General features: G+C 29.5%; 50 protein-coding genes and 1 riboswitch. Of the genes, 11 read left to right on the forward strand and 39 right to left on the reverse strand.

The genetic code is table 11. The features are described from left to right. Window positions 1-137: 137 nt before the first annotated feature. The 22 genes from NNC19_RS15950 to NNC19_RS16055 all read right to left on the reverse strand — a co-directional run bounded on the left by NNC19_RS15950 (window position 138) and on the right by NNC19_RS16055 (window position 23,604). Window positions 138-569, reverse strand: coding sequence for a MarR family transcriptional regulator (locus tag NNC19_RS15950; RefSeq protein WP_310939665.1), 432 nt, complete (start codon window positions 567-569; stop codon window positions 138-140). Between the two features lie 161 nt (window positions 570-730). Continuing rightward, window positions 731-1,210 carry a glutathione peroxidase gene (locus NNC19_RS15955; RefSeq protein ID WP_310939666.1) on the reverse strand — a complete coding sequence of 160 codons (480 nt, stop codon included), beginning with the start codon at window positions 1,208-1,210 and terminating at the stop codon, window positions 731-733. 60 nt (window positions 1,211-1,270) lie between these two features. Then, window positions 1,271-1,582, reverse strand: a complete 312-nt coding sequence (gene trxA, locus NNC19_RS15960; protein ID WP_310939667.1) for a thioredoxin — start codon at window positions 1,580-1,582, stop codon at window positions 1,271-1,273. A gap of 26 nt (window positions 1,583-1,608) precedes the next feature. Further along, window positions 1,609-2,472: an NAD(P)/FAD-dependent oxidoreductase gene (locus NNC19_RS15965; RefSeq protein WP_310939668.1), complete on the reverse strand. Its 864-nt coding sequence runs from the start codon at window positions 2,470-2,472 to the stop codon at window positions 1,609-1,611. A gap of 113 nt (window positions 2,473-2,585) precedes the next feature. Then, window positions 2,586-3,131 (reverse strand): glutathione peroxidase, encoded by a 546-nt coding sequence (locus NNC19_RS15970; RefSeq protein ID WP_310939669.1) that lies wholly within the window; start codon window positions 3,129-3,131, stop codon window positions 2,586-2,588. A 205-nt stretch (window positions 3,132-3,336) separates the two neighbouring features. After that, on the reverse strand, window positions 3,337-4,470 hold the full coding sequence (locus tag NNC19_RS15975) for an aminotransferase class V-fold PLP-dependent enzyme (protein WP_310939670.1): 1,134 nt from the start codon (window positions 4,468-4,470) through the stop codon (window positions 3,337-3,339). A 2-nt stretch (window positions 4,471-4,472) separates the two neighbouring features. Then, entirely contained in the window at window positions 4,473-5,618 is a 1,146-nt protein-coding gene (locus NNC19_RS15980; RefSeq protein WP_310939671.1) for a PLP-dependent aspartate aminotransferase family protein, read from the reverse strand. A gap of 101 nt (window positions 5,619-5,719) precedes the next feature. Further along, window positions 5,720-5,821: riboswitch (SAM riboswitch) on the reverse strand. 56 nt (window positions 5,822-5,877) lie between these two features. Beyond that, window positions 5,878-6,123 carry a GIY-YIG nuclease family protein gene (locus NNC19_RS15985; RefSeq protein WP_310939672.1) on the reverse strand — a complete coding sequence of 82 codons (246 nt, stop codon included), beginning with the start codon at window positions 6,121-6,123 and terminating at the stop codon, window positions 5,878-5,880. A gap of 1 nt (window position 6,124) precedes the next feature. Next, on the reverse strand, window positions 6,125-7,987 hold the full coding sequence (locus tag NNC19_RS15990) for an ABC transporter ATP-binding protein (protein ID WP_396136446.1): 1,863 nt from the start codon (window positions 7,985-7,987) through the stop codon (window positions 6,125-6,127). Then, window positions 7,980-10,211 carry an ABC transporter ATP-binding protein gene (locus NNC19_RS15995; RefSeq protein ID WP_310939673.1) on the reverse strand — a complete coding sequence of 744 codons (2,232 nt, stop codon included), beginning with the start codon at window positions 10,209-10,211 and terminating at the stop codon, window positions 7,980-7,982. The genes NNC19_RS15990 and NNC19_RS15995 overlap by 8 nt, the downstream gene beginning before the upstream one ends. A gap of 22 nt (window positions 10,212-10,233) precedes the next feature. Continuing rightward, window positions 10,234-10,686, reverse strand: coding sequence for a MarR family transcriptional regulator (locus NNC19_RS16000; RefSeq protein ID WP_310939674.1), 453 nt, complete (start codon window positions 10,684-10,686; stop codon window positions 10,234-10,236). Between the two features lie 184 nt (window positions 10,687-10,870). Beyond that, window positions 10,871-11,872: a ketol-acid reductoisomerase gene (gene ilvC, locus NNC19_RS16005; protein ID WP_310939675.1), complete on the reverse strand. Its 1,002-nt coding sequence runs from the start codon at window positions 11,870-11,872 to the stop codon at window positions 10,871-10,873. Window positions 11,873-11,891: 19 nt separating this feature from the next. Then, the gene (gene ilvB, locus NNC19_RS16010; RefSeq protein WP_310939676.1) at window positions 11,892-13,562 is read right to left on the reverse strand and encodes a biosynthetic-type acetolactate synthase large subunit; all 1,671 of its coding nucleotides are present in this window, start codon (window positions 13,560-13,562) and stop codon (window positions 11,892-11,894) included. Window positions 13,563-13,632: 70 nt separating this feature from the next. After that, window positions 13,633-15,291 carry a dihydroxy-acid dehydratase gene (gene ilvD, locus NNC19_RS16015; protein ID WP_310939677.1) on the reverse strand — a complete coding sequence of 553 codons (1,659 nt, stop codon included), beginning with the start codon at window positions 15,289-15,291 and terminating at the stop codon, window positions 13,633-13,635. A 4-nt stretch (window positions 15,292-15,295) separates the two neighbouring features. Continuing rightward, window positions 15,296-16,378, reverse strand: a complete 1,083-nt coding sequence (gene leuB / locus NNC19_RS16020; protein ID WP_310939678.1) for a 3-isopropylmalate dehydrogenase — start codon at window positions 16,376-16,378, stop codon at window positions 15,296-15,298. A 42-nt stretch (window positions 16,379-16,420) separates the two neighbouring features. Further along, the gene (leuD, locus tag NNC19_RS16025; protein WP_310939679.1) at window positions 16,421-16,909 is read right to left on the reverse strand and encodes a 3-isopropylmalate dehydratase small subunit; all 489 of its coding nucleotides are present in this window, start codon (window positions 16,907-16,909) and stop codon (window positions 16,421-16,423) included. Between the two features lie 14 nt (window positions 16,910-16,923). Further along, complete coding sequence (leuC, locus tag NNC19_RS16030; protein WP_310939680.1) at window positions 16,924-18,183, reverse strand: 3-isopropylmalate dehydratase large subunit; 1,260 nt, start codon at window positions 18,181-18,183, stop codon at window positions 16,924-16,926. Window positions 18,184-18,197: 14 nt separating this feature from the next. Beyond that, the gene (gene cimA / locus NNC19_RS16035) at window positions 18,198-19,793 is read right to left on the reverse strand and encodes a citramalate synthase (protein ID WP_310939681.1); all 1,596 of its coding nucleotides are present in this window, start codon (window positions 19,791-19,793) and stop codon (window positions 18,198-18,200) included. Window positions 19,794-19,834: 41 nt separating this feature from the next. Then, window positions 19,835-20,356, reverse strand: coding sequence for an acetolactate synthase small subunit (gene ilvN, locus NNC19_RS16040; protein WP_310939682.1), 522 nt, complete (start codon window positions 20,354-20,356; stop codon window positions 19,835-19,837). 598 nt (window positions 20,357-20,954) lie between these two features. Beyond that, on the reverse strand, window positions 20,955-22,301 hold the full coding sequence (gene glmM / locus NNC19_RS16045; RefSeq protein WP_310939683.1) for a phosphoglucosamine mutase: 1,347 nt from the start codon (window positions 22,299-22,301) through the stop codon (window positions 20,955-20,957). Between the two features lie 81 nt (window positions 22,302-22,382). Further along, window positions 22,383-22,682 carry a YerC/YecD family TrpR-related protein gene (locus NNC19_RS16050; protein WP_310939684.1) on the reverse strand — a complete coding sequence of 100 codons (300 nt, stop codon included), beginning with the start codon at window positions 22,680-22,682 and terminating at the stop codon, window positions 22,383-22,385. Window positions 22,683-22,773: 91 nt separating this feature from the next. Beyond that, on the reverse strand, window positions 22,774-23,604 hold the full coding sequence (locus NNC19_RS16055; RefSeq protein WP_310939685.1) for an AIM24 family protein: 831 nt from the start codon (window positions 23,602-23,604) through the stop codon (window positions 22,774-22,776). 171 nt (window positions 23,605-23,775) lie between these two features. On the opposite strand from NNC19_RS16055, the gene NNC19_RS16060 reads away from it, so the two are divergent. From NNC19_RS16060 to NNC19_RS16070, 3 genes are all read left to right on the forward strand, one after another. After that, window positions 23,776-24,480, forward strand: coding sequence for a response regulator transcription factor (locus tag NNC19_RS16060; protein WP_310939686.1), 705 nt, complete (start codon window positions 23,776-23,778; stop codon window positions 24,478-24,480). Continuing rightward, the gene (locus NNC19_RS16065) at window positions 24,470-25,897 is read left to right on the forward strand and encodes a HAMP domain-containing sensor histidine kinase (RefSeq protein WP_310939687.1); all 1,428 of its coding nucleotides are present in this window, start codon (window positions 24,470-24,472) and stop codon (window positions 25,895-25,897) included. The genes NNC19_RS16060 and NNC19_RS16065 overlap by 11 nt, the downstream gene beginning before the upstream one ends. A gap of 97 nt (window positions 25,898-25,994) precedes the next feature. After that, window positions 25,995-27,134: an Ig-like domain-containing protein gene (locus NNC19_RS16070; RefSeq protein ID WP_310939688.1), complete on the forward strand. Its 1,140-nt coding sequence runs from the start codon at window positions 25,995-25,997 to the stop codon at window positions 27,132-27,134. 64 nt (window positions 27,135-27,198) lie between these two features. On the opposite strand, the gene buk is transcribed toward NNC19_RS16070, so the two are convergent. The 5 genes from buk to cdaA all read right to left on the reverse strand — a co-directional run bounded on the left by buk (window position 27,199) and on the right by cdaA (window position 33,158). After that, window positions 27,199-28,266, reverse strand: a complete 1,068-nt coding sequence (gene buk, locus NNC19_RS16075) for a butyrate kinase (RefSeq protein WP_310939689.1) — start codon at window positions 28,264-28,266, stop codon at window positions 27,199-27,201. 23 nt (window positions 28,267-28,289) lie between these two features. Beyond that, window positions 28,290-29,198 (reverse strand): phosphate butyryltransferase, encoded by a 909-nt coding sequence (gene ptb, locus NNC19_RS16080; protein WP_310939690.1) that lies wholly within the window; start codon window positions 29,196-29,198, stop codon window positions 28,290-28,292. 200 nt (window positions 29,199-29,398) lie between these two features. After that, window positions 29,399-31,000: an FAD-dependent protein gene (locus NNC19_RS16085; protein ID WP_310939691.1), complete on the reverse strand. Its 1,602-nt coding sequence runs from the start codon at window positions 30,998-31,000 to the stop codon at window positions 29,399-29,401. 74 nt (window positions 31,001-31,074) lie between these two features. Continuing rightward, complete coding sequence (locus NNC19_RS16090) at window positions 31,075-32,334, reverse strand: CdaR family protein (RefSeq protein ID WP_310939692.1); 1,260 nt, start codon at window positions 32,332-32,334, stop codon at window positions 31,075-31,077. Continuing rightward, entirely contained in the window at window positions 32,307-33,158 is an 852-nt protein-coding gene (gene cdaA / locus NNC19_RS16095) for a diadenylate cyclase CdaA (RefSeq protein ID WP_310939693.1), read from the reverse strand. The genes NNC19_RS16090 and cdaA overlap by 28 nt, the downstream gene beginning before the upstream one ends. A gap of 157 nt (window positions 33,159-33,315) precedes the next feature. Between cdaA and NNC19_RS16100 the strand changes: the two genes are divergently transcribed. Together NNC19_RS16100 and NNC19_RS16105 are read left to right on the forward strand one after the other, a co-directional pair. Continuing rightward, window positions 33,316-34,302 carry a hypothetical protein gene (locus NNC19_RS16100; RefSeq protein WP_310939694.1) on the forward strand — a complete coding sequence of 329 codons (987 nt, stop codon included), beginning with the start codon at window positions 33,316-33,318 and terminating at the stop codon, window positions 34,300-34,302. 59 nt (window positions 34,303-34,361) lie between these two features. Continuing rightward, window positions 34,362-34,901, forward strand: a complete 540-nt coding sequence (locus NNC19_RS16105) for a cell wall hydrolase (RefSeq protein ID WP_310939695.1) — start codon at window positions 34,362-34,364, stop codon at window positions 34,899-34,901. A gap of 25 nt (window positions 34,902-34,926) precedes the next feature. Here the strand turns inward: NNC19_RS16105 and iadA are convergent, their stop codons facing one another. From iadA to NNC19_RS16145, 8 genes are all read right to left on the reverse strand, one after another. Next, window positions 34,927-36,099, reverse strand: a complete 1,173-nt coding sequence (gene iadA, locus NNC19_RS16110) for a beta-aspartyl-peptidase (protein WP_310939696.1) — start codon at window positions 36,097-36,099, stop codon at window positions 34,927-34,929. A 16-nt stretch (window positions 36,100-36,115) separates the two neighbouring features. Beyond that, the gene (locus NNC19_RS16115; RefSeq protein ID WP_310939697.1) at window positions 36,116-37,381 is read right to left on the reverse strand and encodes a tetratricopeptide repeat protein; all 1,266 of its coding nucleotides are present in this window, start codon (window positions 37,379-37,381) and stop codon (window positions 36,116-36,118) included. Between the two features lie 239 nt (window positions 37,382-37,620). Further along, on the reverse strand, window positions 37,621-39,240 hold the full coding sequence (gene ptsP, locus NNC19_RS16120; RefSeq protein WP_310939698.1) for a phosphoenolpyruvate--protein phosphotransferase: 1,620 nt from the start codon (window positions 39,238-39,240) through the stop codon (window positions 37,621-37,623). 315 nt (window positions 39,241-39,555) lie between these two features. Continuing rightward, the gene (locus NNC19_RS16125; protein ID WP_310939699.1) at window positions 39,556-40,590 is read right to left on the reverse strand and encodes a ribonucleotide-diphosphate reductase subunit beta; all 1,035 of its coding nucleotides are present in this window, start codon (window positions 40,588-40,590) and stop codon (window positions 39,556-39,558) included. A gap of 11 nt (window positions 40,591-40,601) precedes the next feature. Continuing rightward, window positions 40,602-42,833, reverse strand: coding sequence for a ribonucleoside-diphosphate reductase subunit alpha (locus tag NNC19_RS16130; RefSeq protein WP_310939700.1), 2,232 nt, complete (start codon window positions 42,831-42,833; stop codon window positions 40,602-40,604). 303 nt (window positions 42,834-43,136) lie between these two features. Then, complete coding sequence (locus NNC19_RS16135; protein ID WP_310939701.1) at window positions 43,137-44,957, reverse strand: HAMP domain-containing sensor histidine kinase; 1,821 nt, start codon at window positions 44,955-44,957, stop codon at window positions 43,137-43,139. After that, window positions 44,935-45,618, reverse strand: coding sequence for a response regulator transcription factor (locus NNC19_RS16140; protein WP_310939702.1), 684 nt, complete (start codon window positions 45,616-45,618; stop codon window positions 44,935-44,937). The genes NNC19_RS16135 and NNC19_RS16140 overlap by 23 nt, the downstream gene beginning before the upstream one ends. A gap of 276 nt (window positions 45,619-45,894) precedes the next feature. After that, the gene (locus NNC19_RS16145) at window positions 45,895-46,602 is read right to left on the reverse strand and encodes a tetratricopeptide repeat protein (RefSeq protein WP_310939703.1); all 708 of its coding nucleotides are present in this window, start codon (window positions 46,600-46,602) and stop codon (window positions 45,895-45,897) included. Between the two features lie 172 nt (window positions 46,603-46,774). Between NNC19_RS16145 and NNC19_RS16150 the strand changes: the two genes are divergently transcribed. Then, entirely contained in the window at window positions 46,775-47,632 is an 858-nt protein-coding gene (locus NNC19_RS16150) for a YitT family protein (protein ID WP_310939704.1), read from the forward strand. A gap of 76 nt (window positions 47,633-47,708) precedes the next feature. Here NNC19_RS16150 and NNC19_RS16155 read toward each other — a convergent pair whose 3' ends face one another. From NNC19_RS16155 to NNC19_RS16165, 3 genes are all read right to left on the reverse strand, one after another. Next, entirely contained in the window at window positions 47,709-48,266 is a 558-nt protein-coding gene (locus NNC19_RS16155; RefSeq protein WP_310939705.1) for a Fe-S-containing hydro-lyase, read from the reverse strand. Window positions 48,267-48,279: 13 nt separating this feature from the next. After that, entirely contained in the window at window positions 48,280-49,122 is an 843-nt protein-coding gene (locus NNC19_RS16160; protein ID WP_310939706.1) for a fumarate hydratase, read from the reverse strand. A 213-nt stretch (window positions 49,123-49,335) separates the two neighbouring features. Then, the gene (locus NNC19_RS16165; RefSeq protein WP_310939713.1) at window positions 49,336-49,986 is read right to left on the reverse strand and encodes an N-acetylmuramoyl-L-alanine amidase; all 651 of its coding nucleotides are present in this window, start codon (window positions 49,984-49,986) and stop codon (window positions 49,336-49,338) included. A 264-nt stretch (window positions 49,987-50,250) separates the two neighbouring features. On the opposite strand from NNC19_RS16165, the gene NNC19_RS16170 reads away from it, so the two are divergent. The 5 genes from NNC19_RS16170 to NNC19_RS16190 all read left to right on the forward strand — a co-directional run bounded on the left by NNC19_RS16170 (window position 50,251) and on the right by NNC19_RS16190 (window position 53,333). Beyond that, window positions 50,251-50,772 carry a sigma-70 family RNA polymerase sigma factor gene (locus tag NNC19_RS16170; protein WP_310939707.1) on the forward strand — a complete coding sequence of 174 codons (522 nt, stop codon included), beginning with the start codon at window positions 50,251-50,253 and terminating at the stop codon, window positions 50,770-50,772. 19 nt (window positions 50,773-50,791) lie between these two features. Next, window positions 50,792-51,004 carry a BhlA/UviB family holin-like peptide gene (locus tag NNC19_RS16175; protein ID WP_310939708.1) on the forward strand — a complete coding sequence of 71 codons (213 nt, stop codon included), beginning with the start codon at window positions 50,792-50,794 and terminating at the stop codon, window positions 51,002-51,004. Between the two features lie 92 nt (window positions 51,005-51,096). Continuing rightward, window positions 51,097-51,414, forward strand: coding sequence for a hypothetical protein (locus tag NNC19_RS16180; protein WP_310939709.1), 318 nt, complete (start codon window positions 51,097-51,099; stop codon window positions 51,412-51,414). Next, a complete protein-coding gene (locus NNC19_RS16185; protein ID WP_310939714.1) occupies window positions 51,330-51,752 on the forward strand; it encodes a peptidoglycan-binding protein in 423 nt (140 codons plus the stop codon). Before NNC19_RS16180 ends, NNC19_RS16185 begins: the two co-directional genes overlap by 85 nt. 27 nt (window positions 51,753-51,779) lie before the next feature. Further along, a complete protein-coding gene (locus NNC19_RS16190) occupies window positions 51,780-53,333 on the forward strand; it encodes a glycoside hydrolase domain-containing protein (RefSeq protein ID WP_310939710.1) in 1,554 nt (517 codons plus the stop codon). 187 nt (window positions 53,334-53,520) lie between these two features. Here the strand turns inward: NNC19_RS16190 and NNC19_RS16195 are convergent, their stop codons facing one another. After that, window positions 53,521-53,901 (reverse strand): hypothetical protein, encoded by a 381-nt coding sequence (locus NNC19_RS16195; protein WP_310939711.1) that lies wholly within the window; start codon window positions 53,899-53,901, stop codon window positions 53,521-53,523. Window positions 53,902-54,439: the final 538 nt, after the last annotated feature.

Genomic DNA, 54,439 nt, shown 5'->3' on the forward strand with positions numbered 1-54,439 from the left:
GAGTCATTAAAAATAGCCTAAGAATCTGTTTTTCTATTCAACTGTAAAATTATTCAAGTAAAAATGCACTATTATAGAATAAAGTAAAAAAACATTAAGTAAATACAGAAACTTACTGTATTTACTTAATGTTTTATCTATTCTAAAACTTTTAATAAAATATCTAAACTTTTAGCTAATTCTTCTATTTGTTCTTTAGTCATATTAAGATTACAAATTAACTTACTTGGTACTTCTACTATCTCTTCTTTTAACTTTAATCCTTTTTCTGTTAATTCAGCTATAACTACTCTATCATCATTTTTATCTCTATATCTTATTATTAACTCCATACTTTCTAACTTTTTAAGCAATGGTGTTAATGTTCCTGAATCTAAATGCAGCCTATTTCCAATCTCCTTAACAGTTGCTTTTTCTTCTTCCCACAATACAAGCATTGTTATATATTGTGTATAAGTTAAGTTATACTTATCAAGAAGAGGTTTGTATCCCTTTATTACTTCTCTTGATGCTGCATATAATCTAAAACATAATTGATTATCCAATTTTAACAAATCATATTGATCCATAATTTTTACCTACATTCTATAAGATTTTATATCTATTATATTAATTAAAAATAAATTTGATATAATTTAATTAAACAAAATTATATTACATGTTAAAGTTTTATATGTCAACATCAATTTCTATATTGCTAGAATCTTCTAATTAAATAACAGCTGCATTTCTACTTTTTTAATAATTTTTCTATATCTTCTTTCATGCTAATTGGTGATGTTGTTGGAGCATATCTTTTAAATACATTTCCTTCTGAATCAACTAAAAACTTTGTAAAATTCCACTTTATCTTATCACTAAGTAGGCCTTTTTCTTGGCTTCTTAAAAATTTATATATTGGATGAGCATCCTTTCCATTTACATCAATTTTCTCAAACATAGTAAATGTTACTCCATAATTTAATTGACAAAATGAATTAATTTCAGTATTATCTGCTGGATCTTGATTCATAAATTGATTACATGGAAATCCTAAAATTTCAAACCCTTGATTTTTATATTCTTCATATAAATCCTCTAATTCCTTAAATTGAGGTGTAAAACCACACTTACTAGCAGTATTAACTATTAGTAAAACCTTTCCTTTATATTCATTCATACTAATTTCTTGTCCATTTATTTTTTTTGCTGAAAAATCATAAAAACTCATATCAATAACTCTCCTTATTATATATTTATCAAAATTTAATTTCACTCAATCATTTTAATATTATAAATATTTATTTACTAAATCAGTAATTGTAACTTTTGTGTTAAATCCATGTATTTCATCTACTAATTCACTATTCTTAAATATTAATACTGTTGGTATATTTGTTATTTTATATTCACTTGTTATATTCGCGTTTTCATCTACATTCACCTTAGCAAACTTAACTTTTCCTTCTAACTCAGATGCAACTTCTTCAAGCACTGTTCCTAGCATCTTACATGGTGCACACCAAGTTGCCCAAAAATCAACTGCTACTATTCCTTCTTTTATTTCTTCATTAAAATTTTCTTGTGATATAGCTTTAATCATAATGCCTCATCTCCTAAACATATATATTATTTAATAGAATCTAAATAAGATACTGCTGATAATGCTGCAACTTGTCCTTCTCCTGCAGCTTTAAGATATTGATATGGCTTCCCAACACAATCCCCTGCAGCAAAACATCCTGCTAAATTGGTTTGCATTAGCCTATCAGTTTTTATATGGTTATTTTCTACTAATAGTCCAGGTACTAATTGATCTGGTGGAATACTATCCTTCATCACAAATATTCCATCGCTTTCTATTTCGAAATTTTTCAATTTAATTCCATTTGCTTTTGTACCATCACCTAATATTTCTAACGGTATATCTCTTATTATTTCTATGCTTGAATTAATCTTTGGCTCCTCTTTATACATAGGTATATAATATACTTTTGAAGCTAATTCACTAACAAAATTTGCATCCTCTTCTGCTTCTTTGTTATATCCAATAATTGTTACAACCTTTCCTTTATATAAAGGAGCATCACAAGTAGCACAATATCCAACACCCTTTCCAAGGTAGTTCATTTCTCCCCTTATCGCTCTTCCATATTGAACTCCAGTTGCTATAATGACACTTTTAGCGTTGTAAGATTTTGCATCTGATATTAAGACAAAATGACTCCCCATGGCATAGACATTATTTATTCTTTCTTTTGTTAATTCTACTCCCATTTGCTCACTATGCTCTCTAAATCTGTTTCCTAATTCTTTCCCTGTTATATCAGGCAAACCTAGATAGTTTTGTATCTTAGGTGCTACTGATAGTTTTTCACTAAATCCCTCTTGTCCAAATAAAATAAATTTTTTATTTCTTATTTTAGCATTTATTGCTGCTGAAATAGCAGCTGGTCCTGAACCTATTATTGCTATATCATATAAATCTTTCATCTTATCCTCCATATACCAATTATGCTTTTCAAAAATTCATAATAAAACTAAAATGTGTTTATATATTTGTTTAATATCTGAATTTTTGAAAAAGCATTAACTACTTATTCTAATTATAATAATTCTTCAATTTTTGATTTCATATCTTGTGGTTCTGTTGTAGGCTCAAATCTACTAACTACATTTCCTTCTCTATCAATTAAAAATTTTGTAAAGTTCCACTTAATAGAATTTCCTATTAAATATTCTGGAAATTTTTCTTGCAGTACACCATTTAATAAATTTCCACTTGGATGATTTAAATCAAATCCCTTGAAAGGAACTTCTTCACTCAAGAATTTAAATAATGGATGTGCTGAAGCACCTCTTACATCTGTTTTTTCAAATAATTGAAATGTAACTCCATAGTTTAACTTACAAAAGTTTTGTACATCTTGATTGCTTCCTGGTTCTTGTTCTGCAAATTGATTACAAGGAAATCCTAATATTTCAAGACCTCTATTATTGTATTTCTTATATAATTTCTCTAAATCTTCATATTGTCCTGTAAATCCACACTTACTAGCAGTATTAACTACTATTACTGCTTTTCCTTTGTATTCCTCCATGCTAATCTCTTGCCCGTCTATCTTCTTTGCTGAAAAATCATAAAAACTCATTGTTATTCCTCCTAAATTTAATTTCTTTAAATTCAATTTATTTAAATTTAATTGCGTACAATTTATATTATGTGTATATATTATCTTTTATTATTATTATTGTCAACATCTTTAATAAAAAAAACACATTATTTTTTTCTAAAATAAAAAACATGGAATTTTGCACAAACAAATTGCATTACCTCCATGTTTTATATATAATATATTAACTTATTGCTTTTTCAAAACTTTGAATTAAATCCTCAATATCTTCAAGTCCTGCTGAAACTCTTATTAAAGTATCTGTTACACCAAGTTTTTCTCTCTCTTCCCTTGGAATCGCAGCATGGCTCATTTTAACTGGATATGATACTATAGTTTCAACTCCACCAAGACTCACTGCAACTCCAACATTCTCTACATTATTTAGGAAATCTTTTGTTTTTTCTAAACTTTTAAATTTAAATGATAATACTGCTCCTCCACCATAAGATTGAGATAAATGAAGTTCTCTTCCAGGATGTCCTTCAAGCCCAGGATAATACACAATTTCAATTTCAGTCCTATTCTTTAGCCAATCAACCAATATTTCTGCATTTCTTTGACATTCTAATACTCTAACTTTTAATGTCTTTATCCCTCTAATAAGTAACCAACAATCCTGTGGCCCTAAAACTGCTCCAAATGTATTTTGAATTTGCTTGACTTCTTTGCTTAATTCTTTATTCTTTGTAACAACTAATCCAGCTATAACATCACTATGCCCTCCAAGGAACTTAGTAGCACTATGAACTACAATATCTACTCCAAGCTCTATAGGTCTTTGTAATAATGGAGACATAAAGGTATTGTCAACAACTACTATAATATCTTTTTCTTTAGCTATTTTAACTGCTCCTTTAATATCTGTTATCTTTAACAACGGATTAGATGGTGTCTCTAAATATAAGCACTTAGTATTTTCTTTTATAGCAGATTTTATTTCATTAAGATCACTTGCATCAACAAATGTATGCTCTATATTAAATCTTGAAAATAGCTTTGTTACAGCCCTATAAGTTCCTCCATAAACATCACCACATATAACAATATGATCTCCAGCAGAAAATATACTTAATACTGAACAAATAGCTGCCATTCCAGAAGAAAATGCAAACCCCTTATCTCCTCCCTCAAGTTCTGCTATCAGATTTTCTAAAACATCTCTAGTTGGATTTCCTGATCTAGCATAATCATATTTTCCAAAGTTATCTATATCAAACTGATGAAAAGTTGATGTCTGATATACTGGTGTGCTTAATGCCCCTGTATTTGTATCTATACTACCTTCTGAATGTATTAACTTTGTTCCTATTCTCATATTTATTCCCCCTTAATTGCTTTCTTTAAATCATTTAATATATCTTCAACATTTTCTATTCCAACTGATAATCTTAATAAACATTCATCTACCCCAATCCTTTTTCTAAGATCAGTTGGTATTTCACTATGAGTTTGTGTAAATGGATAAGTTATTAACGTATCTACTCCTCCTAAACTTTCTGCAAAAGAAACAACTTCTACTCCTCCTAATATCTTCTCTACTAGTTCCTTATCTTTAACCCTAAAAGATAAAGTTGTACCAAATCCTGTACTTTGTGATTTATTTATTTCATATCCTTCATGTTCTTTTAATCCAACATAATATACATCTGAAATTTCTTCTTGATTCTTTAACCACTTTGCAATCGTTATAGCATTTTCTTGAGCTCTATCTAATCGTATATGTAAGGTTTTTATACCTCTTAAAATTAACCATGCTTCAAAAGCTCCTAAAGTTGCTCCTGTAGACATATTAATATATCTTAATCTTTCAATAAATCTATCATTTTTTGCTACTATTAAGCCAGCTAATACATCATTGTGTCCACCTAAATATTTTGTTCCACTGTGTATTATTAAATCTGCCCCAAGATCTAGTGGTTTTTGGTAATATGGAGTTAAAAAAGTATTATCTACAATAAAAATCAAATCATTTTCTTTAGCTATTTCACTAATACCTCTTATGTCTGTAACTCTTAATGACGGATTAGATGGAGTTTCTATTAATATACCTTTAGTGTTTTCTTTAACTGCATCTTTTACAGCTACAAGATTTCTAGTGTCTACAAATGTTGATTCTATCCCAAGCTCCCTATATATATTATTAAACAGTCTAAATGTCCCTCCATATAGATCTTCTGAAATAACTACATGATCACCAGCTTTAAAAAGATGCACGATACAGTTTATAGCTGCTAATCCTGTTGAAAATGCTAATCCATGTTTTCCATTTTCTAATAAAGCTACAGTCTTTTCTAATTCTTCTACTGTTGGATTTTGAAGTCTAGAGTAATCATATCCAGTACTTTCGTTTAGTCCAGGATGTTTAAATGTTGCACTTTGATAAATTGGAAAACTTATTGCCCCAGTATGTTTATCTCCACCTGATGCGCCTCTTACTGCTGTTGTTTGAAATTTTAAAGTCATAATTAGCCCCTCTTTCTTAATAAAATAAAAAAAGTCACTTCTTTATATAAGAAGCGACTGAAATTAGTCAATATACATAGTCATAATGAGACTATCGATTCCTCTTATCTGCCAGGATAAACCTGCAGGATTTAGCACCACGTAATAAAATTACAGGTTGCTGGGCTTCAAAGGGCCAGTCCCTCCACCACTCTTAATAAGATAAACTTATTTATTAAATTAATATAATTATACACCTTGCTTAATCAATGTCAACATGTTATTTGAATTTTTTTATTAAATTATCTTTTTCTTCTCTTTTAAGCTTCTTAATAGCATACTCTCGCTTCATTGCATCTACTTTATTTTCAAAAACTTCAAAATAGACAATCTTTAGGGGGCCTCTGCCTCTAGTATACTTGGCCCCCTTACCATTGTAATGATCTTTAAATCTTTTCTCTAAATTATTTGTCCATCCAGTATATAAAGATCCATCTCCACATAGTAAGATGTAAACATAATTCATATTAAGCTATTTCTGTTTTCTCAAATTGAGAATTATATAGATCACAATAGAATCCTCCAGCAGCTAATAACTCCTGATGATTTCCCTGCTCTATTATATCTCCATCTTTCATAACTAGAATTAAATCAGCATCACGAATAGTTGATAATCTATGGGCTATTACAAAACTTGTTCTTCCTGCCATTAGATTATCCATAGCCTTTTGTATCAATACTTCTGTTCTTGTATCTACTGAACTTGTTGCTTCATCTAGTATTAGTATCTTAGGATCTGCAAGTATTGCACGAGCTATAGTTAACAATTGTTTTTGTCCCTGAGATACATTACTAGCTTCTTCATTTAATTCCATATCATATCCATCAGGTAATGTTTTTACAAAATGATGAACATGGGCCGCCTTAGCTGCTTCTATAACTTCTTCATCTGTTGAATTTAATTTACCATATCTTATATTTTCTCTAATACTTCCATTAAATAACCAAGTATCCTGAAGCACCATTCCAAATAGTTCTCTTAATTCTCCACGGTTAAAATCTCTTATACTGTGTCCATCTATTAATATATCCCCACTGTTTATATCATAGAATCTCATTAAAAGCTTAACTATTGTAGTTTTTCCTGCACCTGTAGGCCCAACTATTGCAACTTTTTGCCCTGGTTTAATATTAGCTGTAAAATCATTTATTATTGTCTTTTCTGGATTGTATCCAAAGTGAACATCTTTAAAATCAACTCTACCTTCTAGTCCATTTGGTGAAACTGGATTTGGAACAGTTTGTTCTTCTTCATCTTCAGCTATAAATTCAAAAACTCTTTCAGCAGCAGCTGCTGTTGATTGCATTAAGTTAGCAATTTGAGCTACTTGGGCTATAGGTTGAGTAAAACTTCTTACATATTGAACAAATGATAATATATCGCCAACTTCAATAGCCTTTTTAACTGCAAGCCATCCACCAAGTATTGATATCATAACATACCCAATATTACCTACAAATGTCATAATAGGCATCATCATTCCTGATAAGAATTGTGACTTCCAAGCTGAATCATACAATGTATTATTGTATTTATCAAATTCCTTTACTGCTTCTTCTTCACCATTAAAAGCTTTAACTATATTATGTCCACCATATACTTCTTCAACTTGACCATTTACATGTCCTAAATATTCTTGTTGAGACTTAAAGTATTTTTGAGACTTTTTAACAACGGCACCTATTAACCCCATTGAAATAGGTAATATCAACAATGCAGCAATAGTCATAGGTATACTTATTGATAGCATCATTCCTAATACACCAATAATCATAGCAACTGATGTAATCATTTGAGTCATACTTTGATTTAAATTTTGACTCACTGTATCTATATCATTTGTAACTCTTGATAAAACTTCACCATGAGTTCTTGTATCAAAATACTTAAGTGGCATTCTATTTATCTTTTCTGCAAGTTCTTTTCTTAGATTAAATGAAACCTTTTGTGTAACTCCACTCATTATAAATCCTTGTATAAAAGATAATAATGCACTAACTAAGTATAAACCTAATAAGTTTAGCAGTATTTTTCCTATTTTATCAAAATCAATACCAGCACCTTCAGCTCCAGTTGTTTTTGATACTAGTCCATTGAATATTTCTGTTGTTGCATTTCCTAATATCTTTGGTCCAACTATAGTAAATATTGTACTACCTACTGCAAATATAACAACTATTATTATTGACAATGTATATGGCTTAAGGTAAGTCATAAGATTTTTCATAGTTTCTTTAAAGTTCTTTGCTTTTTCTACATTTCCTCCCATTGGGCCTCTACCCATACCCATAGGACCTTTTCTTCTATTATTTTTTTCACTATTACTCATTTTCTAGCTCCTCCTTTGAAAGCTGTGATAAAGCTATTTGCTTATATACTTCACAATTATTTAGAAGCTCTTTATGATTTCCTATTCCTACTACCTTACCTTCATCTAAAACTATAATTTGCTCTGCATTTAAAATTGTACTTATTCTCTGTGCTACTATAAATACTGTGCTATTTGAAGTTTCATTTTTTAATGCTTTTCTTAATGTTGCATCAGTTTTAAAATCAAGTGCTGAGAAACTATCATCAAATATATATATTTCTGGATCTTTTGCTATGGCTCTTGCTATAGATAGTCTTTGCTTTTGTCCTCCAGATACATTTGTTCCCCCTTGTGAAATTTCTGTTTCAAATGCTTCTGGTTTTGATGTAATAAATTCAGTTGCTTGAGCTATTGCAGCTGCCTTTTCAATTTCACTTGCAGTTGCATCTTTCTTACCATATTTTAAGTTAGACTCTATTGTTCCTGAAAACAATACTCCCTTTTGTGGAACATATCCAATTTTTTCTCTTAATTCTTTTTGAGGTACATCTTTAATATTAATTCCCTCTATTAATATCTCACCATTAGTTACATCATAAAATCTAGGTATCAAATTTATTAAAGTTGATTTACCACTACCAGTACTACCTATAAAAGCAGTAGTTTGCCCTGGTTTCGCTGTAAATGATATATTTTCTATTACATCCTCATCTGCATTTGGATATCTAAAACTAACATTTTTAAATTCAACTATACCTTTTTTAGTTAAATCAAATGCCTTCTTTTCTTTAGGATCTTTTATAATGAAGTCAGTTTGCAATACTTCTTCTATACGCCCAGCTGATACAGAAGCTCTAGGAAGCATTATAGACACCATAGATATCATTAAGAATGACATTATGATTTGCATAGTATAAGTTATAAATGCCATCATATCCCCAACCTGCATAGTTCCATCATTAACACTATGTGATCCATTCCATACTATAAGTACTGTGATAGCATTCATTATAAGCATCATAACTGGCATCATAAGTGACATTGTTCTTGTTACAAATAAATTTGTTTTAGTTAAATTTTTATTAGCTTCATCAAATCTTTCTTCTTCATGTTTCTCTGTATTGAAAGCACGAATTACTAATATACCTGTTAAAATTTCACGAGTAACTAAGTTTAATTTATCCACAAGTTTTTGTACTGCTTTAAACTTAGGCATTACAATTGCAAATAACAATAATATTACTGCTAAAAGAACTAATACCGCCACTCCTATAATCCATGCCATTGATGTATTTGTATTTAATACTTTTATCACTCCACCAAGTCCAAGTATTGGTGCATAAAAGACTATTCTAAGAATCATTACCATCAATAATTGAATTTGCTGAATATCATTAGTACTACGTGTAATTAATGATGCTGTTGAGAACTTATCCAGTTCTGTATTTGAAAAATTAACAACTTTTCTAAATACCTTACTTCTAAGATCTCTTCCAAGTTTAGCTGCTACTCTAGCTCCTAAGAAACCAACTGCAACTGTTGCAATCATACTTATAAGTGCTATTCCAAGCATTTGAGCACCTGCAATAATAATATATTTCTTTTGAATACCATCTGTATCTATTCCTAAATCATCATAAATGTCTTTTACATAAGACACTGCACCTTGACTTATTATTGTATCTGGCATATCCTGAAACTTATTATTAATTTCATCTCTAACTTTTCCCATCTGATCTTTTGGTAGCATTGAAAAAATCTTTAAAACATCTCCATTTGCTGCTGCTACCATCTGTGGTGGAAAATTAGCTATCATTTGTTCTTTCATTGAAGCTGTCTCTTCACTATCTTTAGTTAAAACAGAAACAACTAACATTGGTTTACTAAATATATTATTTAGTTTATTTATAGTATCCTCATTTTGAGTCTTTAACTCATATGCAGGTTCATCTCCTGAAACATCTTTCTTTGTAGCTTGTGAAGCTTTATCTAAGTAATTATAATTGTCTAAAACCTCATCTTTATCTTCATCATTCATGAATGTAAGTAGATTATCTAAATCGCTTTTAGATATTACTTCTGGTACAGAATTTTCAATTCCATGTTGTTGTATACCTACATTAACTATGTTTGATGTATAATCTGGTAATGCAAGATCACATACGGCTTGTAATACCAATAATGCTATTATTGCTATAACTGATAATGCTGACTTTTTCATATACTTTATCATTTTCAACATATATTTTTACATCCCCCATCTTTTACTCACACTTAATATTAGGGCAATCCTTAGTTAGATTGTCTCTTATTTGTATTAGCAATCTTCTAAATACTACTTTTTCTTCAATAGTAAAATTTTCAAAACATTCTTCCTCAACTTGTTTAGCAATCTTTTTTGCTTCTTTACATACCTCTTGACCTTTTTCCGTTATGAAAATTCTAGTAACTCTCTGGTCATTTTCATCTTTTTTTCTCTCTATAAGCCCACTCTTCTCCATTCTAGTAAGCATAACAGTTATTGTTGCTGGTTTTACACTCATGTTTTTAGCAAGATCTTTCTGACTTTGCCCATTTTTCTTAAACAATCTAATTAATAGATGTTGTTGACCTGGATGAATACCTTTCTCCCCTAGTAAAACATGACTTCTAGCAAAAGCTAATCTCACTGCTTTAAAGAAAACATCTTGTACTGATTCTTCAGTAGTCAAAATCATCTTCACCTCCAAATTTATTTAGCTAACTAACTAATATAATAATCATTCCTATATAAATTTGCAACTTTTTTATTAAAAACTTCACTTTTTCTTCACATTCCATTCTTCAGTAAACGATTTTAGTTAGTTAAGCTAAACAATTCACCTCATAAAAAAAAGTCCTGCAAATTGCAGGACTTTTATATTAGTCTAACTTTTTATCTATCCAACTCATCATGCCTCTTAATTCAGCACCAACTTTTTCTATTGGATGTTCTGCTTCCATTCTTCTCTTTGCAAGGAAGTTTGGTCTACCAACCTTATTCTCCATTAGCCAGTTTCTAGCAAATGTACCATCTTGAATTTCAGTAAGAACTTTTTTCATTTCCTTCTTAGTTTCTTCAGTAATTATTCTATCACCTATCATATAATCACCATACTCTGCTGTATCAGAAATTGAATATCTCATTGTAGCCATTCCTCCTTGATACATTAAGTCTACAATTAACTTCATTTCATGCATACATTCAAAATAAGCATTTTCTGGAGCATACCCAGCTTCAACTAGAGTTTCAAAACCAGCCTTTATTAATGCTGTAACACCTCCACAAAGAACTGCTTGTTCTCCAAATAAATCAGTTTCTGTTTCATCCTTGAAAGTAGTTTCAAGTACTCCTGATCTAGCACCTCCAACTCCATTAGCATAAGCTAAAGCTAAATCTTTAGCATTTCCTGTTGCATCTTGATGAACGGCTATTAAACATGGAACTCCTGATCCTTCTGTATATGTTCTTCTAACCATATGTCCTGGTCCCTTTGGTGCAACCATAAATACATCTACATCTGCAGGCGGAACTATTTGACAAAAATTAATATTAAATCCATGTGCAAATACTAATGCATTTCCTGCTTCTAAATATGGTGCTATTTGTTCCTTATATATTGCTGCTTGCTTTTCATCTGGTACAAGAAGCATTGTAATATCCGCTTCCTTAACTGCATCTGGAACTGTTGCAACTTTTAATCCATCATTCTCAGCAACTTCCCAAGACTTACTTCCATTGTATAGACCAACAACAACATCTATTCCACTATCATGTAAATTTAATGCATGTGCATGCCCTTGACTACCATAACCAATTATAGCAACCTTCTTTCCTTTTAAATAATCCAAATTTGTGTCCTTTTCATAATACATTTTTACCATTTTCTTTTCCTCCTAAAATTTAAATATCTTCTTCACATATTATTTGATGAATTGGTGCACCTGGTGCAACCATTGGAAATACTTTTTTATCATAATCAATTCTATAATCTATAAGAACTGGATTTGTGCTATCTAAAGATTTTTTCAATATCTCTTCTAGTTGATTTCTTTCTTCAACCCTATATCCAGTTGCTCCAAAAGCTTCTGCAAGTTTTACTAAATCTGTTTGCCTATCTAAAGTTGTATTTGAATATCTGCCATCAAAAAATAATGTTTGCCATTGTCTAACCATACCTAAAACATTATTATTCATAACGACAACAACTATAGGTAAATTATTTTTAACAGCTGTAGCTAACTCCTGGCAATTCATCATGAAACTTCCATCCCCAGCTATATTGATAACTTTATTTCTAGGCCTTCCAAATTGAGCTCCAATTGAAGCTCCAAGTCCAAAGCCCATAGTTCCAAGTCCTCCTGAGGATATAAATGTTCTAGGCTTTGAAAAATTAAAATATTGTGCTGTCCACATTTGATGTTGCCCAACTTCTGTTGAAATTATTAAATTACCATCATCTAAAGAATTTAATACCTCAAAGAAATATTCTGGAGTCAACTCTTGCCTTTCATCCTTCTTATATGCATTCAAACTTTTCAAGTGTTCCACACTATTTAACCATTCCTCATTTTTGCTCTCATTAATTTTAGGAACTATTCTATCTAAAACACTTTTCAAATCCCCAATAACAGATAAATCAACTTTAACATTTTTATTAATTTCTGCTGGATCCACATCAATATGAAGTATTTTTGCATTACTTAAGTTATCTCCATTGGCCACTACTCTATCTGAAAACCTAGCTCCTAAAGCTATAAACAAATCACTTTTTGTTGCACTTATATTAGATGCTTTAGTTCCATGCATACCAATCATCCCTGTATATAATGGATGATTTTTAGGAACCACTCCTATCCCCATTAAAGAAGTGCAAATAGGTGCATTTATCTTTTCTGCTAAAGCTAAAACTTCACTACAACAATCTGCTGACACAGCTCCTCCACCAACATATATAAATGGTTTCTTTGCTTTATTTATTAAATCTATTGCCTGTTCAATCTTCTCTTCTTTAATAGTGAATTCTTTTCTTTCAATATTCCATAACTTTTTGTTTTTATATTCAGTTTTTTCAATCTGAATATTTTTAGGAATATCAATTAAAACTGGCCCTGGTCTACCTTCTTTAGCAATATAAAAAGCTTCACTAATTACATCTTGAAGTTTATTTATATCTTTTACAATATAATTATGCTTAGTTATTGGCATAGTAATTCCTGTTATATCAACTTCTTGAAAACTATCTTTTCCTAATAAATGCATAGGAACATTCCCTGTAATTGCAACAAGTGGAATAGAATCCATATACGCTGTTGCAATTCCAGTTACTAAGTTTGTAGCACCTGGCCCTGATGTAGCAATACATACACCAACCTTTCCAGTTGCTCTTGCATACCCATCTGCTGCATGAGCTGCTCCTTGTTCATGACATGTTAAAACATGTTTTATCTCATCTTGATATTTGTATAATGAATCATAAAGGTTAATTACTTGACCACCTGGATATCCAAAGACTAGATCCACTCCCTCATCTATAATAGATTTAATTACTATATCAGATCCCGTTAATATCATCTAGCCCCCTCCTTTTTTCATAAAAAATGACTTATATATTAAGTCTCTACACCTTAATTTATCATTACTATTACTTAAACACAGCTCCTGTACTAGCTGAGCTAACTAGCTTTGAATATCTAGCTAAATAACCTTCTTTAACTTTTGGTTCAAATGGTTTTAATTGCTTTCTTCTTTCTTCAAGAACATTATCCGAAACTCTAAGTTCTAATTTACCATTTTCTATATCTATTGAAATAATATCTCCATCTTCAACTAAAGCTATGATTCCACCTTCAGCTGCCTCTGGTGATACATGCCCAATGGAAGCCCCTTTTGTTGCTCCACTAAATCTTCCATCTGTAATAAGAGCTACCTCTTTATCAAGTCCCATACCAGCTATTGCTGATGTTGGTGATAACATTTCTCTCATTCCTGGTCCTCCCTTTGGCCCCTCATATCTTATTACAACAACATCACCAGATTTTATTTTCTTATCCATGATAGCTTCAATAGATTCTTCTTCTGAATCAAATACCTTAGCTGGTCCTTCATGTTTAAGCATTTCTGGTGCAACTGCTGATCTTTTTACAACAGCTCCATCTATAGCAAGATTTCCTCTAAGAATTGCTACACCTCCAGTTTTGCTATATGGCTTATCTATAGGCATAACTACGTTATAATCCTTAACATATTTTCCTTTAGTATTTTCACCTTGCGTCTTTCCGGTTACTGTCATACAGTCAAGATTAATAAGATTTTTCTTTGAAAGTTCATTAATTACAGCACTAATTCCTCCTGCATAATATAAATCAATAATATGCACTTGAGATGCAGGTGCCAAACGACAAAGATTTGGTACTTTAGCTGAAACCTCATTTATAATATCTAAATTTATTGGAAGTTTAGCTTCATTAGCTATTGCAGTTAAATGTAAAACTGAATTTGATGAACATCCAAGTGCCATTTCTACACCTAATGCATTTTCTATTGATTTTTTAGTTACTATATCTCTTGGCTTTATATCTTTTTCTAAAAGATTCATAACTGCCATCCCAGATTGTTTTGCAAGCCTTATTCTCTCAGAATAAACTGCTGGTATTGTTCCATTTCCAGGCAATGCCAATCCCAAGACTTCTGATAAACAGTTCATTGAGTTTGCTGTAAACATACCTGAACATGAGCCACATGTTGGACACGCTTTATCTTCCAATTCTTTAAGATCAGCTTCTAGCATAGTCCCATTTTCAAAGGCCCCAACTGCTTCAAATACAGTTGTTAAAGAAACATCTCCATCTTTAAACTTTCCTGGAAGCATTGGTCCACCACTTACTATCACTGCTGGAATGTTAAGTCTTAAAGCTGCCATCATCATTCCTGGAACAATCTTGTCACAGTTTGGTATAAGTACTAATGCATCAAATCCATGAGCTTTTACCATACATTCGATAGTATCTGCAATAAGTTCTCTAGTTACTAATGAATACCTCATTCCTTCATGCCCCATGGCAATTCCATCACATACCCCAATAGTTGGGAACACTAAAGGAGTTCCACCTGACATAAGCACACCTTTTTTTACCCCTTCAACTATTTGATTTAAATGAACATGACCTGGTATTATATCATTTTGTGATGTTACTACTCCAATTAATGGTCTATCTAATTCTTCCTCAGTTAGTCCTGCTGCTTTAAAAAGAGACCTGTGAGGTGCCCTAGAAGGACCCTTTTTTACACTGTCACTTCTCATAAATTTACATCCCTTTCTCAATTTTATTCATAACAAGTTTACCCATTTCTTCTGTTCCAACAAGTTTCATTTCTTCACTCATAATATCCCCTGTTCTGTATCCTTCTTCAAGAACTTCTTGAACAGCTTTTTCTATAATCTTAGCTTCCTCTTCTAAATTGAAGGTATTTCTAAGCATCATAGCTCCTGAAAGAATAGTTGCAAGTGGATTGGCAATACCTTTTCCTGCAATATCAGGTGCACTACCATGTATTGGTTCATACATTCCAAAACTATTTTCTCCAAGTGAAGCGGATGGAAGCATTCCTATAGACCCTGTAATCATACTAGCTTCATCTGATAATATATCTCCAAACATATTTGAAGTTACTATTACATCAAATTGCCTTGGATCTCTTACAAGTTGCATTGCTGTATTATCAATGTATAAGTGATCAACTTTTACTTCTGGATAGTCTTTAGCAACTTCCTCTACAACTTTTCTCCATAATCTAGAACTTTCAAGTATATTAGCTTTATCTACAGATGTAAGTCTCTTATCTCTCTTCATAGCTGATTCAAAGCCAATTTTTGCAATTCTTCTTATCTCATCTTCATTATATTTTTCAGTATCATATGCTGCAGAAACTCCATTATCTATACATCTTCCTCTTTCTCCAAAATAGATTCCCCCAGTTAATTCTCTAACTACAAGAATATCTATTCCATCTCCTATGATACTTTCCTTAAGTGGTGATGCATCTTTTAATGGAGTATATAAAACTGCTGGTCTTAAGTTACAATAAAGTCCTAATTCCCCTCTTAGTCCTAAAAGAGCTTGTTCTGGTCTTATCTTAGCATCTGGATCATCCCATTTAGGTCCACCAACTGCCCCAAGTAAAACTGCATCACTTTTTTTACATTCATCTAAAGTTTCTTGTGGAAGTGGTGTTCCAAGTTTATCTATAGCACACCCTCCTGCTAGTAAATACTTATATTCAAAATCATTACCTGACTTTTCTCCCACTAAATTTAATACCTTTATTGTTTCATTAATAACTTCAGGACCTATTCCATCTCCAGGTATAACTGCTACATTATATTTCATATTTCTTAACCCCCTGTTTTTTTAATTGCTTATTTATATTTCTTATTTTCTATTTCTTATATATCCAGCTAAGCCATCATTATCTATAATTTTTTGCATAAATTCTGGGAAAGCTTCACCTTTATATATTTCATTTTTTGTTAAATTCTTTATTTCACCTGTTGAAAAATCAACTTCTAATTTATCCCCTGCTTCAATGGACTCTACTGCTTCTTCACATTCAAGTATTGGTAAACCTATGTTAATTGCATTTCTATAGAAAATTCTTGCAAAAGTTGAAGCTATAACACAACTTACTCCAGATGCTTTAATTGCTATAGGAGCATGCTCTCTCGAAGACCCACAACCAAAATTTTTATTTGCTACAATAATATCCCCATCTTGAACATTTTTAACAAAACCCAAATCTATATCTTCCATACAATGAGCTGCAAGCTCTTTATGATCTGATGTATTTAAGTATCTCGCTGGTATTATTACATCTGTATCTACATTATCTCCATATTTAAAAACTTTACCTGTTACTATCATTATTTATATCCCCCTTAAACCAACTCTGGATCTGTAATTTTTCCTGTTAATGCTGATGCTGCTGCAACTGCTGGACTTGCTAAGTAAACTTCTGATTCAACATGCCCCATTCTTCCAACAAAGTTTCTGTTAGTTGTTGATACAGCTCTTTCACCCTTTGCCAAAATTCCCATATGTCCTCCTAAACAAGGTCCACAAGTTGGTGTTGAGACAACGGCTCCTGCTTCTACTAAATCTTTTATAATTCCTTCTTCTAAAGCTTGAAGATAAATCTTTTGTGTTCCTGGGAATACTATACATCTAATTCCCTTTTTAACTTTTCTCCCCTTTATAATATCTCTTGCCATTCTTAAATCTGACATTCTTCCATTTGTGCACGATCCAATAACAACTTGATCTATAGTTACATCTCCAACATTATCAATTGTTCTTGTGTTATCTGGTAAATGAGGAAATGATACTGTTGGTCTTAATGTGCTTAAATCTATTTCATAAACTTCATCATATTCAGCATCTTCATCAGCTTCATACTTCTTCCACTCCCTGATTGCATGTTCTTTTAAATATTTTTCTGTCTTTTCATCTACTGGAAAAATTCCATTTTTCCCACCAGCTTCTATTGCCATATTAGCCATAGTAAATCTATCATCCATAGAAAGATATTCTAATCCATCTCCTACAAATTCCATCGACTTATATAGTGCCCCATCAACACCAATCATACCTATTATGTGTAAAATTATATCCTTTCCACTAACCCATTTTGCTGGTTTACCTTTAAGTACAAATTTAAGTGCTGAAGGAATCTTGAACCAACATTTTCCAGTAGCCATACCTGCTGCCATATCCGTTGACCCTATTCCAGTTGAAAAAGCTCCAAGTGCTCCATAAGTACAAGTATGTGAATCTGCTCCTATAACTACATCTCCTGCAACTGCTAACCCTTTTTCAGGAATTAAGCAATGTTCTATACCCATTTCTCCAACTTCAAAAAAATTAACAATTTCCTTTTCATTAGCAAATTCTCTAATATATTTTACTTGTTCAGCTGCTTTTATATCTTTATTTGGTGTAAAATGATCAGGTACAATAGCTATTTTTTCTTTATTAAACACCTTATCCACACCAAATTTAGAAAATTCATTAACAGCTACAGGTGTTGTAATGTCATTTCCTAATACTAAATCAAGGTTTGCTTCAATTAATTGGCCCGCTTTTACACTTTCTAAGCCTGCATGAGCTGCTAAAATTTTTTGTGTCATCGTCATTCCCATTTTATAATCATCTCCTAAAAATATGTTTTTACTTTTCTTTCTATATCTTTTATTAGTTTGTATTCTATTGAGTCCACCAGAGCTATCCAACTGGCTTGAATTATATCTCTAGATACTCCAACCGTACTCCAATTTTCTATACCATCAGTAGATTCAATTAAAACCCTAACTTTTGCTTCAGTAGCACTTTCTGAGTCTAAAACCCTAACTTTATAATCCACTAATCTTACATCATTTAGCTGTGGATAAAATACCTCCAATGCTTTTCTTAATGCTTTATCAAGTGCATTTACAGGGCCTTCGCCTTCCGCTGCGCTCATTTCTTCCTTACCATCTACAGTTACATTAATCATTACTGAAGAAGTAAATTCAGCATTTGCTGAAGGTTGTTCTGCAAAAACTTTAAAGTGATTTAGTTTAAAGAACGGTTTATACTTACCTATAATTTTTCTCATAACTAATTCAACTGTTCCTTCTGCTCCCTCAAATTGATAACCTTCATACTCTAATTCTTTTAATCTATCTGTTATAATTTGAACTTCTTTACTTTCCTTGGATATCTGAGGAAATATTTTCTGAATTTCTGATAAAATAGTACTTTTACCACTAACCTCAGATATTAAGAATCTTCTCTTGTTTCCCACCTTTTCGGGTGGCACATGTTCATATGATTTTGACTCCTTACAAACTGCATCTATATGCATTCCCCCCTTATGAGCAAATGCTGAATTTCCTACATAAGGTGTTTCATCTTTTAATGTTATATTTGAAATTTCTGCTATGAATCTAGCAACACTAGTTAATTTAGAAAGGTTATAATCATTGATTATGTCATGCCCCATTTTTAACTTTAAAGTTGGAAGTATTGTACTTAGATTTGCATTCCCACATCTTTCTCCCATTCCTATGAATGTTCCTTGAATATGATTCACCCCAACTTGTGCTGCCACGATTGAATTGGCTACTGCCATGCCTATATCATCGTGACAATGTATACCTACATTGCCCCCTATATTGCTTATTGCTTCTGATGTTATTTCTTTAACTTCATTAGGTAGTGTTCCACCATTTGTATCACATAATACAACTGCATTTGCCCCTGCCTTCTTAGCTACCTTTATAGTTGATAAAGCATATTCTTTATTATCTTTATAACCATCAAAGAAATGTTCTGCATCAAATATTACTTCCTTGCCCCTATCTACTAAATATTTAATGGTATCACTTATCATATTTAGATTTTCATCAAGTGTTGTTTTTAAAATTTCTGTAACTTGAAAACCCCACGTCTTTCCAAAAATCACCACAACCTCTGTATCTGCCAATAATAAGTTTTTTATATTTTTATCATCTTCTGTTTTTGCCTTTGATCTTCTAGTTGATCCAAAAGCAGCTATTTTAGCTTTATTCAGCTTTACTTCTTTAATTCTTTTAAAAAACTCCATATCCTTGGGATTTGACCCTGGATTCCCTGCCTCAATATAAGTAACTCCAATATCATCTAATACTTTAACTATTTTTAACTTATCTTCTAACGAAAATGAAATCCCTTGCCCCTGGGCACCATCTCTTAAAGTTGAATCAAAGATGCTTATAGTCCTATCAGTCATTAAAGCCCCTCCTTATTTATTGCTTATTTATATTGCTAAAGCTATATTTCATCTGAATAGTCATCATAACTTGTTATTGTTTTATCTCCTCTTTCAAGAGCAGCTACCCCAGTTCTTACTAACTCCCTTATTCCATATTCCTCCATAAGCTTTATTAATGCTGATATCTTACTTTCATCCCCTGTAAGTTCAATTGTTAATGTATCAATTGATAAATCAATGATTTTGCATCTAAATATTTTAACTATTTCGTTAATATCTGCTCTTTTCTCTGCATTAGCCTCTACTTTAATTAGCACTAGCTCTCTGTATACTGAGTTATTATTTTTGAGATTAATTATTTTAATCACATCTTCTAATTTATTTAATTGTTTTTTCACTTGCTCAAGAGTATCATTGTCTCCATTTAAAGTAATAGTCATTCTTGAAATTTTTTCATCTTCTGTTCTTCCAACTGTTAAACTGTCAATATTGTACCCTCTTCTTGAAAATAGCCCTGATACTCTACTTAAAACTCCAGCTGAATTCTTTACAAGAACTGATAATACATGTTTCTGTTCCATCCTTTCCCCCTCCTTACATTAAAGGAACTATTAATTAAAATAAATAATTACTTTGAATAGTGTATAAAAAAAACCACTCTAATGATATACATCATAAGAAGTGGAATAATACTCCGCCTAAATATAATATACTCGGTTCTAACAAACCCTTACATATAACGGTTGTTCACCGGAGGTCGCTTACTCACTTATTAAAGTTTTCTGGACTCTGCTCAGGAGTGATACCTATTTAACTAAAAGTATCAGTTCACACCAACCACTGACTCTCTTAAACTTTTTTTATGCCAAATAACCTTCTCCATCTTTGCATTTATTAATACTAGGAACTATTTAGTTGTGCTTTTGATAAGATTTTACTCCCCAATTTTCTTTTTGTCAACATTTCAATAAGATTTTTATCATTTTAATATTTTATTTAAATTTAAATTACGATTTGAATTTTTATTTCCTCAAAAACTCCCCTAATATTTATTATATCGTTAATTTTTCCAACTTTTTATCGCTAACATATTTAATATTTTCAAAATATATTATTACATTCATATATAATATCAATAAAAAGGTCTAATGTGATGACAAATCACATTAGACCTTTTTATTATTTACTTTTTTTAACTATCATATCAGCTAAATTATGCGCCATTTTGTCAATTTCTTCTTGATTTTCACCTTCTAACATAACCCTAACTAATGGTTCTGTTCCTGAAGGTCTTATTAACACTCTACCTTTTCCATGTAAAGTTCCTTCTATTCTTTTTATCTCAGCTATAATTTCTTCATCTTCTAGATATATATTCTTTTTATTATTAGGAACAGTAGCATTAGCTAGTACCTGAGGAAGTTCTTTCATAATAGAACACAAATCACTTAACTGTTTCTTTTCCTTTTTAATTACAGATGCCACTTGAAGAGCAGTAACTAAACCATCTCCTGTGGTATTATAATCTAAGAATATAATATGCCCAGACTGTTCTCCACCAAGAACATATTTCCCTTTAATCATTTCTTCTAGAACATATCTATCTCCAACTTTAGTCTTTAATGTAGAAATGTTTAACTTTTCACAAGCTATATCAAGTCCAAGATTACTCATTACAGTAACTACTATAGTATCATCTTTTAATCTATGTATTTCTTTCAAATGTTTCCCACAAAGTGCTAGAATAAAATCTCCATTTATTAAATTTCCTTTTTCATCTACTGCAAGACATCTATCTGCATCTCCATCAAAAGCAAACCCAATATCACAACCCTTTTTAACTACATACTCCATTAACTCTTCTGGATGAGTTGATCCACATTTTTCATTTATATTAGTTCCATCAGGATTATCATTTATTACATATACTTCTGCACCTAACTCTCTAAAAGCTTTTACTGCTGCTTTATATGCTGATCCATTAGCACAATCTAATGCTACTTTAACACCCTCTAAACTTACAGCAATTGTACTCTTAGCAAAATCTATGTAATCTTCTAATGCACCAACCTCAATAGTTTCTCTACCTACTCCTACTCCTACGGGACTAGGTACTCCATAAAAATCACTTTCTATTACACTTTGAATTTCATCTTCTAATTCATCTGATAATTTATATCCTTTATCATCAAAAAATTTAATTCCATTATACTCTACAGGATTATGAGATGCAGATATCATAATACCAGCATCAGCACCATATTTTCTTGTAAGATGTGCAACTGCTGGAGTTGGAACTACTCCTAAAACAACAGCTTCTGCTCCAACTGATAATATTCCTGCAACAAGTGCTGCCTCTAACATATCTCCAGAAATTCTAGTATCTTTACCTACCAATATCTTTGGTTTGTGAGCACCTTCAGTTAAAACAAATGCTCCAGCTCTACCAAGATTATATGCTAACTGAGCTGTTAACTCTGAATTAGCAATTCCTCTAACTCCATCGGTTCCAAACATTCTACTCATATATATACCTCACTATATTATTATATAATATTCTACTTTTTCTATACATTAGTATAAACTCTAATACTAATTATATCAACTTTATCTTTTTTCCATTCTTTTAAGAACAATATTATACCCATCACTTCCATAATTCAGACATCTATTTACTCTACTTATGGTTGCTGTGCTAGCCCCTGTAATTTCAGCAATTTCAGTATAAGTTTTTTTCTCACTTAATAACTTAGCTACATGAATTCTTTGAGCTAATGCTTTTACTTCATTAATTGTAGCTACATCTTCAAAAAACTTATAACACTCTTCTATATTTTCAAGTTTTAATATTGAATTAAATAACAAATCCATTTCTTCACTTTTTATTTTTGATTCATAAGTGCTCATATTTTCACTCCTATCAATATATCATATATCCCTATCTAATTATACTTAAAGGTTTTTCAATTCACAACTTTATTAATTTAGAGCACTTTCTTTAAACTTCATTATCCACTTCCTCATTTCTATTGTTTACACCATTCAATCCAATTCCTTTTATATCTGAATAAATTCCTTGTGTTGGTAATAGCCATACTTCTCCAATTCCAGAATAGACATTTAACAATCCTTCTCCATTTGTAGCACTTCCTATAACAGATGAAGATTTTTCTACAGTAAAATTTACATTGTTGGTTCTAAGTACAACAAAATTACCATCAACCTTTATTGTATCATTATATAATTTACATTTAAAAACTTCTGTTTCTGGCACTGGTAATTCTAAAACTATTATTCCACTTCCCCTAAGACTTGTCTGACATATCCCTTCATGTCCAAATATCATTGAAGATACACTCTTTTGCATAGCTGCACCAACTTCAATTTCTTCTTCACAAGCATAAAACAAACCGTCATCCACAATTATTTCTTCATCTTCTAATTCAATTAAAGCATAATGTCCAAAGGAAGGTTCTAAAAAAATTTCTCCTGTTCCTTCATAAGTTGGTTTAAACATTTCTTCCCCTGTAAGCTTACTATTTATAAACTTTTTCCCAAGTCCTATTATTCCACCAGTTTTATTCTTAATAGAAATATCACCCTTCATATAGCTTAGAGCTCCTGCTTCAAGCTTTACAGCACTATTATCTAAAATTATTCTAACTTGCCTTAACTTAACTCCTGCTTCATTCATAACCTTAAGTCCAAAAGCTGTTTCAAAATCAGTAGCTCCTTCTAATTTATCATATTCAAGCACTTGAAATTTTGCATCATTTGCCATTTGTGAAAGCATTGTTAACTTATTCTCAGAATTCACTGTAGTTCTCATAATTCCCACTCCATATTTCGTATATTATAAAACATTAACTTATATACATTTTATCATATTAGCCCACCATAGTCTTTTTAATTCCAAAAGTCTAAAAATATATTAATATTGGCAATAATTATATGTTAATATGTTAAAGGAAATTTAGTAATTTATAAAGGAGAAACATATATGAATAATGATTATAAAGTATTAGTTGTTGAAGATGAAATGTCTATAAATGATATTCTGTCATCTGCATTACGCTCAGAAGGTTACTCTGTACGAAGTGCATTTAGTGGTGAAGAGGCTAGAATGCTATTAAAAACCTTTAATCCTTCCATTGCTTTATTGGATATAAATCTTCCTGATGAAAGTGGTTTTGATATATGCAAGGATATTACTAGAACTTATTCAATTCCAATAATAATGTTAACTGCTCGTACAGATATAGTTGATAAAATTCTGGGACTAGAACTTGGAGCTGATGATTATATTACTAAACCATTTCACATAAAAGAGGTTTTAGCAAGAGTTAAGAATGCTCTAAAACGAATTGATAAGTATAAATATAAATCTGAAGATAAATTTGTTTTATTAACAAATAATATAAAAATTAATTATGAAAGTAGATGTGTTTATAAAAATAATGAACTAGTTAAACTAAAACCTAGAGAATATGATTTATTAGAATACCTATCGAAAAATAAGGACAAGGTATTTTCTAGAGATACATTACTAACTCAAATTTGGGGATTTGATTATGATGGAGATGAAAGAACTGTTGATGTTCATGTAAGAAGACTTAGAAGTAAATTAGATGATAAAAGCGAAAAATCACTAATTGAAACTGTTTTTTCTGTAGGTTATGTAATGAGGTATAATAATGAAAATTAAAACAAAAATCACTCTTGGCATTGGAACAATTTTATTAACATCAGGAATTATATTTAATCTCATTTTTAGAAATATTTTAAATGAAAGAATGGAGAATACTATAAAAGAATCTGTCTCTCAAATTATGAAAAGTACTATGGAATCTGTTAAATACAGAAATTCCTTAGGTTCCACTGAATCAAATGAAAATAAACTTAAAAATGGTGCTGATTATTTGGTTAGCTATATATCATTAAATACCTCTTGCAATATTCAAATAAGGGATAACTCTAATAAAATACTTGCAAGCAATACTTCAGCAGAATTTAGAAATGAAATAGATAAAAATAGTACTCAGGCGTTAAATGGACCCGCAATAATATTAATTAAATATGCAAATTCCAGTTTATATGGAATATTATCCTACCCAATTTATATTGATGATATACAGCTTGGAACTTTAACTATAGAAAAGGAATATAATGATATTTACCTAAGTAATCTAAACACTATAAACTTAATCACTATGTCTGAAGTTATCATTTTCCTATGTATTTTTTTTACTGCACTTTTAATTACTTCTACAGTAACTCATCCAATTATAGTACTAACTGAAGGAGTAAAAAAAATAGAAGAAGGTGATTATAACTTTTCAATTAAGGCAAAAAATAATGATGAAGTAGGAATTTTGTCAAAAGAGTTTATTAACATGAAAGACAAGATTAAAGAACAGATTCTAACTATAAAAGAAGAACAATTAAAAGTTGAAACTTTAGAAAAACACAGAGAAGAATTTTTTAACAATGTTACCCATGAACTTAAAACTCCACTTACTGCAATAACTGGCTATTCAGAAATGCTCAAAGATGACATTGTTAATGATCTAGATTTTAAGAAAAGAGCTATTGAAAGAATATATGTAGAAAGTGATCGCGCTCATAAGTTAGTACTAGACTTAATAACAGTTTCAAAGGGGCAAACACAAATATCAGAAGCTATAAGTGAAATATATATGAAACCCCTTATCTCAGAGATAATAGAGGATATGAGTTTAAAAGCAAATAAATACTCACTAAACATTAATTCTACTATTGAAGATGGTATTATTTTAGGGCAGCATAATAAACTTAAGCAATTATTTATAAACATTATTGATAATGCAATTAAATATTCATTTAACAGCAACATTATTTCAGTAAATTGCTACTGCAAAGAAAATTTCTATTTTGTAGAAATAAGCAATAGTTCAAAAGAGATTCCTGAAAATGTATATAATAAAATATTTGACCCGTTTATAAAAACCAACTCATCTCCAGATAATTACAGTAGTGGATTAGGCCTATATATCAGCAAACAAATTGTGACTAGTCATGGCGGAAGTATATCTATTGTTAACGGTAAAATAGTAACTGTAAAAATAAATTTTACTCTTTTGTAATTATTTTTTCTTGTTAACAACTTGGAAACATATTCATTATTTTTAGAAACATTCCAGATTTATTATATAAGTATAAACTAACAAGGAGTTGAAATTTATGAAAAAAATTTATTTATCAAAGGTCTTATTGTTATTTATTTTTTCTATTTTTATTGTCATTCCACTATATGGCTGTAACTCAAAACAAGATAAAGAAATAGTCGTAGCAAAAAATGTTAAGGAAGATTTAAACTCCGCTAAAAGTGAACTTCTTCAACTAATTGAAGAAGGAAATGCATTTTTACAATCTGGAAAATACCCTGAAGCTAGATCATCTTACGAAAAAGCTATTTCAAAAGATAAAACAAATGAAAGCACTTACCTTCAGATTAAAGATAATTATATGAAGGCTAAAAGATTTGACGATGCCTACTACATTATAAAATTAGCTATTGATAATAATGTATCTAAAGATGCAATGTCTAAAGTTTTAGAGGAAATAAAATCAAACTTTTCACCTATATTGATTGAAAATACTATTTCTGAAGGAGCTGATTACAGTTTACCAACTCAAACCAATATACCAGAAGCCACTATTACTAATCCAGTAAATATCAGGTGGCCTCAAAAAAACATTGATACTTCAAGCCCTGGCACTTTTACTTATGATGGTTATATAGATGAATATGGAAGAACTGTACATTTAACATTAACAATAAAAAAGGTTGTTAAACAGGCAAACAGCCCTTTACCTCAACAAGAATTATCAGCTAAACAAAAGATATCTACAACACAAAAAAAGGAAGTTGTTAAATCATCTAAAATTGGATTTATAGATAGTATATATGAGGAGAATGGAGATACCTTCATAAAATTTAATGAAACTGAATTTTATAGAAATGGTGATGCTCAAAAAGAGTATGCTAAAGATGGATTTAGTCCTTCATCTGATGCATGGGGGCACGACTATTATATACGTGATAATAACAAAGAACAAAAGACATACAAATTATCCAAAGACTGCAAAATTAATGTTTGTATATATCTAGTTGATTCTAAAGTTGAATATAAAACAGCTGATGAACTAAGAACTATGTCTAAAGACGACTTTAAGATTTATGTATCTGACTCTATTAATAAATATAATAATCAATTAACTGAACATCCTGAAATGCCAAAATATGATAGAGCTCTACTCTTCTGGATAAATTCCGAAGACGATATAGTAACAAGCATGAATATGCAATATACTCCTTAATTTTTATACTAAAAGACCATCTTGTTTATAAAACTTAACAAGATGGTCTTTATTAAAGTCAATTTTAGTAAATTTTAGCTTCTTCTTCTCCACTTAAAACTCTAATTGCACCTTGTGCTAAAGCTAATAATTCATCTTCTCCTGGGTATACTGTTACAGGAGCAATCCATTCCACATTGGCCCTTAAAGCTGGTACTAATACTGGTGAATAAGCAATTCCTCCAGTAAGCACTATTCGATCAACTTTACCTTTTAATACAGCTGACATTTCTCCAATAGCTTTAGTTAATTGATAAAGGAATGCTTCATATAACTTTTCAGCTTCTTTATTTCCTTTTTCCATCATATCAACAACATCTCTAAAATCATTTGTATCTAAATAAGCAACAAAGCCACCTTTTCCAACTATCTTACTATACGCTTCAACTTCACTATATTTTCCACTGAAACACATTTTAATTAAATCTCCAACTGGAACTGCTCCTGCTCTTTCTGGAGAGAATGGTCCATCTCCATCTAGTGCATTGTTAACATCAACAACTTTTCCATGATTATGAGCTCCAACTGAAACTCCACCGCCCATATGAACAACTACAAGATTTAAATTTTCATATCCTTTTCCACTTTCTTTACCATACCTTTTAGCTACTGCTTTTTGATTTAAGGCATGAAACTTACTCTTTCTTGGAAGTTCAGGTGACCCTGATATTCTAGCTACATCTGCAAGTTCATCAGTAACAACAGGATCAACTATAAAAGATGGTATTCCTAATTCATCACCAATAGATCTAGCAATTATTCCTCCTAAATTAGATGCATGTGGCCCTTGTACTCCAACTTTTAAATCTTCTACCATTGCATCATTTACAGAATAAGTTCCGCCTTCTACAGGCTTAAGCATTCCACCTCTACCCACAACAGCACTTAATGTCTTTAAATCAAATTTCTTTTCTTTTAATATATTTAATATAACTTCTTTTCTAAATCCAAATTGATCATATATTGTATCATATCTCTTTATTTCTTCATTGGTATGTCTTAATGTTTCTTCAAATAATTCTTTTTCATCTTCATATACTCCAATTTTAGTTGAAGTAGAACCAGGGTTAATAATTAATAGTTTATATAACATATCTCGCCCTCCGATATTTCAATTTATTTTGTAGTTTCTGCAACTACTGCTGCTAAAGCTATTGAATTTACTTTAGTTTCAAAACTATCTGCTCTTGAAGTTAGTATAACTGGAGCTGATGTTCCAACTAAAATTCCTCCATTTCTTGAATTTGAAGTATATGTTAAAGTTTTATACATAACATTTGCTGTTTCAATATTAGGTAGCATTATTACATCTGCCTGTCCTGCAACAGGTCCTTTTATTCCTTTATGATGTGCAGCTTCTTCTGACAATGCATTATCAAGAGCAAGAGGTCCATCTACTATGCATCCTTTTATTTGTCCTCTATCATTCATCTTTGATAATAATGAAGCATCTACTGTTGCTGGCATATCTGGATTTACTACCTCAACTGCACATACTGGGGCAACCTTTGGACATTCTATACCACATGCATGAGCTACATAAACTGAATTTTCTAAGATTTGAACTTTAGTCTTTAAATCAGGATAAGTGTTAAATGCAGCATCAGTTAAGAAAATTAATCTATCAAAACCTTCTATTTCAAATACTGCAACATGTGACATTACTTTTCCAGTTCTAAGTCCAACTTCTTTATTTAATACACTCCTTAAAAATGTAGCTGTATCTACTAATCCTTTCATAACCATATCAGCTCTTCCACTTGATACTAATTGTATTGCGAAAAGTGTAGCTTTCTTTGCATCAGGTTCATGAATCACTTCAAATTGAGTTAAATCCATCTCTATGGAATCTGCTATAACTTTTATTTTTTCTTTATCTCCTACTAATATCGCATCAGCTATACCTTGTTCTTTAGCAGCCTTAATTGCTTCTAATACTGGCTCATCTTGTGCTACTGCAACTGAAACTTTTTTTCTCTTGCATTCTTTTACCCTTGATAATAAATCATCAAAATTTTTACTCATTTATATGCACCTCTTATTAATTATTTGTTTTTACTTAATTTTTATATTGCAATTTATAAAAAATAATATAAATATACGCACTAATTTAACAATCATGTTAATTTTGTAACAATCAAAAACGTAAATATTCCATTTATTCTTATTTCATTGTAGCAAAAAATATCCTGAAAAGCTAAATTTTCAGAATATTTTTAAAAAAATTATTTTTCTTTATACTCACTTATAATTTTCTCTGCAACCTTGATTCCATCAACCGCAGCAGATATAATCCCTCCAGCAAATCCCGCTCCTTCACCTGTTGGATATAATCCTTTAGTGCTTATACTTTCCAAATTTTCATTTCTGCTTATTTTTACTGGAGCTGAAGTTCTAGTTTCTATCCCTGTTAAAATTGCATCATTCATCCCATACCCTTTTATCCTTGTGTCAAATTTAACTATCCCCTCTTTTAAAGTATCCACAACATAATTAGGTAAACAATCTTTTATTTCTTTAAGTTCATATCCAGCTGTATATGATGGTTCTACAGAACCAATCTTTTTACTTTTTTTATCTTTCATAAAATCCCCTACAAGTTGTATTGGTGCCTTATAATCTCCTCCACCTAAGTTATAGGCTAATCCTTCATAATATCTTTGAAACTCCATACCTTTTAATGGTGATTCTCCTTCAAAATCTTTTGGTCCAACTGTTACTACTAAAGCTGAATTTGCATTTTCTAAATCTCTTGCATGATAACTCATACCATTAGAAACAAGTCTATTTTCTTCTGATGCAGCAGCTACAACTACACCTCCTGGGCACATACAAAATGAATATACCCCTCTATTCGTTCTATTACTTTGATATGTTAATTTGTAATCTGCCGCCTTAAGTCTTGGATGATTTACAAATTTTCCATATTGACTTATATTGATTAATTCTTGTGGATGTTCTATTCTCACTCCAATGGCAAAAGCCTTGCTCTCCATAAATATTCCCTCATTATAAAGCATACTATATGTATCCCTAGAACTATGACCAATAGCTAATATTAAGGCTTCACAACTTATTTCATTACCGTTTACTATTATACTTTGCAACTTTCCTTCTTTTACATTTATTTTTTCCAACTTAGAATTAAAATGTACTTCTCCTCCTAATGCCTTTATTTCCTCTCTTATACTTCTCACAACACCTTTAAGTATATCAGTTCCTACATGTGGCTTTCCTATATATTTTATCTCTTCTGGTGCACCTGATTTTACAAGTTCCTCTAAAACAAAATCACATCTTTTATCTTTAATTCTTGTAGTTAATTTTCCATCAGAAAAAGCACCTGCTCCACCTTCTCCAAACTGAACATTAGATTCTAAATTTAAACTAGATTCACCCTTCCAAAAACTTTCCACAGTTTTTGTTCTATTATCAACATCTTCTCCACGTTCAAAAACAATAGGGCTATACCCCTCCATTGCCAAAGTTAAAGCTGAAAATATTCCTGCTGGTCCAAATCCTATTACTATAGGTCTAAAATTAAGCATTTTATTTCCATGAACTATTTTTTCACAACATTCATCTTCTTCAAGCTTTGCATCTTTACACTTTGCATGTTTTAATATTCTCTTTTCTCCATTACACTTTACATCAATAGAGTAACTAAATTTAATATTATCCTTTTTCCTTGCATCTATGCTCTCTCTTACTATTTTAAATTTTATAATGTCCGTTTCCTCTATCTTAAGCTCTTTGGATACTTTTTTCTTAAGATTATCTTTTGATTCATCTATATCTAGGTTAATATTATTAATTCTAATAGTCATAGTTATCACACTTCCCTTTTATTTGCTAGATAATTATTTTATCACACTATAAAAAAAAGTGGCAATGCCACTTTCTATTTAACAGTAACTTTTACCGTTTCTGGTTTTGTTACAATTTTTACACTTTGATCAGTATTCACTAAACTAATAGTCACAGGAACATCTTTTTGTCCTGCTTCTACTATATCTGCAACTGAAGCTGTTGCAGATATATTTGATGCTGTTAAAGAATTTAATACATCTTGTGATCCAGATACTTCTATACTAATTGTAGATGTTTCATATTTTAATGTTTCATTTTTCTTATTTGATAAATTAACTTGTACACCATCTATTGTTTTGTTTATGATATTATTTGTTTTTGTATTCTCATTTGTTGTTGTATTTGTTGTTGCATTACTTTTTACCTTTACTGTAGCCACTACATAATTTTGTCCACTAGCTATTGAAATCCCTTTTGGCAATTTAAACTTTACTTTTATATCCTGATTTGTAGTAATACTTGATAAATCTATAGCCTCAGTTTCAATACTATCTATACTAGATATTTGATCATAACTTCCTATTATTGAAACATTATTCTTTGATAAAGATGTCCCCTCAAGTGTTAAGTTTGCGCTCAATTTTCCTGTATATGTAGCCTTAATAGGTACCTCTTTTTGATTTCCTGTGTTTATTGCTAAAGTTCCTTCACTTTCACTTAAATTAACACCTTTAACTTCATCTCCTTGTGCATCTACAGCTATTAAATTGAATTTCTCATTAATATCTTCAGATATATCTAATCTTTCTCCTTTTAATGCTACTTTTGAAACCTTATCCACACTACTTTCTGGTCCTGACACTTTTACTTTATTAGGTTTAACATCCACAGAAGTTTGGCTAACCCCACTTTTATAACTTGTCTTTACTTGTGAGAATACTTCTACTTCTTTATCTTTTTTACTTTCTATATTTACTTTTACTGCTAAGACTCCCACGTTTTTAATTGTTAATCCTTCAGGATAACTTTCAACTTGAACAGGTATATAATTTTCTCCTTTTTTTAATGCATATGAACCTAAATCTGCCTTCAAAACAAAATTACTTTTTTTCATACTATATATTTCAGTGGCTGGTCCTTCTAACTTCAAATCAACGGTAAATGTCTGCTCTGGTGAAATACAAAGATTTGAATTACTTAAAGTATCTTCATTAAGTATCTCTACTGAAACACCTCTTACATCTGATGTTCTTGTAGGATTTTCAACATTAGATATATACAGCCATAACACAAAAGATAATAATACACATATTAGTTTTACAACTAAGCTTTTTTCATTCCCATTATCCATGTCTTCACCTTCTCTCCAGCAGTTTTTACCCTTTTGGAATCCCTATTTGCCATTATTTTTAGCAATATTGTTCTTAATTTTTCTTTATCATAGTTTCGTGTTAATCTTCCATTTACAGCCAAAGATATTACCCCTGTCTCTTCTGATACTACTATTATTAATGCATCTGAATTTTCAGATAATCCAATTGCTGCTCTATGTCTAGTTCCAAGTTTTTTATTTATTAAATTATTATTTGTTAAAGGCAAAACACATCCTGAAGCATGAACCCTATCTTTTCTTATTATTGTAGCTCCATCATGCAGAGGAGTATTTACTACAAAAATATTTTCTAATAAATTTGCACTAACTTTTGCATCTATAATTGTGCCTGAAGCTAATAATTCTCCAAGTCCAGTTCCTTGTTCTATTGCTATTAGTGCTCCAGTTTTAGTTTCTGCTAAATTTTCCACAGCAGTTGTAATTGCCTCTACAACTTCATTCCTTTTTTCCACACTAGGCCCATTATGGATATCCTCAAATGCACTTCTTCCCAAGTGTTCTAATGCTCTTCTAATTTCAGGTTGAAATATAATTACTACAGATAATACTCCTATAGTTAATGTTTTATTTAATATAAAATACAACATATCTAACTTCAAAATATAACTAATAGGAATAAGTATAATGATAAAAATAATTCCCTTTAATAATTGCTCAGCTCTTGTCTCTTTTATCAACATGTATCCTTTATAAAAAATAAATGATACTACTAAAATATCTAATATAGACCAAGCTGATATATTTTTTATTGCATTTACTGCCATTAAATAAAATTCTTGCATGTAGTCACCTCTAAAAAATACTATATATAAATTATACACTAAATTTCCAATCCTTAATATAAATCAAATTACAATTTTATGAACATTTTTATACTATTTCTTTATTATGAAAATATATATTTTATAGGATACATTAATAAAAAGGAGGAAAACTACAATGAAAATTAAGAATTTAAATATTAATAATAAACTTCTATATGCTTTAGTTATATTAATAATACTTCCATTAGTAATCTTACTAATATTAAGTTTGTCTCCAAATAATCAAGATATGCGTGACATAAATAAAATTTGTAGAGACATTGAAAATTGCAATTCATCCTTAAAGAGTTCCTTAAAGGATTCTGGACTAGATTTAGCTGAAGCAGAAAGTATAATTTCTTCAGCCTTACCTCAACTTAATTCTATAAAAGACAACCTCTGTTCATTAGAAGTTACAAATGAAAAAAATTCTATTAAAGATGCTCTATTAGAAACATTAAATTATAATATAAAACTCTACGAATCTTGCTTAAATTTAATACAAAATCCAAAGGATAATGAAATTGTTTCTAAGTACAATGATTACTCAAACACCTATTCTTTATTTTTAAAAGATTATCAGTCTCTTGAAACACTTGGATTAGATACAACCCTTTCAACAGATACTAAAGAATTTTTCAAACGATCTTTTGATTATTTTGGTACTATTATAAAAATTAATAGGGATACTGACATTCATATGGATCAAAAAAAGACATATGTAATTAATTTAGAAAATTGTATAAATTCATTTGATTCTATTAATGAAGATTTAAAACCAGCTTTAGAAAAAATTAAACAAGATAAAAGAAGTTTAGATGTACTATTAAAAGACATAAAAGAAAAAAAATCAAAATTAGATGATATAAAAAATAAATCATATAATTTATCTGTTCCAGAAGGTGGTAGTGATTGCTATAACTTATTGCAAAACACTATAAATTTATATGGATTATATGTTAATTCATTAGAAGATTCTATAATAACTGATAAAACCTCTAATGATTCAAATAATAGTGATGATATTGAAAAAAATTATACTAATAGTTTTTCTAAATACACTGATTTTATTCATAACTTTAAGGATTTAAGGGCAGAACTGGATAATTTTAATAAAAAATAGTATATAAAATTTCCTTTTGGTCATAATATTTCTTGACCGGGTTGTAAAAGGAGGTTTTTATGAAAAAATTTTTAAATCTATCTATACTTTGCTTTGCCCTCTCACTTATAATATTTTCTAACTCTACTATAGTTAAAGCGTTAGATGCAAAACCTGAAACAGAATCAAACTTAGAACAAAATAACATAGATAAGGCAGTTGAAGTATTTAATCATGGTCAAAAAAAGTTATATATAACTCAATCTGATATTGAGTTAATGGCAAAATTAATCTATGCTGAAAGTCGAGGTGAACCATATGAAGGAAAAATAGCTGTGGCTTCTGTAGTTCTAAACAGAGTCTCAAGTCCTAATTTTCCTAATACAGTTCAAGGAGTAATATATCAACCAAAAGCTTTTTCATGTGTGAAAAATGGTGATATAGCAGCTTCTCCAGATAAGAACTGCTATGATGCTGTATATGACGCTTTAAGGGGGAATGACCCAACCAATGAGGCTCTATACTACTATAACCCGTCTATTTCTACTTGTTCATGGATGAAAAATAAAGAAAAAAAAGATGCCAAATCTATTGGGCATCATTTATTCTTTAAATGTTAAAAAGAGGACTTCTGTCCTCTTTCCTTTACTCAAAAGTATCCTTTGCTACTATTTCCCTATCTTTAACTAAAACTTTCCCTTTAGCATATACATCTGTAATTTCTAGATTTTTCTTATCTACTAATACAAAATCTGCTATATAATCCTGCTTTATTTCTCCTACATCTTTTAACTTAAGTAATCTTGCAACATTAGATGTTATAACTTTTATGGCAATTTCAATTGGAATTTCTTCCACTAGGATAGCATTTTTAACTTCTTCATAAAGAGATTTTACTGAACATATCCCTAATCCCACAAGTTCTCGCTTCTCATTAAATATTGGCATACTTCCATTTCCATCTGAAGAAAATGTAATATTATCTATAGGCAATTTCATATCATATAATTTTCTTAGCCCTTCACTGGCTCTCAATTCTCCTGGTTCCAAAAACTTAGGATCTGAACTTGTTGTTAAATCTATATATCCCCCACCTTTTATATATTCTATTCCTGCATTAAAAAGTTCTTTAGTTCTATTAATATGAGTAGGTAACATTTGTGTTGCAGGAATTTCTGTATTTTTTAATAATGAGAATAGCATTTCAAGTTTTCTTGCACCTCCACCTAAGTGTACATTTACAATTCCAGATTTATTTGATATTAACCCTCCAACTCTTGCACTAGCTACAATTCTTGAAAATTCTTCAAATGTTGGTTGAGAACTTCTGTGGTCTGATAAAGCAATTTCCCCAACTCCAATGAATTTATCTACCAATATAATATCCTCTTTAACACTATTCATTAAGGTTTTAGTAGGTATTTCATATGATCCAGTATAGCAATATGAAGTTATCCCTTCTTCATCCAAAGCCCTCGCTTTTGCTATAAGACTTCTAACATCCCTACACACACTATCTGTTCCTATACACCCAACAACTGTTGTTATTCCTGACGTAGTTAATTCTGTAAACTTAATTTCTCCTGTTCTAGTGGAAAATCCACCTTCTCCTCCTCCTCCAATTATATGTACATGATTATCTATGAATCCAGGAAAAATTAACTTACCATTCCCATTTATCTCATCAATATTTATAAAATCTTTAGGAATATCTATTTCATCATAAATTCCTTCAAATTTATTTCCTGCTATAACTATCTGCTTTTTCCCCAAATATTCTGGACTATAAATTTCTACATTCTTTAAGACTGTAATCAAAATATCACTTCCTAATTTATTTATTATCTAGTAAATTAGAAATAATTTTATTGTTATATATAGATGATGGATACCTTTCTCTTATTTCCTTTGCATACATGATGCTCTTGTCTATATCTCTATCCTTATACAGTAATGCAAGTTTATATATAGTTTCTTCTATATATGTTTCGGTTTTAAATTTATTATAAAATTCTTCATATCCACTAATAGCTCCATCAACATTTCCAAGCTTTTCATCTGCTGAAGCTTTAAAAAAAATAATATGTGGATATATGTAATTTCCTTCTCCAAATTCATATCCCTTTTGAAATTCATTCTTTGCTTCATTAAATAAATTTTGATTGTAAAATTCTGAACCTTTTTTATAAAAGAAACTTACCCCTTCATTCTTTAATAATTCTTTTCCATTAAAATATATGGTTTTTTCTTTTCCCTTTAAATCATTCTCATTTATTTTTTTTACACCATTATATATAATTTCAAAATCTTTATTACTTATTGCTAATTCTAAAGCATTAAAATCTACTAGATTTTCAGTTTTAGTTTCTCCCTTTTCATTGCTCTCATTCGTTTCTTTAGGACTTTCTTGATCTTTATTTAATTTTATTTCTTCCTCTATTTTATTATTATCAATTGTTTCACTATTAGAATTCACATTATTCAAAATTATCTTCATGCCTATTACTATCCCCACTACAATACTAGTAGCTATCAATATATACATTATAGGCTTTATCCAATTATTCTCTTTGTGAATTTCCAACTCTATATCTCCAATACTTTTCAATTCCTTGGCTATATTCTTGGCTGTTTGATTATTTTTATCTGTTTTAAGAACCTTGGTAGTATAAACACTACTTGTTGTATAATCACCTTTTCTTAAATAACATATAGCTAGTGCCAAATTTACCTTTATAGAGTTAAAATCACTTTCTGCACATTCATTTAATGCTCCTATTGCATCTTCCACTTTTAGTTGTTTTAAATATCCTTCTCCTAATTTATACAATTGTAATCTCTTTATATCACTTTTAGAATCATGTATGTAATGTTTAGCTATAATATCATCATTATGTTCAGAATTTATTTTCCATTGAGCCTTTGCTCCCTCCAAATCTCCTTTGATATATAAAATCAATCCTTTTAAATTTAAAGTTGCTGCATTTTTCAAATTAGATGAAATAGATTCATCACACTTCTTGAGTGCTTTATTTAATTCTCCATCTTCATAAAATCGGATTGCCTTCATATAAGCCTTATCCTTTTGCTTATTTTTCATAGTTATAAACCTCCCCACATAACTACTCTAAGAACATCTAAATGAACTCTCCCATAAATTAATCTATTTTCAATATAAATAATACTATAATTAACCAAAATATTGAAGCTAAACTTCTTATTTCCCACTCTTTATATTATGTATAATCAAAGTCATTTATATGATTTTATCATATATATTTTTTGTCCATAAAAAAAGTCTCAAAACAGCAATTTAGCTATTTTAAGACTTTTTATATATTATTCTTGATCTAATATTATTTTCTTAGCTGTTAATATTGAAGTAGCACTCATTGAGAATTCATCTAGTCCATATTCAACTAGAGTTGGAATAGCAGCTTCATCTCCTGCCATTTCTCCACACATTCCTACCCATTTACCATGCTTATGAGCACCATCTATTGTCATCTTTATTAACCTTAATACTGCTGGATGCATTGGATTGTAAAGATATGATACCTTTTCACTCATTCTATCTGCAGCTAATGTATATTGAATTAAGTCGTTAGTTCCTATTGAGAAGAAATCAACATGCTTTGCAAGCTCATCAGCATAAACTGCAGCAGCTGGAATTTCAACCATTATACCCCATTGAATTTCTTCTGAGAATGTTTTTCCCTCTAACTTTAATTCAGCCTTACATTCTTCAACAACTTCTTTAGCTTGCATGAATTCTTCTAATCCTGATATCATTGGGAACATTACACAAAGGTCTCCATATACAGAAGCTCTTAACAATGCTCTTAATTGTACCTTAAATAATTCTTTTCTATCTAAACAAAGTCTTATTGCTCTATATCCTAAGAATGGATTCATTTCTTCTGGTAATGGTAAATAAGGAAGAGTCTTATCCCCACCAATATCAAGTGTTCTGATTACAACTTGCTTACCTTCCATCTTTTCAAGAACAAATTTATAACTTTCATATTGTTCTTCTTCAGTTGGTGCATTATCTCTATCCATATATAAGAATTCAGTTCTAAATAATCCAACACCATCTCCACCATTAGCAAGTACACCAAGTACATCTTCTGGTTTACCTATATTTCCACAAACTTCTACTCTCTTTCCTGATTTAGTAGTAGTCTTAACATCTATTAATTTCTTTAATTCTTCTTGTTCTCTAGTGAACTTTTCCTTTTTAGCTTTGTATTCAGCTATAACTTCTTCAGATGGGTTTATTACAACATCTCCTGAAATACCATCTAATATGACGATATCCCCATTTTTAACTGAAGTTGTTATGTCTCCAAGTCCAAGTACAGCTGGAATTTCTAATGTTCTTGCCATTATAGCAGCATGAGAAGTTCTTCCCCCTATGTTTGTCATAAATCCTATAACTTTACTTCTGTCAAGTTGTGCTGTATCTGATGGAGTTAAATCATGAGCAACTACTACTGTATTTTCTTCAGTAATAGCAAATGCATCTCCACCTTTACCTGCTAAATTTGATATGATTCTTTTTGATACATCCTTTATATCAGCTGCTCTTTCTCTCATGTAAGCGTCTTCCATAGACTCAAATATCATAACAAATGTATTAGTTACACTGTCAACTGCTTTCATTGCATTAATACTGTTAGTCTCAATTTCAAGATTCATAGCTCCTGTGAATTCAGGGTCATCTAGTAATGTAATATGTGCTTCAAAAACTGCTGCTTTTTCTTCTCCCATTTCAACTGCAGCTTTTGCTTTTATTTTTTCTAATTGTTCTCTTGCATCATCTAGTGCTTTTTTTAATTTTTGTTGTTCTCCAGATACATCTGTAACTTTAGAATCTGTTATAACGATTTCTTCATGCTCTTGCACAAAAACTTTTCCTATTGCATATCCTTTTGAAGCGGCAATACCTTTTTTCATAATTAATGATCCTCCTCGAAATTATATATTAATTCACTAAAATTACTTGATTTAAAAGTTAACTCCCACTGGTAACACTTTGGTAAACCCTTAACAATTAACAGTAACATAGATTATTATATCATATTTTTTAATCATGTTAACCTTTAAATAATACTTTTTTCTTGAAAAATGCACAAAAACTTTTAACTATATAAGTAAAATTGCTAAAAATTTCACTTTTAGCAACTATGCTTATATAGTTCTTTAAACATATATTGAATTTTTTTCAACATTTGGCGTTAAATCACCGAATTTGTTATTTTTTTGTCATTTTTACAAATCATCTTTAAGCGCTGTAACTTTAGCATATGCAGTAGATTTTCCTTCAAAAAAATCTGTTTTAACTAAATTTGCATCAGCTAAAATATCTATCCAAGGTGCAGGATTTGTATTAACATCATTGAATACTTTTCCAAACCCTATTGCTTTTAATCTTAAATTTCCCAAATACTTTATATAATGTTCTATTAATCTATTATTGATACCTTGTATACTATTACCTATTACATATTGTCCCCAAGCAATTTCGTGTTGAACCCCTGTTACCATCATATCAATAAGTTCATTTTTCATATCTTCTGAAAATAACTCTGGTTCTTCTTCTTGAAGCTCTTTAATAATATTTCTAAATAACCAAAGGTGTGTATTTTCATCTCTATTAATATATCTTATCTCTTGAGCTGAGCCTGCCATTTTCCCATTTCTCTCAAGATTATAAAAGAACATAAATCCTGAATAAAAATATATACCTTCAAGTATATAATTAGCCATTATTGTTTTTAATAAATTTTCTTTTGTTGGATTTTCAATAAATTTATTATATAAATCACCAATAAATTTATTTCTTTCTAGAAGTATTTTATCATCCTTCCATTGATATAAAATTTCATTTCTCTTTTCTGGTGAACAAATTGTATCTAACATATAACTATAACTTTGTGAATGTACTGCTTCTTGGAATGCTTGAATAGTTAAACATAAATTTACTTCACTTGCTGTAATATAACCTGATATATTTCCTAAGTTTGCAGTTTGAATTGAATCCAAAAAAATTAAAAAAGATAATATCTTATCATATGCTATTCTTTCATTTTCTAAAAGATTCCCATAATCTTTTAAATCTTGAGATAAATTTACTTCTTCAGGTATCCAAAAATTATTCATAGCCTGCCTATACCAATCACTAACCCAAGAATACTTCATATTGTTAAAATCATTAAGATTAGTTGTATTTCCATTTATCATTCTTTTCTTATTTACTTCAACATCTCCAAATTCATTAAACAATGGTTTTCTATTAATACTCATAATTTCACTCCTTAAGCTGAACAACTTTCACAATCTCCAACAGTTAAAGATTTACTTCTCACATAATATATTGATTTAACCTTACATTTACATGCTTCAATATAAAGATTCATTATCTGTCTCATTGTATAATCAGTAGTAATATATAAATTGAATGACTGTCCTTGATCTATGTGACGCTGTCTTATTCCATTAATTTTCACACACCAATCTTGATTTATATTATATGCAGAATTATAATACCAATAGTTATCCTCACAAAGATTAGGAGCTGTTTTGGGTACTATACTTCCTTTCTTTTCTTCTAAATAAAATCTAGACATTATAGGATCAATACCTTCACTTGTGCCTGCTATAGTTGCTGTTGACCCATTTGGTGCAACTGCCATTAAATATCCATTTCTTATTCCATATTTCTTAACATCATTTTTAAGTTTCACCCAATCATCTGAATCATAATTTCTTTCCATAAAATAATTACCATTCTCCCAATCTGATCCACTAAACTCTGAATATTTCCCTTTTTCTTTTGAAATATTCATACTTGCTTTTATAGAATGGTAATTAATCCTTTCATACACTTTATCAACAAATTCTAAATGCTTATCTGCTGTCCAATGTATTTTATTGTTTGCTAACATATGATGATATCCACTGGTTCCAAGACCAATTCCTCTATATCTTTTATTCGTAATTTCTGCAAAAGGTACTGAATAGTAATTTAGATCAATTACATTATCCATAGCTCTTATTTGAGTTTCAACAACATATCCAAGTTCCTCATCATTTAAAATATCAACATTTCCTAAAACTATGGACGAAAGATTACAAACGACAAAATCTCCAGCCTTCCTCTTCTCAACTACTATTTTTTCTCCATTCTCATCTATAATTTCATCTTCTTTTGATTTCATTGCACTCATATTTTGCATTATTTCTGTGCAAAGATTTGAAGAATATATCATTCCTTTGTGTTTATTCGGATTCATTTTATTTGCTGTATCTCTATAAAATGCAAATGGTGTTCCTGTTTCAGCTGCACTTTTAATAATTAACCTTATAATATCTTTAATTGACATAACTCTTTTTGAAATTTTATCATCATCTACACATTCATAATATTTTTCTTCCCACTCTTCTCCATAGAAATCCTCAAGAGAATATCCCTTCATATTTTTTATTTCATGAGGGCACATCATATACCAATTAGCATCTATATCATTCTCAGCTAATCTCCAAAACAAATCAGGATAACATAATCCTGGGAAAACATCATGTGCTTTCTTTCTATCATCTCCATTATTAGTTCTAATTTGTAAAAATTCTGGCAAATCTTTATGCCAAGCATCTAACCATATTGCTACTGATCCATTTCTTACACCAAGCTGATCAACAGCTATCGCTGTATCATTAAACAACTTAATCCAAGGTATAACGCCACCAGAAGCCCCTTTAAATCCTCTTATAGGTGATCCTAGAGCTCTAACCTTCCCTAGGTATATACCCATTCCTCCCCCAAACTTAGACACTTCTGCAAAGTTATCCAACGATTTATATATACCGCTCAAACTATCATCTACTGTATCTATAAAACATGAGCTTAATTGATAAAATGGTTTTCTTGCATTACTCATAGTAGGAGTAGCCATTGTTGCTTTAAGCGAACTTAAAACATTATAAAATCTTTTTGCCCACTGAACTCTATTCTCCTTTTTTTCTGGTATTGCAAGATGCATCGCAATTCCCATAAACATCTGTTGTGGCAGTTCAACTATATTTCTACTAAAATCATGTATAAGATATCTTTTACTAAGCAAATCAATTCCACTATAAGTGAATAAATAATCTCTTTCAGGCTTTAATTCTTTTTCTAATTCATAAATTTCCTCTCTAGAATAATTTTCCAAAATATATTTTCCATATAGATTCTCTTTAGTTAAATATTCAATGAAAGAATATAAATTTGAATATAAATCTTCCTCAAATCCTATACTTCTATTTTTTCTAACTTCATCATATAGTCTTCCCATATATAATCTAGCGGCTACATACTGCCACTTAGGTTCTATATCTGTTGTTAACTCTAAAGCTATTTGTATCAAAGAGTCCCTTATCTCATGAATAGACATATTAGGCCTCTGTATATTCTCCAAAGCTTCTAAAAGTCTTTCTTTAATATATCCCCTATCTCCATCTTCGATTTCTTTTAATGCAAATTGGCATAAATCATCTACATTTTTCATATTAACCCTCCACAATATCTAGTATACATTCCACATTTTCTCACCTTTGCATACAACATATTGTAATTATAATTATTATCTCTTAATATGTAAAATTACCTAATACCTTTTTAGCTACACTAGATAAAAATATTAAATCTATACTTCTATTTTCTCATTTTATCTATAATAACTATTATTACATGATATTTCATATTTATTTCGTTCAAAATAAAAAGCCATTTAAAAATCAATTATATTTTTAAATAGCTTTTACCTTCTATATTTAATTATATATAATTTCTATTGCTTAATTTAACATCTTTACTTGTTACCTTTAGGTAATGTAATATATATTTTAAACATGTCTCCTTCTCTAATAATACTAATATTACCTTTATGTAATTCAATAATACTTTTAGCAATTGCAAGTCCTAAACCAGATCCCTCAACATTAGAATTCCTTGAACTATCTCCTCTAGCAAATCTTTCAAATATATCATTATTGTCAAAATTCATATCATAATTTGCTACATTCTTAAATGCTATTTCTACATTATCATCTTCATCTAATACATCTATATACACTCTTGTATTCTCTAATGAGTACTTTAATGCATTGATAACTATATTTTCAATAACTCTTGATATCATTTTCCCATCAAGGTCCATATCAATTTCTTCTACTTCACAATTAACTTTAAACTCAATGTTTTTCTCCTCATACAGATAAGAATACTCTCCTACAGCTTGATGAATTAAAGACATTATATCTATATTTTCTTTATTCAGTTGAATCTTTCCACTATTTATCTTTGACATCTCAAATAAATCATCTATTAGAACTTTAAGCCTTTTAGACTTTTGTTCTACTATCATAATATATTCTTTGCCCTCCTCTTCTGTTATGTCTGGAGACTTTAATATATTTACATAATTAATAATTGATGTTAACGGAGTTCTTAAATCATGTGATACATTAGAAATAAGTTCTGTTTTCAATTTTTCATTTTTTAAGGTTTCTTCAACTGCTATTTCATATCCTGATTTTATTTTTGTTATATTTTGTATAAGTTCTAAAATTTCTGGTCCACCTTGTTCTACAATATGATAATTTAATTCTCCTTCATTAATTTTTTTTAAACTATCATTAACCATAGATATCTCTATAGTTTTCTTAATTGAATACATTATTCCTATCATAGGCAAAACCATAAGTAATACACTACCTTTAAATGGATACTTTTTGAAGAATGTTACAATAATATTATTTTCCTCTCTACCTATTGCTAATAAATAAAGATATACCACAAATAATATAGATGAACATATTATGGCTGCTATAAGAGTTCTCCTAGTTTGTTTATATTTAAATCCATGCTTTAATACATAAATAATACTATAAACAAAATTCCCATTAATAATTGTATTTTTTTTATTAATAATAAAAACTACTAGTATTTTTATAAATAAAAATATTCCTATAAAAAATAAAATGCTTGAATAGAATACAATTTTCCAATTAGAAATTTCAGTATAGTTATCTAAGGACGTATAATAATATTCTTGATAATTACCTAATATGTTTTTATCTACTTTACTTCCTTCTTCTTCAACTAAATTATTAAATTTATTTTCATTATCATAACTTAATACTAAATCTTTTCCATTATACTTTTCTGATATATATAATCTAATATTCTCATCTGTATATTGTGCTTCTGGTACATCTAAATATTGACTTGAATCATTAGTTATTATTTCATTAGTATTTTTATTTCTAACAATAAAGTAAATACCCTTTGCATTAGAATATCCTTCCTTTTCATAATATTTATATATAAAATTTTTCTTAATTATATTAACTGTATCTTCATTTCCATAATATACTTTTTGAAAAGAATTTGTCTTATCATAAACTATCTTTACCAAGTCAAACGAATCTGACTTTAAAGCTTTCCCATAATACTCTTTAGGATGTAAAGTTGCTTCTATTGCCGTTATGACCTTAGATGATGAATTGTGCAAAAAAACCTTATATATTTCAGCTCCAAAATAGGCACATATTAATGTTACAACCACTATCTCAACTAGCCATATTTGACTTATGTACTTCTTAAGTCTATTTTTCAATTTTATAGCCAATCCCCCACACCACCTTAATATATTCAGGTTCCTTAGTATTTAACTCAATCTTCTCTCTAATTCTTCTTATATGAACTGTAACAGTATTCTCACTCTTATAAAACGGTTCTTCCCATACCTTTTCATATATTTCTTTTATTGAAAAAATACGTCCAAGATTAGATGCTAACAAATATAATATCTTATATTCTGTAGCTGTTACTCTTATTTCTTCTCCTCTTACTTTTATGTTTTTAGCTAAAGTATCTATTTCTAAATCTTTAACTTTAATTGTTCCTTGATCCTCAACACTAAGTGGATTTTCATATCTTCTTAATTGAGACTTTACCCTAGCTACAAGTTCAAGGTGATTAAATGGTTTTGGAATATAATCATCAGCTCCAACATTTAATCCTAATATTTTATCTGAATCTTCACCTTTAGCAGATAACATTATGATTGGTATATTATTACTTTCCCTTATTTTCATACATGTTTTTATTCCATCTAATTTAGGCATCATAATATCTAAAATAATTAAATGTATCTGCTTACTTTCTAATATATCTAATGCCTCAATTCCATTTTCAGCCTTGATTACCTTTAAATTCTCACCTCTTAAATATATTTCAATAGCATCTCTTATTTCCTTTTCATCATCAACTACTAAAACATTATACATTACATAACCCCCCTCAGGCTTTTATTCTTATTATAACCTAACTTTATTAAAGCATAAAATAATCCATCCTTTATTACGTTTTTATTAATAACATTTTATCTTTTTACCTAGCATAAATCTTTCTCAATTTTCACACTTTATTTCTTGTAAATTTTGTTTGTATATAATAATATTTGTAATTAGTTCAAAACACTTTTATTTTGTTTGTAAATAAATTTTACTGTATAAAAAAAGGTGCTAAGTAAATAAATTCAAATCCACTTATCACCTTTTATCCTATTTAATAATTTCCTGAAAAGCTTTATTACCTCTAACAGGATCAAAATCTTTTTCAGTTCTAGCCTCTTTCTTTATTCCTGACTCTTGATCTTTAGCACTTTCAACTTCAATCGCTTTTTTTAAATTTAATATAGTATTCTCTACATCACCTCTTCTTCCATAAATAGAAGCTTTACCATAATAACTCCACATGTAATTTTCTACTTCAAGAGCTTTATCATACCAACTTAATGATTCATCATACTTTCCATTCAACTCATAATTTAATGCTTTATTAAATCTAGCATATCCATAATCTCCCTTTATCTGTAAGGATTTATCTATATCTTTCATTCCTTCTTCAAATCCAATACTATAAGCTTTAGCTATTCCTCTAATATTATATGCTTTATAGCTTTCAGGAAACTTAGATACAATATTGTTTGCTTTTTCAATGGAACCACTATAATTTCCTTGAAAAAATAAGCTATAAGCTTCATTATATAAAGTCTCTTCTTCCTGATTATTGGAGTTTTTTTCTTCTACTTTATCAATCTGTTCTTCTTCACTAGATATATGTTCTTCACTGCTTGCTTTTTCTTCAACTTTAATACTTTTTCTATTATCTAATCCAATATTAATAATTATTAGTATTGATATAATTACCAATATAATTAACAATAATATTTTAGTTCTTCTATTTCCTGGAATTTTTATTCTATTCATAAAAATTAACTTCCTTTCTTAAACTTTACATAAAAAAATGAATTAATTTCCTTTAGTTCTCCATTTTTTATATTTTTTTCGTATAAATACTTAACTTTAGGATATTTTATGTTTATAATTATCTTTGGATTTAAGAAAAATATTTTTACATTAATATGAGGTATATTTTATCATGGATTTTATAAAAAAACATAATGAATTTTTAATTGACTTAGTATTTATATTCTTAGGATGCTTTATAGCTTCTTTAGGAGTAAACTTATTTTTAATTCATGCTCAATTATTAAGTGGCGGTGCTACAGGTATAGCCCTTATTATTGAATATCTTACTGGATTCGGATCAGGTTTTACTGTATTTTTACTAAACTTACCATTGTTCATTATAAGCTACAAAAAATTATCTAGAAAATTCACATTATACTCTGCTATTGGGATGATATCTTTATCACTCTCACTTATTATTACTAGGCAATTTTCTACCATTATTAAAGTAGATGACGAATTACTTTATTGTATTTATGGTGGTGTACTTTGTGGGATTGGTTATGGTCTTGTATTTCTTAGAAATGGTTCTACAGGTGGTATGGATATAATAACTATGCTTATAAGGCAAAAATATTCAAATTTTAATATAGGTTCTATGGGATTTACATTAAATTGCTTTATTGTATTTATAGGAGCTATTATTTTTGGAATATCTAAAGCTTTATTCACACTTATATCTATCTTTATCCAGGGTATAGTTTTAAATCAAGTAATAAAAGGATTTTCAAGCAAAAAACTTATGCTCATTTTAACTCAAAAAGAAGATATTATAATTAATTATATTATAAAAGATCTTAATAGAGGTGTTACTACACTTCCTGCAAGAGGTGAATTTACTGACAGTGATAGACGTATGTTATACTGCCTAGTAACATCTAGACAAATGTTAGATTTAAAAACAAAAATTTTATCTATTGATTCCACCGCATTTATTAGTATTTTGGATGTTTCTGAAGTTAAAGGAAGTGGGTTTACCAATATATAATTTACATATTTTATTTAAGGTTATCTATTATAAATTAATCGATAACCTTAAATAAAATACCTGTACACAATCAAACTTATGTATACATCTTTAAATAATCTTTTTGTCCATCTGTATAAAGATTATTTCCTTCACTATCAATTATAACTACTAATGGCATATCTTTAACTTCTATCTTTCTAATAGCTTCTGCACCTAAATCTTCATAAGCTATTACTTCTGATTTTATAATACTTCTTCCAATAAGAGCTGCTGCTCCACCAATTGCCCCAAAATAGATAGCTTTATTTTTTTTAATTGAGTTTATAACATCTTCGTTTCTTACTCCTTTCCCTATCATACCTTTTAATCCTAAATCAAGCAGTTTAGGTGCATATGGATCCATTCTATAACTTGTTGTTGGTCCAGCTGACCCAATAACTTCTCCTGGCTTTGCAGGACTTGGCCCAACATAATATATAATTTCATTCTCTATACTAAGTGGTAATTTTTCATTCTTATCCAATAGTTCTATTAATCTTTTATGAGCTGCATCTCTACCTGTGTAAACTGTTCCTGATAATAACACTCTATCTCCAGACTTCAATTTTTTAACTTTCTCTTCTGTAAGTGGGGTTTTCAATTTTATCTCCATAATTAATCTCCTTCTATAGAATGAATTCCTTATGTCTTGTAGCATGACAATTAATATTAACTGCCACTGGCAATCCTGCAATATGTGTTGGATATATTTCTATATTTAATCCTAAAGCTGTTGTTCTTCCTCCAAAACCTTGTGGTCCTATTCCAAGTTTATTAATACTCTCAAGTAATTCCTCTTCTAACTCCTTATAAAAGTTGTCTTTATTTCTTATACTTATAGGCCTAATTAAAGCTTTCTTAGCTAAATATGCTGCCTTATCAAAAGTTCCTCCTATTCCAACTCCTATAACCATTGGTGGACATGGATTTGGTCCTGCTAATTTTACTGTTTCCAATATAAACTTCTTAACTCCCTCAAGACCATCAGCAGGTTTTAACATAGCTATTCTACTCATATTTTCAGATCCAAATCCCTTAGGTGCAACTGTAATTTTCACCTTATCACCTGGTACTATATCATAGTATATGATTGCTGGAGTATTATCCTTAGTATTTATCCTATTAATAGGATCTTTCACAACTGATTTTCTTAAATAACCTTCTTCATACCCTCTTCTTACACCTTCATTTATTGCATCACTTATAGAACCTCCTACAAAATGGACTTCTTGTCCAATTTCTAAAAACACACAAGCCATCCCTGTATCTTGACACATAGGCATTTTACTATCTTTTGCAATCCCAGCATTTATTATTAACTTATCTAATACATCTTCTGCTATTGGATAAGGTTCTTTTTTCTTTGCCTCAATAAGTGCTTCTTCAATATCTCTCCCAATATAATAGTTTGATTCTATACATAAATTTCTTACTATTTTTTCCATCTCTTTTATAGATATTTCTCTCATATGTCACCTCCATATATATACCATTTTATGTACTTTCTCTAATTTTTACAATACATTCTATATAATTGTATATTTTATTCTTATTAATACTTCATCAATATTACATTAATTAATAAAATATTATCACAATAAGCAGAACAAAAGTTATCTCTAAATATTATATTTTTACTTTCGAGACAACTTTCTTTACATTCTTCCACATTTCCTAGGAAATTATTTTTTTTCTTCAAAATATTTATTTATACCTCCTGAAATTCCTTCCACTATTCTATTTTGATGTTCATCAGTTTTTAACTTCTTTTCTTCTTTATAATTTGATAGGAATCCACATTCTACTATAATAGAAGCTCCCTCATATCCATCTCTAAGAATCTTATATTGATCTTTAGCAGCTTTAGGTACCCTATGGTTATTATCTTCTGTTTTTTCTTTCAATGAATCTTGAATCAATTTGGCTATTTTATTACTTTTTTCATTGCTTGCGTACCATACTTGAGCTCCATAACATACTTCTGAATTAAATTTATTTTGATGTATTGATATAAATACATCACAATTGGTTTCTTTCTTCATTTTACATCTCATGGTTAAATCTTGTGTTTTACTTCCTGCTAATGAATTATCCCCTTCCCTTGTCATATATACTATATATCCTTGATCTTGAAGTTTCTTCTGTAACTTTTTACTTATAGCTAAATTAATCTCCTTCTCAATTGTTCCTTGCTTTCCCCTTGCACCTCCATCAGCTCCGCCATGTCCAGCATCAATTAATATTACTCCCTTTGAATCTTCATTAGCCAATACATTTATTGGGGAAATTATCAAAATCACTAATAGTGAAATAATTACTCTTTGTATTTTCATCATAATCACTCTCCATTCATAAAAACAATTATAAATTTATTATGTGAATTATCAAAGAGATTATTCAAACTATATTGTTCTTTCATTGTTTTAATTACTACAAAAAAACATACATTTTGAAAGAATTTTTTAATTAACTAAAACTCTAAGTTATAACATATAAAATCTCTAAATTTTTCCTAGGATATTTTTCCTTTTAGGTTTACAATGAGAACGTACGTTTGGTTATTGTTTATATATTATTTTTTAAGGAAGGGGTCTTTTATGAATTTAACTGAATTAATATTATGTACTAATAACAAAGAAAATTTTCAAGATATTTATTTAAAATTCAAAAACAGAATAGATTTTTTAACCAAGAGTTTTAATCTTGATCTATACCAAAATGATCTTATATTATTTCTTTGGCAACTTATAAAAAAAATTAATCTCTCTGATTTTAAGTCTGAAGAAGCTTTATATTCCTATATACATATTTCTTTAAAGAACTATTGTATAAATCTTTATCACAAATATCATAAAAACAATAAGGTTACTTATAATTCAATACTTACCAACATTGAAATTGATAAAAATCTTTCTTATACAAATATAGATAATGCTTCTTTCATCTTTGATGAATTAATTGTTGGCTTATCAGATAAACAGAAAAAGGTTATTACTCTGAGATATAAATATTGTCTATCTGATACTGAAATTGCAAATTCATTAAATATATCAAGACAAGCAGTTTATAAAAACAGAATAGCTGCATTAAACAAATTACATAACACTTTATGTTGTTAATCTAAAAAAATTTTAGGAGGTGTTTCATACGGAAGAAAATATAATACAACTTCTTGCAACTCAAGGTGGATTTGCAATATTATTTTGCTACTTATTATTTTATGTTTTAAAAGAAAACAGTAAACGTGAAGCAAACTATCAAGAAATAATTAAAAACTTTTCTAATTCTCTGCCCGATATAAAAGAAGATATCGAAAATTTAAATAATAAACTTAATATCACAAAAGAGTAACTTTCGATTTAAAAAGTTACTTTTTTATGTTTACAAATTTAAATAGATTTCTCTTTAATACTATGAAAACTAAAAATAAAGGAGTGATTCATATGGCTCAAGCAGTATTAAAAATTCAACAATGGTTAAACAAAACTTACTTAGGTAGAACTGGATACACTCAAGTATCTGAAGATGGAACAACTGGATGGGGAACTATTAAAGGACTTACAACTGCATTGCAAATAGAACTGGGTATATCCTCACCAAATGGTAATTTTGGTCCAGCAACAGCTGCGCTTTTAGCAATTTATCAGTTGGCTCAACTAAAACAAATCAAATCTATATATTACAAGGAGCTTTATTCTGCAAAGGATATAATCCTGGTGGATTCACTGGCACATTTGGAGATGGTACAAAAAAAGCAGTAATTCAACTTCAATCTGATGCTGGCTTATCAAATCCAATTGGTGTTGTTACCTCACTTTTAATGAAATCATTATTATCTATGGATGCATTTGTTTTGTTAAATTATGGTGAATACAATAGTGATCCTAACATTCGTATAATCCAACAAAATTTAAATCGTGATTATTCCTCTAATCAATATTTCGCATCAGATATAGGATTGGTTCCTTGTGATGGAATCTATGCTAGATCTACTAACAAAGCACTACTCTATGCTCTACAAATAGAAGAAGGAATTTCTATCCCTAATGGTGTCTTCGGACCAACTACCAAAAGTAGATGTTCAGAATTATCAACTTGAAGTACTAATACTAAGTACATATATTTATTGCAATATGCATTATATTGTAATGGATTTGACCCAAATGGTTTTAATGGTGAATTTGGATCTGGAACCAAAGCAGCAGTAACAAACTTTCAAAAATTTTCATGTTTTAATGTCAATGGAGTTGCAAATATGCAAACTTGGGCATCTTTATTGGTGAGTACTGGAGATTCAAGTAGAAAAGGTACAATGTGTGATTGTTCAACTACAATCACAGCTGCAAAAGCTCAAACTTTATTATCTAATGGTTACAAATCAGTTGGCAGATACCTGACTGGTAAATTTAAGATGACTTCTAATGAATTAAATATAATTTTTAATTCTGGCCTTAAAGTATTTCCTATTTTTGAAACAGGAGGTTATAAATTAGAGTACTTTACATCACTACAAGGTAATAAAGATACTAAAAATGCAATTTCTATTGCAAGCAGTTTTGGATTTGATTCAGGTACTATTATATACTTTTGTGTAGATTATGATGCATTAGGCACTGATATAAATAATGCAATACTTCCCTATTTTAATGAGATTAATCAAGTATTCAAAAGAACAGGTACAACATATAAAATAGGTATATATGCCCCTAGGAGTGTGTGCAGTAGAGTAGCTGAAGCTGGCTATTCATGCAGTAGTTTTGTATGTGATATGTCATCAGGGTTTAGTGGAAACCTTGGATCTCCATTACCTAAGGACTGGGCTATAGACCAAATATCAACTATATCCCTAGGAAGTGGAGATGGTGCTATTGAAATAGATAATAATATTAGTTCTGGTCTAGATATGGGTGTACCTAAGGTAACTCCTGGTAATAATGCTTCAGGAACTACAGATATACATCCTGCCCCTTCAGAACAAGGTGAAATTCAAGGATTATTAAAATCTTTATATGAGATTGCTGAAGGGTATTCTAATAATGGCACTAATCCATATAATACTGTTTTATCTAGAAATATAGCTATATTAGATTTATTACGAGAAGAAAAATATAGTACTAAAGAGTGGCTTGGAACAGTAGGCCCTTTATATAAAAGTTATATAGATTATGTTAAAGCCAACTACTCTGATATCTATAATAAAATATATCCTTATATAAAAGGAGAAAACACTAGAGAATCATATATTAATAATAAATGTGTAGATTTACCTCACTTAGCAGCAACTATTTTAGGATATCATAGTTCCCCATTAGTTCCTGGCTTTTACACTGGATGGGGTGGAGATGTTGCTACTGCAATGGCTGATGTAACTCGACTTAAATACAATCAAAATACAGGAATTAACTCAAATAATAAAGCTATAAAAGAACTTGCAGAACAAGTTATTGGATCTCCTAATTTTTCATGTTCTAGATTGGACATAGAAGGTGATATAGATGCTATATATTTAGCCGAAATCATATCATCTGATAATATAGCAACATTATTCGATACTTATTTTAAAAATGTAAGTTCATTAAGTAGAAGAAATTATTCATTGTCTAAATTTGGATATTATGTTACTCCTACCCTTCAATCACTTTATGAATATGTATCTTACATTATTCTAACAGGTGATTAGGGTATAGATACAGCTCTTGGAACTGGTGCTGTTTTAAGACTTAAGGCTATTTGTCAAATTACAGATGCTAGTGGTAATGTAACTAAAATTGAACCAACAAAAGAAATCGAGCAAGAGACTGTAAGTGCTTTTGCAAAATATATATTAAATAAATTATAAAATTAAAATAATATATTAGTGACAATATTTATTTTAGTTTTCTACAAACTAGATAATCACATATAGTAGATAAATAGACCAGAAATAATGGAATGATATCATAAATTGCTGATTTTACTAAAATACTATCTACATTTAAATGTGCATAAGCTATATATCTTCTCCACATAATAAAAATACCTATAATTATTAATATCATTACATAACGTTTTTTACTTTTTTTATTTAATGTAAAAACACATAAAATTAATAAAAATGATATGAATAAACTCCCCATATAATTAGTAATAGTGTCAAGAAGACTAGCACCATAAATAATATACAGGAATAGATTCTTAACTAAAAATAACATTACTGCTATTAAAATAATATATACTAATACTCTTAAAATTTTATTAATGCTCCCCATAAGAAAATCTCCTCTAATGTTTTATTATAATTTGAAGTTTTATTTAGTATTTTATTCTTATGAAATTTCTTTTAAGTAACTAATTCCACCTATCCATTCTTTATCATAAACGTTCTTTCCATTTTCTGTAGACTTAATTTTAGCATTCATTCTAACTACAAAATTCCCTTTGCTAGATGAATATTTTATATAAAAACCACCTTGATCATTTTCATATTTTACTTTTTCTTCTTTTATATCATCTGGTAATACTGATTTTGCATAATTAATTGCTTCATCATAATATGAAATAGTAATTTATTATTTCATATTCTTTTTAATTTTCCATATTAAATATAAAATACTACTATACCATCAAAATCTTATTAAGGTAAATTTTATAATAATTTCTAATTGATTTAAATAAAAAAATTACATATTAAAACTTATTTTGATTTATTTTGCTAAATATTACTTAAGTAAAGACCAGCTAAGCAAAGTCAAGTGAAATATTAAAAAATATTTTTATTAAAATTTTGCATAGCAAACAGACCGTTTT

Origin of the sequence: Clostridium sp. SHJSY1 (assembly GCF_031626875.1) — a bacterium.
Classification (GTDB): Bacteria; Bacillota; Clostridia; order Clostridiales; family Clostridiaceae; genus Clostridium.

Bases quoted from the DNA above. Each gene is read 5' to 3' on its own strand.
- NNC19_RS15950 (WP_310939665.1), bottom strand. From the start codon at position 569: ATGGATCAATATGATTTGTTAAAATTGGATAATCAATTATGTTTTAGA.
- NNC19_RS15955 (WP_310939666.1), bottom strand. From the start codon at position 1,210: ATGAGTTTTTATGATTTTTCAGCAAAAAAAATAAATGGACAAGAAATT.
- trxA (WP_310939667.1), bottom strand. From the start codon at position 1,582: ATGATTAAAGCTATATCACAAGAAAATTTTAATGAAGAAATAAAAGAA.
- NNC19_RS15965 (WP_310939668.1), bottom strand. From the start codon at position 2,472: ATGAAAGATTTATATGATATAGCAATAATAGGTTCAGGACCAGCTGCT.
- NNC19_RS15970 (WP_310939669.1), bottom strand. From the start codon at position 3,131: ATGAGTTTTTATGATTTTTCAGCAAAGAAGATAGACGGGCAAGAGATT.
- NNC19_RS15975 (WP_310939670.1), bottom strand. From the start codon at position 4,470: ATGAGAATAGGAACAAAGTTAATACATTCAGAAGGTAGTATAGATACA.
- NNC19_RS15980 (WP_310939671.1), bottom strand. From the start codon at position 5,618: ATGACTTTAAAATTTCAAACAACAGCAGTAAGAGGCGCATCAGGTGGA.
- NNC19_RS15985 (WP_310939672.1), bottom strand. From the start codon at position 6,123: ATGAATTATGTTTACATCTTACTATGTGGAGATGGATCTTTATATACT.
- NNC19_RS15990 (WP_396136446.1), bottom strand. From the start codon at position 7,987: ATGAGTAATAGTGAAAAAAATAATAGAAGAAAAGGTCCTATGGGTATG.
- NNC19_RS15995 (WP_310939673.1), bottom strand. From the start codon at position 10,211: ATGTTGAAAATGATAAAGTATATGAAAAAGTCAGCATTATCAGTTATA.
- NNC19_RS16000 (WP_310939674.1), bottom strand. From the start codon at position 10,686: ATGATTTTGACTACTGAAGAATCAGTACAAGATGTTTTCTTTAAAGCA.
- ilvC (WP_310939675.1), bottom strand. From the start codon at position 11,872: ATGGTAAAAATGTATTATGAAAAGGACACAAATTTGGATTATTTAAAA.
- ilvB (WP_310939676.1), bottom strand. From the start codon at position 13,562: ATGATATTAACGGGATCTGATATAGTAATTAAATCTATTATAGATGAG.
- ilvD (WP_310939677.1), bottom strand. From the start codon at position 15,291: ATGAGAAGTGACAGTGTAAAAAAGGGTCCTTCTAGGGCACCTCACAGG.
- leuB (WP_310939678.1), bottom strand. From the start codon at position 16,378: ATGAAATATAATGTAGCAGTTATACCTGGAGATGGAATAGGTCCTGAA.
- leuD (WP_310939679.1), bottom strand. From the start codon at position 16,909: ATGATAGTAACAGGTAAAGTTTTTAAATATGGAGATAATGTAGATACA.
- leuC (WP_310939680.1), bottom strand. From the start codon at position 18,183: ATGGGAATGACGATGACACAAAAAATTTTAGCAGCTCATGCAGGCTTA.
- cimA (WP_310939681.1), bottom strand. From the start codon at position 19,793: ATGACTGATAGGACTATAAGCATCTTTGATTCAACTTTAAGAGATGGT.
- ilvN (WP_310939682.1), bottom strand. From the start codon at position 20,356: ATGGAACAGAAACATGTATTATCAGTTCTTGTAAAGAATTCAGCTGGA.
- glmM (WP_310939683.1), bottom strand. From the start codon at position 22,301: ATGAGTAGAATGTTTGGAACCGATGGAGTTAGAGGAATTGCTAATTCA.
- NNC19_RS16050 (WP_310939684.1), bottom strand. From the start codon at position 22,682: ATGAGCACTTATGAATCAAAAATAAAAAGTGAAGAAATGGATTTGTTA.
- NNC19_RS16055 (WP_310939685.1), bottom strand. From the start codon at position 23,604: ATGAGAACTACAGTGAATTCTGAGAATAAGTTAACAATGCTTTCACAA.
- NNC19_RS16060 (WP_310939686.1), top strand. From the start codon at position 23,776: ATGAATAATGATTATAAAGTATTAGTTGTTGAAGATGAAATGTCTATA.
- NNC19_RS16065 (WP_310939687.1), top strand. From the start codon at position 24,470: ATGAAAATTAAAACAAAAATCACTCTTGGCATTGGAACAATTTTATTA.
- NNC19_RS16070 (WP_310939688.1), top strand. From the start codon at position 25,995: ATGAAAAAAATTTATTTATCAAAGGTCTTATTGTTATTTATTTTTTCT.
- buk (WP_310939689.1), bottom strand. From the start codon at position 28,266: ATGTTATATAAACTATTAATTATTAACCCTGGTTCTACTTCAACTAAA.
- ptb (WP_310939690.1), bottom strand. From the start codon at position 29,198: ATGAGTAAAAATTTTGATGATTTATTATCAAGGGTAAAAGAATGCAAG.
- NNC19_RS16085 (WP_310939691.1), bottom strand. From the start codon at position 31,000: ATGACTATTAGAATTAATAATATTAACCTAGATATAGATGAATCAAAA.
- NNC19_RS16090 (WP_310939692.1), bottom strand. From the start codon at position 32,334: ATGGATAATGGGAATGAAAAAAGCTTAGTTGTAAAACTAATATGTGTA.
- cdaA (WP_310939693.1), bottom strand. From the start codon at position 33,158: ATGCAAGAATTTTATTTAATGGCAGTAAATGCAATAAAAAATATATCA.
- NNC19_RS16100 (WP_310939694.1), top strand. From the start codon at position 33,316: ATGAAAATTAAGAATTTAAATATTAATAATAAACTTCTATATGCTTTA.
- NNC19_RS16105 (WP_310939695.1), top strand. From the start codon at position 34,362: ATGAAAAAATTTTTAAATCTATCTATACTTTGCTTTGCCCTCTCACTT.
- NNC19_RS16115 (WP_310939697.1), bottom strand. From the start codon at position 37,381: ATGAAAAATAAGCAAAAGGATAAGGCTTATATGAAGGCAATCCGATTT.
- ptsP (WP_310939698.1), bottom strand. From the start codon at position 39,240: ATGAAAAAAGGTATTGCCGCTTCAAAAGGATATGCAATAGGAAAAGTT.
- NNC19_RS16125 (WP_310939699.1), bottom strand. From the start codon at position 40,590: ATGAGTATTAATAGAAAACCATTGTTTAATGAATTTGGAGATGTTGAA.
- NNC19_RS16130 (WP_310939700.1), bottom strand. From the start codon at position 42,833: ATGAAAAATGTAGATGATTTATGCCAATTTGCATTAAAAGAAATCGAA.
- NNC19_RS16140 (WP_310939702.1), bottom strand. From the start codon at position 45,618: ATGTATAATGTTTTAGTAGTTGATGATGAAAAGGAAATAAGAGATGCT.
- NNC19_RS16145 (WP_310939703.1), bottom strand. From the start codon at position 46,602: ATGAATAGAATAAAAATTCCAGGAAATAGAAGAACTAAAATATTATTG.
- NNC19_RS16150 (WP_310939704.1), top strand. From the start codon at position 46,775: ATGGATTTTATAAAAAAACATAATGAATTTTTAATTGACTTAGTATTT.
- NNC19_RS16155 (WP_310939705.1), bottom strand. From the start codon at position 48,266: ATGGAGATAAAATTGAAAACCCCACTTACAGAAGAGAAAGTTAAAAAA.
- NNC19_RS16160 (WP_310939706.1), bottom strand. From the start codon at position 49,122: ATGAGAGAAATATCTATAAAAGAGATGGAAAAAATAGTAAGAAATTTA.
- NNC19_RS16165 (WP_310939713.1), bottom strand. From the start codon at position 49,986: ATGAAAATACAAAGAGTAATTATTTCACTATTAGTGATTTTGATAATT.
- NNC19_RS16170 (WP_310939707.1), top strand. From the start codon at position 50,251: ATGAATTTAACTGAATTAATATTATGTACTAATAACAAAGAAAATTTT.
- NNC19_RS16180 (WP_310939709.1), top strand. From the start codon at position 51,097: ATGGCTCAAGCAGTATTAAAAATTCAACAATGGTTAAACAAAACTTAC.
- NNC19_RS16195 (WP_310939711.1), bottom strand. From the start codon at position 53,901: ATGGGGAGCATTAATAAAATTTTAAGAGTATTAGTATATATTATTTTA.